A 42079-nucleotide genomic window follows, 5' to 3' on the forward strand; every position below is an offset into this window, starting at 1 on the left:
TCGGGTGGGAGCGGCCGGTCTTCAGGTCGACGATGACCACCGTGCCCTGCGCGGTCAGCTCGACGCGGTCGATCGTCCCGCTGATCACGGCGGGCTCGGCCACGCCGGGGACCGGGACGGCCAGTTCGAAGTGCGGCTCCGCGTCGAGCAGGGTGGTCCCCGACGCCTCGGCGTCGCGGAGGTAGGCGGCCAGGCGCGCGACGAGGTCTCGGGCACGGGTGCGCTCGGTGCGCTCGATCCACGCCGCCTCGAATTCGAGCTCGCTCCACCGGCTCTCGACCGTCGCCCAGAGACTCTCCTCGTCCGCGCCGTGGGCGTGCTCCAGCGCCGCGTGGATGAGGGTGCCCAGGCCGGCGCCGACGCTGCCCGGGTCGCCGCCGAGATCGCCGATGACCCAGTTGAGGGGGCACTCGTCGATCGCCTCGAGCTTCGACGGCGACACGCGAGCGGTCTCGCTCGCGAGGTCGTAGAGCGGCGCGTCGGTGGACGGGGGAAGGATGCCGTACCACTGGTCGGGGTGGGCCCCGGGGACGCCCGCGGTCGCCAGGAGCGCCAGTTGCCCGGCCGCCTCGTCGCGCGAGCCGGTCGCACGCGGGTCGGTGAGCACGCGTCGGAAGGTCGCGACCTGCCCGCGCAGGGACAGCGGGTGCTCCGCCCTCCGCGGCGCCGGCAGTGCGGGCGGCAGCAGTTCGAACAGGGCGCTCGGCCCGGTGTCGTCGTCGTCGACCGCCGTGACGATCACCCGCTCGCGGGCGCGCGAGACGGAGCGCACGAACAGCCGCAGCTCGTCGTGGAGGACCCCGCGGCGCAGGTCCAGGGCGTCCCCCGCGACTCCCTCGCCGACGGTCGCGAGACGCCACGTGTCGAACAGCCCGCCGCGGGTCCTCAGGTTGGGCCACACCCCGTCCTGCACGCCCGCGACGACGACCGTGTCGAACTCCGTGCCGAGCGCCGCGGCGGGGGTGAGCACCGACACCACGGCGGCCGGTGCCGACGTGGTCAGCCGGTCCTCGGCGACGTCGGATTCGAGCACTCCGCGCACGAAGTCGATCGCCGCGGTCCCGTCGGCGCGCTCACCGTGCCGCTTCGCCGCCTGGAAGAGCGCCACGACGGCGTCCAGGTCGCGTCGCGCCTGATCGGCCAGCGGACCGTGTCCGCCCGCCGCCTCGCGCCAAGTGCGCTCCCAGCCCGACCGCTCCCACGCCGTCCACAGCAGCTCGTGGGCCGTCGCGGCACCGGTCAGCTGCGCGCGCAGCTCGACCACCGTGTGGGCGATCCGCGCGGCACGGCGGCCCTCGCGCGTGTCGACGAGCTCGAACTCGAGCGGATGCCGGAACGCGGACGCGAGGAGCGCTGCGGCGCCGGGTGCCGCCTCGCCGTCCGCAGCCGTGCGGGCCGCGTCGTGTCGCAGCGCCGTGCGCAGCCTCCGCACGTCGACGGCGTCGAGACCCCCCGCGCGCAGGGCCTCCACGGGGTCGTCCTCGCTCCACTCGTCCCGCGCCGCCAGATCGACCAGGCGAAGCAGATCGCGCACCGCACGCGCGTCGGCCAGGGTCCGCCCCTGATCGCTCGCCGTCGGGACGTCACGGGCGGCCAGCTCGGCCGCGAGGGCGACCACCTGCCGGCTGTCGTGGGCGATGACGGCGCACCGGTCCCAGGGGACGCCGTCGTGGATGTGCCGCTCGCGCAGGAGACGCGCCACGGTGTCGAACTCCTCGCCGGCCGAGCGCAGCGCGAAGACCTGGATCGACTCGTCGCCCGCCGATGCCGTGGGCCGGTCTTCGGCGCCGACGTGCCGCGGCGGGCGACGGTGGGCCACGAGGCCCACCGCGCCGATGCGCGAGGTCACCTCGGCCGTGAGGTCGCGCAGCGCCGTGGTGCCGCGGTGCTCGCCGTCGAGCACGTGCACCGGCATCCCCGTCGCGAGCCGGGCGAAGTTCTCCGGACGGGCGCCCCGGAACGACCCGGAGCCGACGTCGGGGTCCCCGAACGCCAGGACGGCGATGCCTGCCTCCCGGCAGGCCTCGAGCAGTTCGATCCCGCCGAGGGTGAGCTCCTGCGCGTCGTCGACCAGGAGTGCCCGCAGACGGCCGAGCCCGCCGCTCGCCGATGGGCCCGCCGCGAGCGTGCGCGCGAGACCGACGGCCTCCCGGACGAGCCCCGCGGCGTCGCGATGGGCGGTGCGCATCCGCGCGCGCACGGCATCGTAGTCACGGGCGAACGACGCGATCGACGCCCAGACCTCGGCCGTCGCAGCGGGCACCTCCGCACCCCCGAGCCGCGCGAGGGTGTCCGGGTCGATGCCGAGCGTCGTGCATTCGGCCAGGAACGCGCGCAGCTCCGCACGGAATCCTCGCGTGGCACGCACCTCGGCGCCCAGCCGGTGCGGCCATCGGGGTCGACCGGCGAGCTCGTCCTCCGCGTCCCCGTCGAGCAGGTCCTGCACAATACGGTCCTCGTCGGGCCCCGTCAGCAGACGCGGCGCCTCGCGGCCGTCGTGGACGGCGCGCGCGCGTACCAGCTGATACGCGAAGGCCGCGACGGACCGGGCGAGCGGGCCCGGCGTGGCGACCCGGACGGCGAGGGCCAGCCGGTCGCGCAGCGCGGTCGCGGCGGATCGGGTCGGGGTCAGCACGAGGATCTCGTCCGGGGCGACGCCCGACTCGACCGACGCGCGCACGCGTTCGACGATGGTCGTGGTCTTGCCCGATCCCGGCGCGCCGACGACGACGCCCGACGCCTCCGGTGCGAGCGCGACGACGGCGCGCTGGGTCGGGTCGAGGAGCATGACATCCACGCTATCCGCCGGCGCCGACACCCCTCGCCGGAACGGCCGCGCCGCCGTGTACGCCGCGTTCGCGCACAGCGAGCGCGCGAGCGCCGATCCCGGAGCCCCGGGCTGACGCCGTGTCGTAGAGTCGAGATGCGCCCGGAGGTCGGGTCGCGAACCCGCTCAGAAAGACGAGGCATCCCCCGTGGAGATCCGCATCGGCATCGCGAACACCGCCCGTGAACTCAGCTTCGAGTCCGCCCAGTCGGCGGAGGTCGTGGCGAAGTCCGTCGCCGACGCCCTCGAGTCGGGCCGTCCCGCCGTCACCTTCGCCGACGTGAAGGGCAACTCCTACATCGTCCCGACCGCGGGCATCGCGTTCGTCGAGGTGGGCACCGAGGAGTCCCGCCGCGTCGGCTTCGTCGCCTGATCCGGCCGTGGAGATCCTCCTGGCGCTGATCTTCGGCGCCTCGGTGGGCGCGGTGCTGCACGCGCTGATGGGCGGCCGCCCCTCGCGCGGCGCCGCTCTCGCCCCCGTCGCGGGGGCCGTGGTCGGCGGCGCGGCCTGGCTCGCGCTGACGTGGGCGGGCCTGACCACCGCCGATCCGTGGCTCTGGGTCGTCTCCCTCGCCGCCCCGCTCGTCGTCGTCCCGGTTCTGCTCGTCGTCCTCACCAGGCTGCGTGCGACCCGCGACGCGCGCGAGAGGCTGCGTCTGAAGATCTCCTGACCGGCAGATCTCCCTCAGGCGTCGAGACCGATCGCCGACATGCGGCGGGCGTGGCTGCCCAGGAGCGCGGTGAAGACCGGCTCGACGCGCTTCTCCTCGGCCGCGTCGAGCGTCTGCGGGCGCAGCGCCCCACGCGCGATCAACAGGGTGTCTCCGACCAGGCGCCGACCCCACAGGGCCAGGAGGGCGCGCCACTCCTCGTCGGAGGAGATCGCGTCCGCGATGATCCGGACGAGCTCCTGACGGTCGTCGTCCTGACCCAGGATCTGCGCGACCCGGTTGCCGGTGGACCCGTAGCTGGCCGACAGCGCGACGTAGAAGTCGTCGAGCATCCCCGCCGTGATATGCACCGAGAGCATCGTCTCGAGGGGTCTCGCGCCGTGCGTCGCGCGTCGGAACGCGTCGAGCGGCTCACGGAACGGCAGCATGATGTCGAGCGGGTCGTCCCCCCGCGCGCGGATGACGCCGACGAGCTCGCGATGCTTGATCAGCGCGGCGCCGGCCGCGCGCGTGAGCGACTCCTTGTACGACAGCTCCGGCGTCGGCCCGATCAGCTGGCTGACCGTCTCGAAGAAGCCGAGCTGCAGATAGGCGGCCTGCCCGAGGAACGTGTCGATGTCGGGAGCGAGCTCCTCGAAGTCCACACGGCGCACGTCGCCGAAGTCCCCCCGGGAGCGCACGCGGAGAGTCCGCGCGGCGGGGCGCGCACGCTGCCAAGGCCAGGTCACCACCCGTACAGCCTAGATGCACGACCGCGCACGCCGTCGGGCGCGCCGCGGCCGGTCCGGGCCCGCCCGACGCCCCTCCGGTAGGCTGGTGCGGTCCCGGCGACGGATCGGGACCACCGCGCCTGTGGCTGAGCGAAGGGCGTGGACCTCCTCACCCGGCGGCTCTCACCGCCAGACAGGCATGCACATCGTGACGACTTTCGCAGACATGGGCGTCGACTCCGACATCGTCGAGGCCCTCGCGGCCAAGGGCATCGTGGATGCCTTCCCGATCCAGGAGCAGACCATCCCGCTGGGCCTGCCCGGCCAGGACATCATCGGGCAGGCCAAGACCGGCACCGGCAAGACGTTCGGCTTCGGCATCCCGGTGGTGCAGCGGCTCGGGCCCGACCCCGCGCCCGGCGTCAAGGTGCTCATCGTGGTCCCCACCCGGGAGCTCGCCGTCCAGGTGTACGAGGACATGGACATGCTGACCTCGAACCGCTCGACCAGCGTCGTCGCCATCTATGGCGGCAAGGCGTACGAGGGACAGATCGACCAGCTGAAGGCGGGCGCGCAGATCGTCGTGGGAACGCCCGGGCGCCTGATCGACCTGAGCAACCAGCGTCTGCTCGACCTGTCGAATGCGACCGAGGTCGTCCTCGACGAGGCCGACAAGATGCTCGACCTCGGGTTCCTCCCCGACATCGAGAAGATCTTCCAGAAGGTCTCCCCCGTCCGCCACACGATGCTCTACTCGGCCACGATGCCGGGGCCGATCGTGGCGCTCGCGCGCCGCTTCATGTCGAACCCGATCCACATCCGGGCGACGGACCCCGACGAGGGCCTGACCCAGGCGAACATCACGCACCTCGTCTACCGCGCCCACTCGCTCGACAAGGACGAGGTCATCGCCCGCATCCTGCAGGCGGAGGGCCGCGGCAAGACCGTCGTGTTCACCCGGACCAAGCGCGCCGCCCAGCGGCTCGTCGACGAGCTCAACGACCGCGGCTTCAACGCCGGCGCGGTCCACGGCGACATGAGCCAGGAGGCGCGCGAGCGCTCGATGGCCGGCTTCAAGGCCGGCAAGAAGGACATCCTCATCGCGACCGACGTCGCCGCCCGCGGCATCGACGTGGACGACGTCACGCACGTCATCAACCACACGATCCCGGACGATGAGAAGACCTATCTTCACCGCGCCGGACGCACCGGTCGGGCGGGCAAGACCGGCATCGCCGTGACGTTCGTGGACTGGGAGGACCTGCACAAGTGGGCCCTCATCAACCGTGCGCTCGAGTTCGGCCAGCCCGAGCCCGTCGAGACCTACTCGTCGAGCCCGCACCTGTACGAGGACCTGAACATCCCCGCGGGGACCAAGGGACGCATCGCCAAGGCCCCGCGCACCGGCGCCGTGCGCACGTCGACCGACCGTGCCGCCGCACCGGCCCGCGCGGCGGACGCGGCGGAGGACACGGCCCCCGGCGGCACGCGCCGACGTCGCCGCCGCCGCTCCGCGTCCGAGACGGTCGGCGCCACCTTCGCGGAGGGCGCCGAGCGGTCGGGTGCCGCGGCCTCGGACACGACCGACGGCGCCGAGCGCGGCGCCGACGGTGCGGGCACGCACGACGGGGCGGGCAAGGAGCACCACGACGGCAAGCCGGCGCCGGCACGACGCCGTCGCCGCCGTCGCGGCGGTGCGGGCGGTGCGGGCGGTGCGGCCGGCGCTCCCGCCGGCGCCTGAATCACCCGCTCCTGACGACATATGACCGGTCGTGACGACGGGTCGGCGACGCGCTCGCTAAAGTGAGCAGCGCGCGGCGACGCTTCGCCGCATCCCGTCCGAAAGGCATGTCATGCGCTTCATCGACGCGACCGTCGAGTACCACGGTTTCTGGGGCTCGTTCTGGGACCTCATCTGGTGGTTCCTCTGGGCGTTCATCTTCGTGTCCTACCTCTTCGCCCTCTTCGCGATCATCGGCGACATCTTCCGCGACCACAAGCTCGCCGGCGGATGGAAGGCGGTCTGGATCTTCTTCCTCATCTTCTTCCCGATCGTGACCGCGCTCGTCTACCTCATCGCGCGCGGACGGGGCATGAGCGAACGTCAGCTCGCCGCCGCCCAGCACTACAAGTCCGCTCAGGACGACTACATCAAGTCCGTCGCGGGGACGAGCGCCGCCGACCAGATCGCCCAGGCGAAGTCCCTGCTGGATGCGGGCACCATCACGCCCGCCGAGTTCGAGACCCTGAAGGCCAAGGCCCTGGCCTGATCGCACCGGCTCGACCGGCGCGATGCCTCAGCGCCCCGGTCCTCCCGGACGCATCGTCACGGGAGGACGGGGGCGCTTCCGGTCGCACGCTCGATGATGCGGGCGACCATCTCGTCGTCGGTCGTGTGCTCGCCCGGCTGGTTCGGCTTGCCCAGCCCGTGGTAGTCGCTCGATCCGGTCACGATGAGGTCCCGCCGCCGCACGAGCTCGCCGAGCTGCGACAGCGCGGGCTCGACGTTCTCGCGGTGGCCGAGCTCGAATCCGGCCAGGCCCGCGTCCAGCATCCCCTCGACGATCCGTCCGGGCAGCAGGCCCGCCCGTCCGGCGGGGTGCGCCACGATGGCCACTCCTCCGGCCGCCGTGATGGTCGCCACCGCCGTGACGGGATCGGGCGCGTAGAGCGCGACGTAGTACTCGTTCGACGGATGCAGGATGCCCGCGAACGCCTCCTCCCGCGAGGACACCACGCCGTTGGCGACGAGGGCGTCGGCCAGGTGCGGTCTGCCCACGGTCGCGCCGACGGCCGTCTGCGCGAGGATGTCGTCCCAGTGCAGATCGAAGTCGCGCCCGATCCGGCCCGCCATCTCCCGCGCCCGCGTCAGGCGGGATCGGCGGATGCGATCGGTCAGCGCCCGCAGCGCCGCGTCGTCCGGATCGAACAGGTACCCGAGCACGTGGACGCTGCGCCACTCGTGGCGCGCCGACAGCTCCATTCCGGGCAGGAACGTCATGCCGAGCGAGGTGGCCGCCTCGGCCGCCTCCGCCCACCCCGAGGTCGTGTCGTGGTCGGTCAACGCCGCCGTGCGCACGCCCGCGCGGTGCACCGAGGCCATGACGCCCGCGGGGGGCTCGGTGCCGTCGGAATGGTCCGAGTGGAGGTGCAGGTCGCTCGGCCCGTGGAAGCGTCTCGCCATGCTGCGAGCGTATCCCGCGCGGACGGTTCTCCCAGGCTGCTCACGTAGAGTTCCGGCGTGCTGCGCCTGCTCGGAATCCTCGTGACCGTCGTCGCGGCGATCGTGGTCGCCGTGGTCAGCTGGCCGCAGTTCTTCCGTCTCGAGCGCACCTTCCCGTTCGCGCAGGTCGTGTCTCTGCGCGCGCTGGTGGTGGCCGGGTGCGTCGCCGTCCTGGTGCTCATGCTGCTGCTGTGCCTCGTGCGTCCGATGCGCGGGTTCGCCGCCTCGCTCGCCCTGATCGCCGCCCTCGGCGCCATCGCCAACGGAGCGATCCTCGTCGCGCGCGGCACCGGCCCGGGCACGCTGCCGGCGAAGACCGACGCCTCCGTCCGCGTGATGACGTGGAACACGGCCGGCGCGGCCGCCGAGCCGCAGCTCATCGCGCGCACCGCGATCGCGATGCAGGCCGACGTCGTCGCCCTCCCCGAGACGACGATCGAGGAGGGCGAGTCGGTGGCGATCGCCATGCGGGAGATGGGGTCGCCCATGTGGGCCCACCACGAGGAGTACCCCGGCTGGGCGGCCAACTCGACGACGCTCCTGATCTCCCCGGCCCTCGGCGACTACGCCGTCGTGGAATCGACGTCCGACGGCACCAGCAACACCGCGACGGTCCCCACGGTGGTCGCGATGCCCGTGGACGGCGAGGGCCCGACGATCGTCGCCGCCCACGCCGTCGCGCCGCGGAAGGACGACATGGACCGGTGGCGCGACAGCCTCTCGTGGCTGGCCGATCAGTGCGCGAGCGACGACGTCATCATGGCGGGCGACCTCAACGCGACCCTCGACCACCTGGACCGGCTCGGCGTCGACGGGGGCGACCTCGGCCGATGCCGCGACGCCGCGGCCACGACCGGCACGGGGGCGGTCGGCACGTGGTCGACGGCGTGGCCCGCCCTGCTCGGCGCCCCGATCGACCACGTCCTCGCAACGGACGGATGGGTGCCGTCCGGTTCGGTCGTCCTCACCTCTCTCGACACGAGCGGCAGCGACCACCGCCCCCTCGTCGTGCAGCTCGACCGGCGCGGCTGACCTCTCCCCCGGCCCTCCGCCGCGTGGGAGACTGGAGCGATGACCACGAACGAGAGCGACACGATCGCCACCGCTGCGACGAGCACCCCGGAGACCGGCGAGGTCCCCGCCGAGAACCAGAACCGGAAGCAGCCGTTCCCGCGCGGGTTCCTGGACACCATCTCCGAGGGTTGGGCCGATCGTCCCGAGCAGACGCCGCTCCCGCGCCCGCAGGCCGCGTACGCCGCGACGCGACGCGACGCCGTCTCCGCCGCCTTCCCGGGCGCACGGCTCGTGCTCCCCGCCGGCGGCTACAAGCAGCGCTCCAACGACACGGACTACCCGTTCCGCGCGCATTCCGCGTTCGCGCACCTCACCGGCTGGGCCAGCGACGCGGTCCCCGACTCCGTGCTGGTGTTCGAACCCACCGGGGACACCGGGCACGACGTCGTCCTCTACCTGCGCGAGCGGGCCGACCGCACGACCGCCGAGTTCTACGGCGACGCGACCATCGGCGAGTTCTGGATCGGTCCCCGCCCCGCGCTGGCGGGCGTGGCCGCCGATCTCGGGGTCGCGACGGCGCACATCGACGAGTTCGCCGCCCGCGAGGGAGACCTCGTCCTCGACGAGGACGAGGAGCTCACCCGCGTCGTCTCGGAGCTCCGGCTCGTGAAGGACGCGTACGAGATCGAGCAGCTCCGCCTCGCCGTCGAGGTGACCGCCCGCGGGTTCGACGACATCGTCGCCGACCTCCCGCGGATCATCGCCACCCCGCGCGGAGAGCGCGCCGTGGAAGGGGTCTTCCACCACCGTGCGCGCATCGAGGGCAACGGCGAGGGATACGACACGATCGCGGCATCCGGCCCGCACGCGTGCTACCTGCACTGGACCCGCAACGACGGCGCGGTGGTGCCCGGCGACCTCATCCTCGTCGACGCAGGCGTCGAGGTCGACAGCCTCTACACCGCCGACATCACCCGCACGCTCCCCGTCGGCGGCACCTTCAGCGAGGTGCAGCGCAGGATCTACGACACCGTCCTCGAGGCGTCCGACGCCGCGTTCGCCGTGGCCAAGCCGGGCGTGAAGTTCCGCGCCGTCCACGAGGCGGCGATGGCCGTGATCGCGCGGCGCACCGCGGAGTGGGGCCTGCTCCCCGTCACGGCCGCCGAGGCGCTCGACGCGGACGCCGGTGGGCAGCACCGCCGCTACATGGTGCACGGTACGAGCCACCACCTCGGCATCGACGTGCACGACTGCGCCCAGGCGCGCCGCGAGATGTACTACGACGGCGTCCTCGAGCCGGGGATGGTGTTCACGATCGAGCCCGGGCTGTACTTCCAGATCGACGACCTCACCGTTCCGGAGGAGTTCCGCGGCATCGGTGTGCGCATCGAGGACGACGTGCTCGTCACCGCGGACGGCGTGGAGAACCTCTCCGCGGCCATCCCGCGCACCGCGGACGACGTCGAGGCCTGGATCGCCCGGCTCGCGCGCTGAGCCGCTCGTCGTCTCAGGCGGCGCCGGTGTCCCGGAGGCGCGCCCGGAGCCAGGGCAGGACCACCGCCGCCAGCCGCGCTCCCGCCTCGTCGGCGGCGCGCGGGCGTCCCTTCACCTCGAAGGCGTGCCCGCCGCCGTCGATCCAGACGATCTCCGCGTCGGGACTGCTCCCGACGGCACGGCCGAAGTCCTCGGCGGGCTGCACGAACGGGTCGGCGGTCCCCGACACGAACAGCTGAGGAGCGCCGATGCTCGCCAGGTGGTCGCCGCGCGTGCGCTCGGGCGCGCCCGGCGGGTGGTAGGGGTAGCCGAGATAGACGAGGGCGTCGGGAGCGATCCGCCCGTCCGCGGCCGCCATCGACGCCATACGGCCGCCGTATGAGCGCCCCGCCGCGACGTGCGGCACACCCGGGAACGAGCGCTCCAGCTCGGCCATCGCGACCTCCCACGTCGCGAGGGCGTGCGCGGCGGGCCCGGGCATCCGCCGTCCCGCCTCGCGATACGGGAAGGCGAAGCGCATCGTGCCGACGCCGGCCTCGCGCACGGCCTCGGCGAACCCGAGCAGGAACGGGTGGTCCATGCCGCTTCCGGCGCCGTGGGCGAGCGCGAGCGCGGCCCACACCGGCGCGGCCGGACGCTCGACCTCGGCCGACACGGCGACCTCGCCGGCCGGGAGGCCGACCGCCAGCCGGATCACCTCGACGCAGGACCCGCGGGATCCGTCGTGTCGGGCGACGGCTGCCCGGTCGACGGCGGCGCGGGATCCGCCGGACCGACGGGAGTCGCCGGGTCCGCCGGACCGACGGGCGGCGCCGGTTGCGCCGTGGGCTCGGGCGCGGGGTCGATCCGCTCGCCGTACTGGGGCGGCGTGCTGAGGTCGACGGCGGCGGGCGCGGGGACGGGCGCGGACCGGACGACGCGGCCGACGATCTCGCGGGCACGGTGGATGCTGCGCGGGAGCACCGTCACCTCGTACCTGTCCGCGACCACCTGCGTCACCGAGGTGTAGTCCCGACGCCGACGCAGCAGGGCATAGGTGACGAGGCTCATCAGCATGCCGATCGCGATGCCCACGAACATGACCCCCACGAACAGCTGGATCGCGGCGTTCGGCGTCCCCAGCACGAAGATCGCGGAGAACAGCAGGCCGAGCAGGATGCCGTTGATCGCGCCCGAGCGGGCGGCGGCGGCGTACCCCAGGCGCCCGGTCACCGTCTCCACCGAGCGCAGTCCGTGGCCCACGATCGCGATGTCGCGCGCCGGGATGTCGCCTTGGATGAGGGCCGATACGGCCTGCTGGGCGCCCTGATACGTCGCGTAGTCGGCGATCTTCTCACCGTGCTCCTGCGGGGGCCCGCCCATCATGCTCATACGTACCATCCTCGCACGTGCAGGGTCGCGGGGCCGGGCTCCGCGCCGCCCCGATCGCGTCCGCGCGCGGACTACGCTGAGACGGTGAGTACGCAGAGGGTTTTCGTGGCACGCCTGGTCGGCTGCACCGTTTTCGACCCCGCGGGCGACCGGCTCGGCAAGGTCCGGGACGTCGTCGTCATCTACCGAAAAGACGATCCGCCGCGCGTCGTCGGACTCGTCATCGAGATCCCCGGGCGACGCCACGTCTTCCTCTCGATCGGGCGGGTCACCTCGATCCAGCCGGGCCAGGTCATCACCACCGGGCTCATCAACGTGCGGCGCTTCCAGCAGCGCGGCGGCGAGGTCCGTGTCATGGCGGAGATGCTCGGGCGCCGCGTGTACTTCACCGACGGCTCGGGCCAGGGTGTGATCGAGGACGCCGCGATCGAGCGGAGCCGCCTCGGCGAGTGGGATGTGGGTCAGCTCTTCCTCCGGCGGCCGAAGACCTCGGCGTCGCCCTTCGCCAAGGGCCCGACGACGTTCGCCGACTGGAAGGACGTGCGCGAGCAGCTTTCGCCGGGCGAGGCTCAGTCCGCCGAACAGCTCGTCGCGACCTATTCGGAGCTCCGGCCCGCGGACCTCGCCAACACGCTGCTCGACCTCCCGGACGAGCGACTGCTCGAGGTCGCCGAGGAGCTCAGCGACGACCGGCTCGCGGATGCGCTCGAGGAGATGCCCGAGGACGACCAGGTGCACATCCTGGAGGCCCTCGGCGAGGAGCGCGCCGCCGACATCCTCGACCAGATGGAGCCCGACGACGCGGCCGACGTGCTCGCCCAGCTGCCCGAGGACCAGCGCGAGGAGCTCCTCGAGCTCATGGAGCCCGAGGAGGCCGAGGACGTCCGTGCGCTCCTGAAGTACGGACCCGACACCGCGGGCGGTCTCATGACGAGCGAGCCGATCGTCCTGTCGGCCGACGCGACCGTCGCCGAGGCGCTCGCCCTCATCCGTCGTCACGAGCTGCACCCCGCCCTCGCGGCCGCGGTCTTCATCACCCTTCCCCCGTACGAGACGCCGACCGGCCGGCTGCTGGGCACGGTGCACTTCCAGCGGATGCTGCGCTACCCGCCGCACGAGCGGTTGGGCGCGATCATCGACGACACGGTCGATCCCGTTCCCGCGACGGCGTCGGCGGCGGAGGTCGCGCGCATGCTCGCGAGCTACAACCTCGTCTCGCTGCCCGTCGTCGACCAGGCGCACCGCCTCGTCGGCGCGGTCAGCATCGACGACGTCCTCGACTACCTGCTGCCCGAGGACTGGCGCTCCCGGGATGACGACGGCCTCCCGGCCGCCGCGGCGCCTGTCGCCACCCCGACCGCCACGACCGCACCGGGGAGGCGCTGATGGCCAAGGATCGGGGCAAGTTCTCGCTCGATGCCCCCCGGGGTCGCGGAGGGATGCTCACACGGAGCAGTCCGCAGCCGTCGAGGGACCGCTTCGGGCGCTTCTCGGAGGCCTTCGCGCGGGCGATGGGCACGTCGGGCTTCCTGATCGGGATGAGCGTGTTCGTCGTCATCTGGCTGTGGTGGAACACGGCGATGCCCCGCGAGATGCAGTTCGACGCGGCCGAGAACAACTACACGCTACTCACCCTGATCCTGTCGCTGCAGGCGTCCTACGCGGCGCCCCTCATCCTGCTCGCCCAGAACCGACAGGACGACCGCGACCGCGTGCAGATCGAGCAGGACCGCCAGCGCGCCGAGCGGAACCTCGCCGACACCGAGTACCTCGCGCGCGAAGTGGTGGCCCTGCGCATGGCTCTGACGGACGCCTCCGCACAGGCGGTGACCAAGGACGTGCTGCGCCAGGAGCTCAAGGCGATGCTCGCCCAGCTCGACGCCCGCGACCGGCCCGCGGAGCCAGCCCCCGCACCGGCGGCCGGGCCCGCCGCACCGTGAGCACCGCCGACCAGGTCCGCCGCGCCGTCGGCGCCGTCACCGATCCCGAGATCCGTCGCCCGCTCGACGAGCTCGACATGGTGCGCGAGGTGTCGGTCGACGGATCGACGGCCCACGTCGGGATCGCGCTGACGATCGTCGGCTGCCCGGCCGCCGACCGCATCGAGCGGGACGTCCGCGCCGCCGCGGCGTCCGTGCCCGGCATCGCCGACGTGGAGCTGCGGATCGGCGTCATGACGCCCGCGGAGCGCGCGGCCCTCACCGAACGCCTCCGGGGCGGCCGCGCCCGCGCGATGCCCTTCGGCCCCGACTCGCTGACCCGCGTCATCGCGGTCACGAGCGGCAAGGGCGGGGTCGGGAAGTCGACCCTCACCGCCAACCTCGCGGTGGCGCTCGCCCAGCGCGGCCTGGCCGTGGGGCTCGTCGACGCGGACGTCCACGGCTTCTCGATCCCGGGACTCCTCGGACTCGTCGACGAGGACGGCTTGCCGCCGCAGCCGACGCGCATCGACGACCTGATGCTTCCGCCCGTCGCGCACGGGGTCAAGACGATCTCGATCGGGATGTTCCTGCCGCGCGATCAGCCCACCGCCGCCGTCGCGTGGCGCGGCCCGATGCTGCACCGGACCGTGCAGCAGTTCCTGACGGACGTGTTCTTCGGGGATCTGGACGTCCTGCTGCTGGACATGCCGCCCGGCACGGGCGACGTGGCGATCTCGGTCGGGCAACTGCTGCCGCACGCCGAGGTCGTCGTCGCCACGACGCCGCAGACGGCGGCATCCGACGTCGCCGTGCGCAGCGGTCTGGTCGCCGGCCAGACCGGCCAGCGGGTCGTCGGCGTCGTGGAGAACATGGGCGCGATGACCCTGCCCGACGGCACGGTGCTGGATCTGTTCGGCAGCGGCGGCGGCGCGTCGGTCGCCGCCGCGCTCTCCGCGCACGCGCCCGAGTCCCCCGTCGCGCTCCTCGGATCGGTGCCGCTGAGCGTCGCGCTCCGACGGGGCGGCGACACGGGCGTCCCCGTCGTGATCGGCGACCCCGACGACCCCGCCGCGAGGGCGATCTCGGCCGTCGCCGACCGTCTGGTCGCGTCGGGCCGCGGCCTCTCCGGCCGCCGCCTCCCCGTCACCCCCCGCTGACTCCCGGGCGAGGTCAGGTCGCCTCGGAGTCGAAGGGCACCTCCGCCTCGGGGTCGAACGCCAGGGCGACGGGCTTCGTCGCGACGGATGCGGCCGCCGCGCCCAGGGCCGCGGCCTGCACCGTCGGCACCGGCGCATCGTCGAGCAGCGCCTCGCGGATGATCCGTCGCGGATCGTACTGGCGCGGATCGAGCTTGCGCCACTCGACGTCGTCGAAGTCGTCGCCCATCTCCTGCTTGACGCGCGAACGCGCGCCGACCAGCCACTCGCGGGCCCGCTTCGTGAGGCGCGCGAGGGCCTCCGCGTACCGCGGCAGACGCTCGGGGCCGATCAACAGTGCGGCCACGACGAGGAGCAGGAGGAACTTCTCCATGTCGTAGCCGAAGAACATGGCTCAAGGTTACCCGTGCGCCTGCCGCATCCCGGCCTGCGCGCACCGTACGCTGGCGGAGAAGGAGTTCTCATGGCCGAATCAGACGCGATCCGCAGGTATGCCCTGGAGGCCGCCGTCGAACCCGAGACGATCGAGCGCGCGCGAGCCCGCGCACTCGAGCTCGGCGCGGAGCCGGTGAGCCCGGCCGTCGGAGCGCAGATCGCGGTCCTCGCCGCCGCGACCTCCGCCCTCAACATCGTCGAGATCGGGACCGGCGCCGGCGTGTCCGGGCTGTGGATGATGCGCGGAGCGCCCCGCGCCACCCTGACCACCATCGACAAGGAGCCCGAGCACCTCGCGGCCGCTCGGACGGCCTTCACCGAGGCGAGGATCGCACCGGCCCGGTCCCGGTTCATCACCGGACGCGCCGCCGACGTCCTCCCGCGCATGAACGAGGCCTCCTACGACATCGTGCTCATCGACGCCGACCCGGAAGGCGTCATCGAGTACGTCGAGCACGGCCTGCGGCTCGTGCGCGCGGGCGGCACGGTGCTCGTGCCCCGTGTGCTCATGGGCGGCGCCGTCGCCGACCCCGTGCGCCGCGACCCGCTCACGACGGCCTACCGCTCCCTCATCCAGGAGACGCAGAACTCCCCCGCCGTCCTCGGCGCGCTCTCCATCGTCGGCGAGGGTCTGCTCCAGCTGACGACCGTCGCCCCCGAGACGCGCTGAGGACCCGCCCCCGAGAACCCTGCAGACGACGAACGGCCGGTCCGAAGACCGGCCGTTCGTACGGATCGAAGAAGGGTCAGGCGCCGACGACCTCGCCGAGGACGCCGTGCAGCTCCCTGGCCTCGTCGTCGTTGACGGAGACGACCAGACGACCACCGCCCTCGAGCGGAACACGCACGATGATCAGTCGCCCCTCCTTCACGGCCTCCATAGGTCCGTCTCCGGTTCGCGGCTTCATGGCTGCCATTGCGGGCTCCCTTTCGTATCGGACAACATCCCAAGTTTATCGGTACCCGGAGACCGGCGCGTCACGCTTGACAACTCCTGGGCCTCCGGGGACGCATTCCGGCTATGGAATCTGCGTGAACGTCGTCCCGAGCGCGAGCATCTGGTAGATCCACCACCACTGCCCGACGAGCCCCAAGGCGAGCATCGACACCCGCCACGCCCGGCTCGGCGGCAACGCCACGGCTCCGTACAGCGGAGCCAGCGGCAGCAGGAGCCGGAAGATGCTCGACTGCGGGAAGAACACGAGCAGCAGGTACAGCACGTAGCTGGCCGACCACAGCCGCATCTCCATCCCGAGCCGGCGCACGTGCGGCTCCACCAGCAGCACGGCCGCGATGGCGACGACCCCGACGATCAGCGCGACGTAGGCGAGCGGCTCCGGAAGGCCCCACACCCGGAACCAGATCGTCGACGCCTCCACGAATCCCGCGAACGGCACGAAGCCCGTCTCGCCTCCGATCCAGTCACGGCGCCACGACAGCTCCGTCTCGAGATAGGCGGAGGGCTCCCCCGTGACCGCGCCCGCGATCGCCTGCCAGGCGAAGCCGACCGCCACCGCCAGAGCGCCCAGTGCGACGACGTGGACGATCTGACGGGCCGGCAGCGGATCCGCGCGTCGGCGCAGCCATCGTGCGATCCCGTACAGGCCCAGCAGCAGCGCGAAGGCGAGTGCGCCGGGACGCGTGAAGCCCATCAGCGGGATCAGGGCGTACAGCCAGACGAATCGTCGCCGGACGAGGGCCCAGAGGGCGGCCAGAAGCCAGAACAGGAAGAGGCTCTCGGCATACCCCATCTGGAACAGCGCCGACAGCGGTCCCGCGGCGAACAGCGCGACGGCCCAGAGCGCGCTCGTGCGGTCGATGCGCTCGCGCAGCAGGTGGTAGAGCACGAGGCTCGCGGCGTATCCCGCGATCAGCGACAGCAGGATCGCCGCGATCGGATACTGCCCGCCCAGGACGACGGACAGCCCACGGGCGAGCATCGGGTACACGGGGAGAAAGGCCCACGCGTTCTGCGTCACGTCTCCCGCGGCGGTCCGCGGCAGCTCCGTGGGATAGCCCTCGGCCGCCACGACCCAGTACCACTGTCCGTCCCACCGCATCGACAGGGACGCGACGGTCTCGGGCCCTCCGGTGCGCTCGTGCGCGATCGCCGCGGCGAGGAAGAGGAAGAGCGTGGTGATCGCCCGGGCCCCGAGGTACAGGACGCCGACGGCCAACGCGGGACGCGCGGGAAGCCGGAGCCGAGCGGGCGACGGGGCCGCCGCCGCGCTCACGGGGCCGTCAGCCACGCCCGCAGGCGTCGCTCGACGTCCTCGATCTGCGCGAAGGGGACGCGCTCCTGGTCGTGGTGGGCGAGCAGCGGGTCGCCGGGACCGTAGTTGACGGCCGGGACGCCGAGGGCGGAGAACCGGGCGACGTCGGTCCAGCCGTACTTCGGTCGCGGCTCCGCCTCGACCGCGGCCAGGAACTCCTTCGCGAGCGGCGCGTCCAGGCCCGGGCGGGCGCCCGCCGCGGCGTCGACGATCTCGACGTCGAAGCCCTCGAGCACGCGCCGCACGTGCGCCTCGGCGTCCGCGACGGACCGGCTCGGCGCGAAGCGGAAGTTGACCTCCACCTCGCAGAGGTCCGGGATCACGTTGCCGGCCACGCCGCCCGAGATCCGCACCGCGTTGAGCCCCTCGCGGTAGACGAGCCCGTCCACCTCGTGCTCGCGCGGGCGGTACTCCGCGAGTCGCGTGAGGATCGGCGCCGCGCGGTGGATCGCGTTCTCGCCCATCCAGGCCCGAGCGCTGTGGGCCCGCACGCCCCTCGTACGCACCACGGCGCGGAGGGTGCCGTTGCAGCCGCCCTCGACCTGACCGTTGGAGGGTTCGCCGAGGATGGCGAAGTCCGCCGCGAACAGATCCGGCCTCGTGCGGGCGAGCCGAGTCAGGCCGTTCCGGTCGGAGTCGACCTCCTCGTTGTCGTACCACATCCAGGTGATGTCGACGCGGGGGTCGGTCAGCTCCGCGGCGAGCTTCAGCTGCACGGCGGTGCCCGCCTTCATGTCGACCGTGCCGCGGCCCCACAGCACCGCTGCGCCGTCTTCCTCGATCACCCGCGTGGGCAGGTTGGCGTTGATCGGAACGGTGTCGATGTGGCCCGCGATCGCGACGCGCTGCGCGCGACCGAGGTGCGTGCGCGCGACGATCGTGTCGCCGTCACGGATGACCTCGAGGTGCGGCAGCGGTTCGACGGCGGCGAAGATGGCATCCGCCAGCGGCGCCTCCTCCCCGGAGACGCTTGGGATGTCGCAGATCGTGCGGGTGAGCTCGACGGAGCCGACGGTCAGGTCCAGACGGGGCATGGCCACCACTCTAGCCAGCGGACGGGTGCACCCCCGCCGTCCCGGTAGCCTGGAGCGCATGAGTGAACTGCGTCAGGTATGGGGTGTCGGGCTCGCGACGATCGCCGGTGACGGCACCGTTCTGGACACCTGGTTCCCGGCGCCGGCGCTCGGGGCCGCGCCGGAGGGACCCGACACGAGCGCGCTCGATGCCGCGGCCGGCGCCGACGAGCGTCGCGACGTGAAGACCGAGGTCGTCGTGGAGTCCATCGACCTCGACGCTCCGCCGCAGTCGACCGGCGACGCCTACCTCCGTCTGCACGCGCTCTCCCACCTGCTGGTGGCACCGAACGAGCTGAACCTCACCGGGATCTTCGCCCACCTCCCGAACGTCGCGTGGACCAACGCCGGCCCCATGCATCCGGAGGCTTTCGCGCGCCTGCGCCCGCTGCTGCAGCGCGCCGGGATCCAGCTGCAGGGCCTGGACAAGTTCCCGCGACTCACCGACTACGTGGTGCCCCCGGGCGTGCGCATCGCGGATGCGTCGCGCGTCCGCCTCGGTGCGCACCTCGCGCCCGGCACGACCGTCATGCACGAGGGCTTCGTCAACTACAACGCCGGGACCCTCGGCGCCTCGATGGTCGAGGGTCGCATCTCGCAGGGCGTCACCGTGGGCGACGGCTCCGACATCGGCGGTGGGGCGTCCATCATGGGCACGCTCTCCGGCGGCGGAACCCACCGCGTGTCGATCGGGGCCCGCACGCTCCTCGGGGCGAACGCGGGCATCGGGATCTCGCTCGGCGACGACTGCATCGTCGAGGCGGGGCTGTACGTCACAGCGGGATCGAAGATCGTGCTGCCCCAGGAGGCGCCGCTCCACGACGGGTCCCGGCCCCTCGTCAAGGGTGCGCAGCTGTCGGGGCAGAACGGCATCCTCTTCCGGCGCAACTCCGTGACGGGTGCGATCGAGGCCGTCCGGCGCGAGGGCGCCGGCGTGACCCTCAACGAGGCTCTGCACGCCTGACGGACCGTGTCGCAGGCGACCGCTACGCTCGGGTCATGAGCGAGCGGATGCCGAAGAAGCTGTACGAGAGCGAGCTGAAGCGCCTGCAGGCGCAGCTGGTCGACATGCAGGCGTGGGTGCAGGCCTCCGGCGCCCGTGTGGTCGTGATCTTCGAGGGACGGGACGCGGCGGGCAAGGGCTCGACGATCAGCCGCGTCTCGCAGTATCTGAACCCTCGGATCACGCGCGTGGTCGCCCTCCCGACACCGACCGAGCGCGAGAAGACCCAGTGGTACTTCCAGCGCTACATCGCGCATCTGCCCGCCGCCGGCGAGATCGTCCTCATGGACCGCTCCTGGTACAACCGCGCCGGTGTCGAGCACGTGATGGGCTATTGCACGAACGCGGAGTACCACCGGTTCCTGCATCAGGTCCCGATCTTCGAGCGGATGCTCGTCGAGGACGGCATTCTGCTCCTGAAGTACTGGTTCAGCGTCTCCGACGTCGAGCAGGAGGCGCGCTTCCGCTCGCGCAACGACGACCCGATGCGCCGGTGGAAGCTCTCCCCCAACGACGTCCTGTCGATCACGAAGTGGGAAGACTACTCGCGGGCGAAGGACACGATGTTCGTGCACACAGACATCCCCGAATCCCCCTGGTTCGAAGTCGACAACGAGGACAAGCGCCGGGGCCGGGTGAACATGATCCACCACCTGCTGTCGCAGATCCCCTACGAGCCCGTGGAGCGCGACCCCATCGAGATCCCGCCCCGGCCCGCGTCCGGCGGCTACGAACGACCGCCCCGCGAGCTGCAGAACCACGTGCCGGACTACGCGGCGACCCTGGGCTGACCCCTGCGCTGACCGTGGGCTGACGCAGGGCTGACCCCGGGCCGGCCCTGCGCCGGCTCGGGGCTCACCGCCGTCAGCCGACCGGCTCCCACCGGGTGTCGACGTAGCGGTCATCCGCCCGCCAGTGCACGCGCGGCCTCTCCGTCTCGCGCACCCGGCCCGTGAGCCAGTAGGTCTCGTCGGGACCCCAGCCGCCGATGAGGCTGGAGTACTCGTCGTCGACGACGATCTCGCGCGTCGCGGCCGTGAGATAGGCGGCCGCGGTCAGATGCACGGCATCCCAGTCCCCCGCCACCCGTTCCCAGTCGGGCAGCAGCCAGCGCCCGTCCCTCCCGGTGACGCGGTACCACTCGTGCCGGCGCGCGTACGTGACCTCGAGCGGGTAGCGGCGGCACAGGTCCGCCCACGCGTCCGCACCGCGGATCTCGTACGTGCGCCCCGCGCCGCCGACGGGGATCGCGACCGCACGCCGCCAGCCGAAGCCGTCCTCGACATACGGGATGCCGGCGGGCACGCCGTCCGCTCGCTCGCCCGTCGTGTGCGGCGCACCCCACGGGTGCGACCACCAGTGTCCGCCGAAGCGGGCGGTGACATCGGCCGGGCGCTCACGGCGCGCGCGGTCCTCCTCGTCGCGCGTGGCGGCGGACCACCGCGATGCGCCGTCGGGTGCGGGGTCGAACGGTGCGCCGTCATCCGTCGGGTCGAACTCGATCGCCCACTGCTCGGGCGCCCGCTCCCTCATCCACCACTGCGTCGCCGCGTGCTCGGACACGGCGCGGGCGACATGTCCGAGCGCGCCGGCGATCCGCTGGTCGGCGGCCACGAGGTCCGCGCCGTCGGGCTCCTGCCAGTACCGGGCGACGTCCACGCTCCGCGCGAACGCCGCGTCGATCGCCGCGGTCGTGGGATCGACGCACACCGCGGCGATCAGGTCGGCGAGGACGTCCATCGACACCGGCTGCCGACGAGGCCCCGAGCGCGTCGGTAGGTCTCCGATCATCGCGAAGGTCACCCGCCCGGTCGAGGCGCCCGCCGCCTCATCCGCGACACGCGCCAGGTCGCCCAGACCCGTGGCCACCTCGTCGGAGGCATCCGTGATCAGCTCGAGGCAAAGGCGCCGTCCGCGCGGTCCGTCCAGAAGGGAGGTCATCCCTCGATCCTGTCAGTTCCGACGGGCACCCGAGAAGACGCGGGCGATGACGGGGGGAGCCTCAGAGACCCGGGTACGTCCGCTCCGGAGCCCCGATGTAGAGCTGCTGGGGGCGACCGATCTTCGTCTGCGGGTCGTTCTGCATCTCGGTCCAGTGCGCGAGCCATCCGGGCAGGCGCCCGATCGCGAACAGCGGCGTGAACATCCGCGTGGGGAAGCCCATCGCCTTGTAGATGACACCGGTGTAGAAGTCGACGTTCGGGTACAGCCGACGCTCTCTGAAGTAGTCGTCGTTGAGCGCGATCTCCTCGAGCTCCTTCGCGAGGTCGAGGAGCGGATCGTGGACGCCGAGCTCGGCGAGCACCTCGTCCGCCGACTCCTTGACGAGCTTCGCGCGGGGATCGTAGTTCTTGTAGACGCGGTGCCCGAAGCCCATGAGCTTCACCCCGTCCTCCTTGTTCTTCACCCGCTCGACGAAGCGCTGCACGCTCTCGCCGGAGTCGCGGATGCGCGCCAGCATGTCGAGGACGGCCTCGTTGGCCCCGCCGTGCAGCGGCCCGTAGAGCGCGTTGATGCCGGCCGAGATCGACGAGAACTGGTTCGCCCCCGTGGAGCCGACCAGACGCACCGTCGAGGTGGAGGCGTTCTGCTCGTGGTCCTCGTGGAGGATCAGCAGGCGCTCGAGCGCGCGCGAGGTCACCGGGTTCACGCGGTAGATCTCGGCGAGGTTGCCGAAGTTGAGCTTCAGGAAGTTGTCGACGAAGCTCAGCGTGTTGTCGGGGTAGAGGAACGCCTGGCCGATCGACTTCTTGTGCGCGTAGGCGGCGATGACCGGGAGCTTCGCGAGCAGACGGATCGTGTTCAGTTCGACGTGCTCGGGGTTGTTCGGGTCCGACTGCCCCTCGTAGTAGGTGGACAGGGCGGCCGTCGCGGCCGAGAGCACCGACATCGGGTGCGCCGTGTGGGGCAGCGAGGAGAAGAAGCGCTTCAGGTCCTCGTGGAGCAGCGTGTGGTGACGGATCTCGTCGTCCCACGTCGCGAGCTGGTCGGCGGTCGGCAGCTCGCCGTACAGCAGGAGCCACGCGACCTCGAGATAGGTGCTGTGCTGGGCGAGCTGCTCGATCGGGTATCCGCGGTAGCGGAGGATGCCCTGGTCGCCGTCGATGTAGGTGATGGCGGACTTCGTGGCCGCGGTGTTGACGAAGCCGTAGTCCAGCGAGGTGTGCCCGGTCTGCTTCGTGAACGTGGAGAAGTCGACGCTCGGGACCCCCTCCGTGCCGCGGAGGATCGGCAGCTGTGCGGTCTTGTCACCGACGGTGACCGTCGCGGTCTGGGGTGTGCCCGTGTCGCTCACGAAGCCTCCTTGCGGGTGATTCAGGGGTCGCTTACAGCCTAACGGCCACAGCGGCCTACTCCGATCCACACCAAAGGATCGCGCATTCCGTGAGAGGAAACCGACGAACGTCAGGCGAGGCGCGCGGCCGCTGCGGCGATGCGTTCATCCGTCGCCGTCAGCGAGAACCGCACGTGCCGGGGGAAGTGGTCGCCGTAGAAGTGGCCGGGCCCGGCGAGGATCCCGAGATCGGCGAGCCGGCCCATCGTTACCCAGGCATCCTCGCCCTCGGTCGCCCACAGATACAGACCGCCCTCGGAGTGATCGATGCGGAAGCCGGCCGCCTCCACGGCGGGCTTCAGGATCGCCCGGCGCGCGCGGTACCGATCGCGCTGCGCCGCGACGTGGGCGTCGTCTCCGAGCGCCGCCGTCATGGCCGCCTGGACCGGAGCGGGCAGCATGAGCCCGAGATGCTTGCGGGCGGTCAGCAGCCGCGCGACGAGCGCGGGGTCGCCCGCGAGGAACGCGGCGCGGTATCCCGCGAGGTTCGACTGCTTGCTGAGCGAGTACACCGACAGGATCCCGGACAGATCGCCGTCGGTCACCCGCGGATCGAGGATGCTCGGCACCGGCCGCTCGGCCCACTCGCCGTCCCAGCCGAGTTCGGCGTAGCACTCGTCCGAGGCGATGACGGCGCCGATCCGGCGGGCCCGCGCGACGGCGGCGCGCAGCTCGTCAACGCCGAGCACACGCCCGTCGGGGTTCCCCGGTGAGTTGATCCACACCAGGCGGGTGTTCTCCGGCCAGTCGGCGGGGTCGTCGGCGGCGACCGGTGTCGCGCCGACCAGGGTCGCCCCGACGGCGTAGGTCGGGTAGGCGGCGCGGGGGTGCACCACCGCATCGCCCGGTGCGACGTCCAGCAGGAGCGGGAGCAGCGCGACGAGCTCCTTCGACCCGACGGTGGGCAGGACATGGTCCACGCCGAGGCCGGGAACCCCCCGGCGGCGCGCGTACCAGCCGGCTATCGCCTCCCGCAGGGCCGGGGTGCCGACCGTCTGCGGGTATGCGTGCGCGTCGGTCGCGGCGCGCAGCGCATCGGCGACGACGGACGGTGTCGCATCCACGGGCGAGCCGATGGAGAGGTCGATCAGGCCTCCGGGGTGCTCCTTCGCGCGCGCGGCGTACGGCGCGACGGCGTCCCAGGGGTAGTCGTCGAGGTCGCGGACGCCCATCAGTGCGCTTGCGGAGGGAGGGCGGAGATCACGGGGTGGTCCTTCGCGATGACCCCGACCTTGGCGGCGCCGCCCGGAGAGCCGATGTCGTCGAAGAACTCGACGTTCGCCGTGTAGTAGTCCTGCCACTCCTCGGGGAGGTCGTCCTCGTAGTAGATCGCCTCGACGGGGCACACCGGCTCGCACGCACCGCAGTCGACGCATTCGTCGGGGTGGATGTACAGGGAGCGCTCACCCTCGTAGATGCAGTCGACGGGGCACTCGTCGATGCAGGCACGGTCCTTCACATCCACGCACGGCAAGGCGATCACATAGGTCACGGTCCGAGTCTAGTTCGTCCGTCGGGTGCCGGCCCCCGGACGCGCCCGCGAGAGGGACGGCCACCCGACGACGACCGCCGCGATCAGCGGCACCGCGATCGTCCAGATGAGCCCCGTCGACACGGAGCCGTCGACCGGTGCGGGCACGACGATCGAGCCGCCCGGCCCACGACCCGAGAAGACGAGGGTCGCGACCATCGCGCCCAGGCCGGTGGCGAGCGTCGTCCAGCGATCGGCGGTCAGCAGCCGAACGGCGAGCAGGAGCGCACCGGCCCCGATGATCGCGATGACGAGCCCCAGGGGCACGGGCCCCCACATGGCCGCCTGCCCGATCGTTCCGGCGACCCCGAAGACGAGACCGATCACGACGGCGACGACCCACGTGGCGATGCGGGTTACGGAAACGGACACACCGCGAGTGTACGCGTCGCCACCCTGGGATCCTCTGGGGGTCCCCCGAGTCCCCCGGGTCGCCCACGGCCCTCGGGTCGCCCACGGCCCGGTTCACAACTCCGGATTCTCGCCACCGGCGGCGGCGCCGGGCCCTGCCTTCCACGGCAGGTCCTCGGCCTCCGCGCGGAACTCCGGAGTTCTGCACGCCGCCATCATGGGCACCGCCGTCGCCGCGGCGGCGGCCGGTCGCGGATCAGGCCGCCAGGCCCCACAGGCGCAGCAGCGCGGCGACGACGGCCGCGGCGAGGACCACGAGGACGAACGGCGCGCGGAGCGCGAGGAGTCCGGCCGCCACCAGCAGCGCCGGCACCCGGGCGTCGACGACGATCGCCTGTCCGAGACCGAGCGCCTGGACGGCGACGAGCGCGCCGAGGAGCGCGACCGTCAGCAGGTCGACGATGCGGGAGGGTGCGGGCGCGGAGAACCATCGCTCGGGGATCGCGTACCCGATCGCCTTCAGCGCGAGGCAGACCACCGACGCGAGGGCGATCGCGGTCCAGAGGCTCACGGCAGGCCCTCCCGCTCGGGAACGTCGTCGGGCTCCGGGGCGGGGCCCGCGGCCGCCCCGCCGGGGCGCCCGAGCCAGTTCGTCCACCCCACGACCACGGCCACGACGGCGGCGACGAGTACGGGGATGCCGGGAGCCAGCACCGGGGTCAGCGCGGCGGCGACGACCGCGGCGGCGACGCCGACCGCGATCGCCTGCCGCTGACGCAGCCGCGGCCACAGGAGCGCCAGGAAGGCGGCGGCCGCGGCGGCATCCAGTCCGTAGGCGCGGGGGTCGCCGAGCACGTCGCCGAGGAGCGCACCCAGGAGCGTCGTGAGGTTCCAGCCGACGTAGATCCCGACTCCGGTCACCCAGAAGCCCAAGCGGCGGGCGGCGGGCGCGGTGTGCGCGAGCGCGACGGCGGCGGACTCGTCGATCGTGAAGTGGGGAGCGATGAGGCGGCCGGGGCGGGTGGTGCCGACGACGGGGGCCATACGCAGGCCGTAGGCGACGTTGCGGACGCCCAGCAGCCCCGCGGAGGCGATAGCGGCGGGGGCTGCGGCCACTCCCCCGGCCGCGATCACGCCGATGAAGGCGAACTGCGACCCGCCGGTGAACATCACGAGGCTCAGCACGCACGCCTGCCACACGTCGAGGCCCGAGGCCACGGCGAGGGCGCCGAACGAGACTCCGTACGCGCTCGTCGCCAGGGCGACGCCGAGACCGTCCCGCCACGCGCGCCGGCGTGCGGCCGGGTCGTCGCCCGGATCCCCCGGCACCGCGTCAGTCGTCACGAGCCCATGATGGAGCGGGGATGCGACGTTCGTCAAACCGAACGATTGTTTGCCATACTGTCCGCATGGATGCCCTCGGCCCCCGCATCGCGCTCGTCCTGCGTCGCGAGCGCGAACGCGCCGGTCTGGGCGTCTCCGAGCTCGCCCGACGTGCCGGGATCGGCAAGGCGACCGTGTCCCAACTCGAATCCGGCGCCGGGAACCCGAGCGTGGAGACCCTGTGGGCGATCGCGACGACGCTCGGGGTGCCGTTCTCCGTGTTCGTCGAGGAGCCGGATGACGCACCACGGCTCATCCGTGCGCGCGCGGGGGGCGCGGTCCGCGCGGCCGAGGCCTCCTACGAAGCCCTGCTGCTGGCCGCGGGCGCGCCGCAGGCCCGGAGCGACCTCTACCTGCTGAGGGCGGAGCCGGGCGAGCCCCGCCGCTCACTCCCCCACGCGCCCGGCACCACGGAGCACGTCGTGCTCGTGAGCGGGCGAGCACTCGTCGGCCCGACCGACGCCCCCGTCGAGCTGACGCCGGGAGACTACCTGCGCTACCGCGGTGACGCCCCGCACGTGTTCGACGCCCTCGATCCGGACACGTCCGCCGTGCTCGTGTCTGAGGTGCGCTGACCGGGCGCGCCCGGTCAGCGCCGAGCGCTCAGGCGCCGCCGTCCTGGCGCTTCGCGCGGGAGGCGGCGCGACCGCGCTCGGTCGCGTCGAGCACGACCTTGCGGATGCGGACCTTCTCGGGCGTGACCTCGACGCATTCGTCGTCGCGGGCGAACTCGAGCGACTCCTCCAGGGTGAGCTGGCGCGGAGGCGTCATCGACTCGAAGGAGTCCGAGGTCGACGAACGCATGTTCGTGAGCTTCTTCTCCTTGGTGATGTTGACGTCCATGTCGTCGGCGCGCGAGTTCTCGCCGATGACCATGCCCTCGTACACCTCTTCGGTGGGCTGCACGAAGAAGCTCATACGCTCCTGCAGGGCGATCATCGCGAACGGCGTCACGACGCCCTGGCGGTCGGCGACGATCGAGCCGTTCTGGCGGGTGGAGATCGCGCCCGCCCAGTCGTCGTAGCCGTGCGAGATCGCGTTCGCGATGCCGGTGCCGCGCGTGATCGTCAGGAACTCGCTGCGGAAGCCGATGAGCCCGCGCGAGGGGACGACGAACTCCATGCGGACCCAGCCGGTGCCGTGGTTGGTCATCGTGTCCATGCGGCCCTTGCGGGCGGCCATGAGCTGCGTGATCGCGCCGAGGTGCTCCTCGGGGGCATCGATCGTCAGGTGCTCGAAGGGCTCCTTCAGCTTGCCGTCCTCGCCGCGCTTGGTGACCACCTGCGGCTTGCCTACGGTGAGCTCGAAGCCCTCTCGGCGCATGTTCTCGACGAGGATCGCGAGGGCGAGCTCGCCGCGGCCCTGCACCTCCCACGCGTCGGGACGGCCGATGTCGACGACCTTGAGCGACACATTGCCGATGAGCTCGCGGTCGAGGCGGTCCTTGACCATGCGCGCCGTGAGCTTGTGGCCCTTGACCTTGCCCATCAGCGGCGACGTGTTCGTGCCGATCGTCATCGAGATCGCGGGGTCGTCGACCGTGATGGCCGGCAGCGCACGGACATCCTCCGGATCGGCGATCGTCTCGCCGATCGTGATCTCCTCGATGCCCGCGATGGCGACGATGTCGCCCGGGCCGGCCGACTCTGCCGGGTAGCGCTCCAGGGCGCGGGTCTTCAGCAGCTCGGTGATCCGGGCGTTGGAGTGCGACCCGTCGTGGCGCACCCAGGCCACGGTCTGGCCCTTCTTCAGCGTGCCGTTGAAGACGCGCAGCAGGGCGAGGCGGCCGAGGAACGGCGACGAGTCGAGGTTCGTGACCCACGCCTGCAGCGGCGCCTCGTCGTCGTAGGCCGGGGCCGGGACGTGCTCGAGGATCGCCTCGAACAGCGGCTCCAGGTCATCGTTGTCGGGCAGCTCGCCGTTGGCCGGGCGGTTGCGCGAGGCGGCGCCCGCGCGGCCCGAGGCGTAGACGACGGGCACGTCGAGCAGCGCGTCGACATCGAGGTCGGGGACGTCGTCGACGAGGTCGCCGGCCAGGCCCAGCAGCAGGTCGTGCGCCTCCTCCTCGACCTCGGCGATGCGCGCGTCCGGACGGTCGGTCTTGTTGACGAGCAGGATGACCGGCAGCTTCGCCTCGAGGGCCTTGCGCAGCACGAAGCGGGTCTGCGGGAGCGGACCCTCGGAGGCGTCCACGAGCAGCACGACGCCGTCGACCATCGACAGGCCGCGCTCGACCTCGCCGCCGAAGTCGGCGTGGCCCGGGGTGTCGATGACGTTGATCGTGACCGGGACCTCGGTGTGCGCGCCGTTGTAGGTGATCGCCGTGTTCTTGGCGAGGATCGTGATCCCCTTCTCGCGCTCGAGGTCGTTCGAGTCCATCGCGCGCTCCTCGACGTGCGCGTGCTCGCCGAACGACCCGGTCTGGCGGAGCATGGCGTCGACCAGCGTCGTCTTGCCGTGGTCGACGTGAGCGACGATCGCGACGTTGCGGAGATCCGGACGGAGGGCGTGCGCCATGGAATGCCTAACGAAAGAATGGGATGCGCCCCGAGCGGAGCGCATCCCATTCTACAAGGCGAGACCGTCAGGGACGGTCAGGCCTCACTTCTTCCAGCCGACGATGGTCCAGTCGACCGTCGAGGAGATGCCGAACATCGTCGCGCCGTAGTTGACGAGACCCTGCTTGACGGCCCACACGTTCGGGAGCGGAGCGATCGGGAACATCGGGACGTACGCCCAGATGGCTTCGTTGATCTCGTTCGCGATCTCGATGCGCTTGGCGGGGTCGAGCTCCGCGTTGGCCTTCGTCCACATGTCGCCGAGCTTGTCGTCGGTCGTGCCGGTGAAGTTCTGACCCGAGTCCAGCGGGTAGAAGATCGCCTCCGACGACGAGATCGGGTACGGCGTGCCCTGCCACGAGAACGTCGCCATCTCGAAGTTGCCCGGGATCACGTAGTCGCTGAAGTACTGCGCGGCGGGGACGGTGGTGAGATCGACCGGGATGCCGAACTCGTTGAGGTCGGCCTGCACCTGCTCGGCGCGCTGGATGTTGGTCGCGGTGTCGGCGGGGACCGTGATGGTCAGCTTGGCCGCCTGGCCGTCCTTCGTCCAGCTGTTGCCGTCCTTGGTGTAGCCGGCATCCTTCATGAAGCCCTCCGCGGCGGCGGGGTCGTTCGGGTACGCCTTGTCCTGGTAGCCGTCCTGACCGTTCATGAAGATGTAGTCGCCCTGCGTGACGGCGGGGACGCCGACGGGGGTGTTGGCCGCCGCCGCGATCTGCTCGCGGTTGACGACCGACGCGACGGCCTTGCGGACGTTCACGTCGGACAGCGGGCCGGACTTCGCGTTCATGGTGACGTGGGTCCAGGTGAGGCCGTTCGTGGCCTGCAGCTCGGCGTCGTCACGCGTCTTGGCGGTCGCGTAGAGGTCGGCGCTCGCCGAGATCTCCAGTGCGTCGGTCTCCTTGTTCGCGAACGAGGAGCCGGACTGCGCCTGGCTGACGACCTTGAAGAGGATCGTGTCGAGCTTCGGCTTGTCGCCCCACCACTTCGGGTTGGGCGTGAGGGTGATCACCTGACCGGTCTGGTCGATGTTGGAGATGACGTACGGACCGCTCGAGGGCATCGCCTTCGAGGTGTAGCCCGTGTTGAACACCGTCGGGTCGCTGGCGACCGAGGCCGGCAGAGCGCCGCCCATGAGGCTCTTCCAGTCGGCGAACACCGACGAGAAGGTGATCTTCACGTCGAACTCGTCCGTGCCCTGCTCGACGGACCCGATCTGGTCCCACCCGGTGGTCGAGACGACCTGGTAGTCGGTGTTCGAGCCGTTGAGGGCCTTCCACGTCGCCTGGTAGTCGGCGACCGTGATCGGCGTCCCGTCCTCCCAGACGGCCTTCGGGTTGAGCTTCACCTCGACGACCTGCGGGTCGTCGCTGATCAGCTCCACCGACGAGGCGTAGTCGGGGTTGACCTCGGTGCCGCCGTCGGTCGTGATCTTCAGCGGGCCGCCCTGGGTGGGCGAGAGCACCGTGTTCGTGTCGACGTCGTTGCCGTCGATCTGCGAGTTGTTGTAGTTGACCGGCAGGGAGCCGACGGAGAGGTTCAGCGTGCCGCCGTCCTGGACGTCCGCGGCCGGCGCCGCATCCCAATCGACCGTGGGCAGAGCCGCGCTCGGGCTCTCACTCGCACTGGGGGCGGTGTTTCCCGCCGAGCATCCCGCGATGAGCAGCGCTGCCGCGCCGAGCATTGCGAGAGCACCGAGCGACTTCGCGCTCCGTGTCCTGATCATGTGATCTTTCCTCTCGTTCCTTGTGGGACCCCGGCGGCGTGGTGCCGTCGCCGAGGAGTGGGTCACGACGCCGCCGACACCGCCGCCTGCTCGACCAGCGCGGAGCGATCCACGTGGTGGCAGGCGACCCGGGCTCGGCCGTGGGGGGTCAGGGCGGGGTCGCTCTCGCGGCACAGGGCCTGCCCGCGCTCGTCCAGCAGCGCGTACAGGGGGCAGCGCGTGCGGAAGCGGCATCCGGTGATCTCCTGCGTCGGAGACGGCAGGTCGCCGTTGAGGAGCACACGCGTGCGGCCGCGCTCGATCTCGGGGTCCGGGATGGGCGCCGCCGAGATCAGAGCCTTGGTGTACGGATGCCGCGGGGTGTCGAAGACCTCGGCGATCGGCCCCTGCTCGACGATCGCACCGAGGTACATCACGGCGACGTCGTCGGCGATCTGACGCACGACGGCCAGATCGTGCGCGACGAACAGGTAGGAGAGCCCCAGGCGCTCCTTGAGGTCCTCGAGCAGGTTGATGACGCCCGCCTGGATGGAGACGTCCAGCGCCGACACCGGCTCGTCGAGGATCAGCACGGCGGGGTTGGTCGACAGCGCCCGAGCGATGCCGATGCGCTGGCGCTGTCCGCCGGAGAACTCGTGCGGGTACCGGTCGGCCATCGCCGGGTCGAGCCCGACGAGCTCCAGCAGCTCCGTCACCCGTCGATCGCGCTCCGCCTTGGGGACGCCCTGCACCCACAGGGGCTCGGTGATGACCTCGCCGACCGGCAGACGGGGATCGATCGCGCCCATCGGGTCCTGGAAGACGATCTGCACGTCGCGGCGCAGCGCGTGGATGCGCTTCTTGGATGCGGACGCGACGTCCGTCCCCTCGATCGTGATCGACCCCGACTGCGGCGCGGTCATCTCCATGATCTCGAGGATCGTCGTGGTCTTCCCGCAGCCCGACTCGCCGACGAGCCCCAGCGTCCGGCCCGGACGCAGGGTGAAGGACACGCCGTCGACGGCGCGCACCGTGCCGATCCGGCGCGGGAAGACCCCGCCCCGCATCAGCGGGAAGTGCCGCTTCAGGTCGGTCACCTCGACCACCGGGGCGGAGTCGACCTCCGCCCGCTCCTCGGTCGGCAGCGGCGTGGGCCGGGGGAAGACGCCCCCGCGGGGCAGCAGGCCGTCGACGATCTCGTCGGCCCGGATGCAGGCCGCGACGTGGCGCGGCGTCGCGGGATCGTGCGCGGCGAGGGCCGGCTCGACCTCCCGGCAGGCGTCCACCGCGATGGGGCACCGCGCGGCGAACGGGCATCCGGCGGGCAGCTTGGCGAGGGACGGCGGGCGCCCCTCCAGCGGGACGAGCCGCTGCGTGCCCGCCGTGAGCATGTTCGGCACCGAGCGCAGCAGGCCGATCGTGTAGGGCATCTGCGGCTCGGCGAAGACCTGACCGGTCGTGCCCAGCTCGACGAGCTTGCCCGCGTACATCACCCCGACGCGGTCGGCATGGCCGGCGACGACGCCGAGGTCGTGCGTGATGAGGACGACGGCCGCGCCGGTGATCTCCTTCGCCTTCTCCAGCACCTCCAGGATCTGCGCCTGGATCGTGACGTCGAGGGCCGTCGTCGGCTCGTCGGCGAGGATGACCTTCGGGTCGTTCGCGATCGCCATCGCGATCATCGCGCGCTGGCGCATGCCGCCCGAGTACTCGTGCGGGAAGGCCCGAGCACGGCGTTCGGCGTCGGGGATCCCGACGATCTTCAGCAGTTCGACCGCGCGCGCGTGGGCCGCGGGCGCGGACAGCGCCCGGTCGTGCAGGCGCAGCGCCTCGCTGATCTGATCGCCCACCGTGTACACGGGCGTCAGCGCCGACAGCGGGTCCTGGAAGACCATGGCCAGCTCCTTGCCGCGGATGCGGGAGAGCTTGGCGTCGTCGAGGCCGAGGAGCGAGCGTCCCTCGAACTCGATCGTGCCCTCGATCTGCGCCGTGGAGGGCAGGAGGCCCATGACGGCGAGCGAGGAGACGGACTTGCCCGATCCGGATTCGCCGACGATGCCGAGGAACTCCCCCGGGTGCACGTCGTAGGAGATCCCGCGCACGGCCCGTACGGGGTCGCCGTCGCGCTGCGGGAAGGTGACGCTGAGGTCGCGCACCGACAGCAGAGGCGTCGACGAGCGGCCCCGGGGCGCCGGATCGGGATGCGCAGGTCCGGTGATCACAGCGTCAGTCACGGTTCATTCCAGAGGTCGGATCGATGGCATCGCGCAGCGCGTCGCCGACGAGGCTGATCGCGAACAGCAGGATGATGAGGACGAAGGCGGGAAAGACGAACAGCCAGGGCCGCGTCACCGCGGCGGCGGTGCCGTCCGCGAGGAGGGTGCCGAGCGAGACGTCGGGCTTCTGGATGCCGAAGCCGAAGTAGCTGAGCGAGGTCTCCGCCATGATCGCGGACACGATGCCGAGGGTCGCGTCGATGATCAGCAGCGACGCCATGTTCGGGATGATGTGGCGCGAGAGGATCGTGCGCGTCGGCATCCCCATGTACCGCGCCGCCCGGACGAAGTCCCGGTTGCGCAGCGACCGCGTCTGGCTGCGGACCACCTGGGCCATGATCATCCAGCTGAACAGTGCGATGTAGAACATCAGCACGACCCAGGAGAGTCCCTTGATGAGCGGGCTCAGGAGGATGAAGAGGAAGAAGGCGGGGATGACGAGCAGGAGCAGGATGACCCACTGGATGATCCGGTCGACCCAGCCGCCGAGGTAGCCCGCCGTCGACCCGACGATCGCGGCGACCAGCGTCGCGGAGGGGCCCGCGACGAAGCCGATCAGCAGCGACTTCTGCAGCCCCGCAAGGGTCTGCGCGTAGATGTCCTGGCCGATCGCGTTCGTGCCGAACCAGTGCAGCAGGGTCGGCCCCATGCCCATGTTGAGCGAGTCGCGGTCCGTGATGCCGTACGGGTAGAGCACCGGGCCGATGAAGGCCCACAGCACGATCACCACGACCACGACGATGCCGATCCAGAACCGGGGCATCCGCTTCAGGCGCAGCCACACCAGGCCGCTCCGCGACAGCGGCTTGCAGGTGGGGACGGGCGAGCCGTCCGGCTCGAGGGGGGCCTCCAGGGCCACTTCCTGCATCGTCACGGTCAGCTCCTCACGCGCGGGTCGAGTGCGGCGTAGAGCACTTCGGACAGGGTCGACGAGATGAGGTAGAGCACCGCCACGAACAGGGCGGTGCCGGCGACGGCGTTGATGTCGTTCTTCTGGATCGCCTCGATCTGGAACTGGCCCATCCCGCGCCAGCTGAAGACGATCTCGAGCATCGCCGACCCGGCGATGAGCGTGCCGAAGCTGTAGGCGAAGAACGTCGACATCGGGATGAGTGCGAGGCGCACGCCGTGACGGTAGAGCGCCTTGTTGCGCCGCAGCCCCTTGGCCCGCGCGGTGCGGATGTAGTCGGCGCCCAGCACGTCGAGCATGACGCTGCGCTGATAGCGCGAGAAGGAGGCGGCGCCGATGAGCACGAGCGCGATCGTCGGCAGGAGCAGATGGACCGCCCGATCGACCGCGAGGTCCCACCAGCTCCCGGTGATACCCGCCGTGTACTCCCCGGTGAAGGTGATGAGCTGCGTCCCGACGAGGTTGTTGAACTGCGTGGCGAGGATCATCAGCAGCACGCCGATCACGAACGTCGGGGTCGCGAAGACGACGTACGACGCGTACGTGACGATCTGGTCGCTCATGCGGTACTGGCGCACCGCCCCCCACACCCCGAGGAGGACGCCGATGATCGCGCCCAGGAGCGAGCCGATCAGCAGCAGGCGCAGGCTCGCGCCCGACCGCGCCGCGATCTCGGCGGTGACCTGCGCGCCGCCCACCGTGGTTCCGAGCGAGAACTGCGTGAAGAGGTTGGTCAGCCACGTCCAGAGCCGGACGAGCACGGGCACGTCCGGGTTGACGCCCATGGCGTTCAGCGACGCGTCGATGGACGACTGCGGAGGCCGCGGGTTCATGCCGTAGAAGCGCGCCGCCGGGTCGAGCGCGATGCTCGCCAGGACGTACGCCATGCACGTGGCGATGAGGCTGAGGATCGCGTAGTTGACGAACCGTCGCAGGATGTAGACGGTCATCGTCCGGACCTCGCGGTCCGGAACGGGTGGAGCGGAGAAATCATCGAACTTTCCTGAGCGAGTGTCTGGGGAACGCAGCGTTCTCGTCCGGGTCGCCGCACAGCGCCCGACCCAACGACCCTAACCCCGGCGCTACGCTGCGACCGTCGGCGTTGTGGAGTCTTTGCATGACCGTAACATTTCGTCACACCTTCGCAAGATGTTCATTCCGGAGTGGCTTCCCTATGCATTCAGTCGGCTATGAGCCACCTGTGCTGAGCGTCGCGACAGCCGCGCCGACGATGATGACCGCCAACGCCGCCAGCGCCGGGACGTCCCACGATCGGCGTGTCGGCTCCGGTGCACCGGGGTCGCGTTCGGCGCTCTGCCAGGCGTCGCGCAGCTGGGCGACCTCGCGGAGGGACGCGGGGACGGCGCGTGCGCCCTCCGACGCACCCTCGCTCGACCGGTCCCCCCGTCGGCTCTCACCGCGTGGCGCCCGGCCGGGTCGCCCGACGACCGGGCCGCCATAGGCCGTCACCGTCGCCCCGTCGCGCAGCGCGAACACGACCTGCCAGCGCAGCGCCACGTCCTCCACGCGCCGCCAGGGGACGCGCGTCACGCGGAGGTAGTTCTGCACGACGACCTCGCGCGCGTCGAACGCGATGTGCGACGCGTACATCAGCACGTAGACCGCCCAGACCGCGAGGAGCACCCACGGGGCGAGGCGCAGCATCTCCACGGCGCCCGCGCGCAGCAGCGCGTCGCCGAGCAGAAGCACGGCCGCGACGGCCGCCACGATGAGCGCGACCGTGCCCGAGGTGGCGCGCAGCACGCGCGGCGCCTGCGGCGTCCCGGTCGCGGGTCGGTGCCCCGACACCCTCAGAGCCCGCTCGCCGCGCCGCCTCCGAGCGGGATCGACGCCCCGGGGATGGCATCCAGGAGGCGCTTCGTGTAGTCCTCACCGGGGTTCGCGAAGATCTCGTCCACCGTGCCCTGCTCGACGACCCGTCCACGCTCCATGACGCAGACGAGGTCGGCGGCCACGCGCACGACCGCGAGGTCGTGCGTGATGAACAGGTACGTCAGGCCGAGCTCGGACTGCAGGTCGGCGAGGAGCTTCAGGATCTGGTCCTGCACGAGCACGTCGAGCGCCGAGACGGCCTCGTCGAGGATCACGATGTCGGGCTTGAGCGCGAGCGCGCGCGCGATCGCGACGCGCTGCCTCTGACCTCCCGAGAGCTCGTTCGCGTACCGCGACGCCAGCGACTGCGGAAGGGAGACCTGATCGAGCAGCTCCCGGAGGCGCGCGCGCCGTGACGCCGCGTCGCCGACCTTGTGGATCTCCAGCGGCTCGGCGATCGTGTTCCCGATGTTGCGCATCGGATCGAGCGATCCGTACGGGTCCTGGAACACCGGCTGCATGCGGCGGCGGAGGGCGAAGGTGTCGGCGCGCGAGAGCCCGGAGACGTCCACGCCGTCGACCTCGATGGATCCCGAGGTGGGCTCTTCGAGCTTCAGCACCATCTTGGCGACGGTCGACTTCCCCGATCCCGACTCCCCCACGAGCGCGAGCGTCTTGCCCCGCGGGATGTCGAAGGACACCGCATCCACCGCACGGAACGGCTCGCTGCGGAATCCGCCCTGGCGGATCTTGTAGTCCTTGGTCAAGTCGCGCACCCGCAGCGTCGGCGCCGCGTCGGCCACCTGCGCGAGCGACTGGACGCCGCGGTCCTCCACGACGGCCTGGATGCGCTGCGAGGCGATCGAGGGCGCCGCCGCGACGAGGCGCTGCGTGTAGGGATGCTGCGGGTTCTCGAGGATGAGGCGGCTGGGCCCCGACTCGACGATCGCCCCGTCCTTCATGACGATGATGCGCTCGGCGCGCTCCGCCGCCAGGCCGAGGTCGTGCGTGATGAGCAGCACCGAGGTGCCCTTCTCGCGCGTGAGCTTCGCCATGTGGTCGAGGATGACCCGCTGCACGGTCACGTCCAGAGCCGAGGTCGGCTCGTCCGCGATGAGCAGCTTCGGGTCGGCCGCGAGGCCGATGCCGATGAGCGCGCGCTGACGCATGCCGCCGGAGAACTGGTGCGGATACTGGTGCATGCGCTTGTCGGCGTCGGCGAGGCCCGCCTGCTTGAGCACCTCGACGGCGCGCGACTCGATCTCGCGCTTGCCCGAGGCGATGCCGTTCGCGCGGACCGCCTCCTTCACCTGGAAGCCGATCGACCACACCGGGTTGAGGTTCGACATCGGGTCCTGCGGGACGTAGCCGATGTCGCGTCCGCGGACATGCTCCATCTGCGCGCGGGAGTACTCGGTGAGCTCCGCGCCGTCCAGGGTGATGCTGCCCGACGTGACGTGACCGGTCCCCGGCAGCAGGTTGACGATCGCCGAGGCGGTCGTCGACTTCCCGGATCCGGACTCCCCCACGATGGCGAGGGTCTCGCCGGGGAAGATGTCGAAGCTGACGCCGTGGAGGACCTCGCGCGTGCCCGACTGCGAGTCGAAGGCCACCCGGACATCCCGCACGCTCAGCAGCGGGTCGCGTGCGATACCGCTCATCGGCGGGCCCTCGCTCTCGGGTCGAGGGCGTCGCGGATGAGCTCGCCCAGAAGGATGAATGCCAGCACCGTCACCGTGAGGAGGATCGACGGGTAGACGAGGGCCATCGGCGCGACGCGCAGCGACTGCTGGGCTGCACTGATGTCGTTGCCCCACGACATGACGTTGCCGCCGAGGCCGACGCCGAGGAACGACAGCGTCGCCTCCGCGACGATGGCCGCCGCGAGGCTGATGGTCGTGATGACCAGGAGCGGAGCGATGGCGTTCGGCACGACGTGGGTGACGAGGGTCATGAAGCGCGACTGGCCGAGCGCGCGGGACGCGGTGACGAAGTCGGCCTGGCGCACGCGCAGCACCTCGGCTCGCACGACGCGCGCCGTGGAGGCCCAGGCGAATCCGCCGATCGCGAATCCGAGGGTGAACACCGTCCGGTTCGTGGAGAACACGCTCATGACGACGATCGCCGCGAGGATGTAGGGGATCGAGAAGAAGATGTCGCCGACGCGCGAGAGCAGCGAGTCGAGCCATCCGCCGTAGAAGCCCGCGAACGCGCCCATGATGAGGCCGATCACGGTGCCGATGACCGTCGCGATGAGGCCGACGGAGAGCGACGTGCGTGCTCCCCAGACCATGCGGGCCCACACGTCGCAGCCGAGGAAGGTGAAGCCCAGCGGATGCCCGTCGGTCGGGCCGCCGTTGCTGTCGGCCAGCTGGCAGTTCGCGTTCGGCGGGACCTGCGTGAACAGGGTCGGCCAGATCGCCATCAGCACGACGATGGCGACCACGAGCAGGCTGATCCAGAACACGGGGCGTCGACGCAGGTCGCGCCAGGCGTCCGACCAGAGGTTGCTGGGCTTCTCGTCGACCCGCACCTCGTCGACGACGAGCGTCGACGTCGCGACGGGGGCGACGTAGTGGTTCACCCCCGTGGGGTCGTTGCGATCACTTGACATAGCGGATCCTCGGGTCGAGCAGGCCGTAGAGCAGGTCCACGAGCAGGTTGACGAGCACGTAGATGATGACGAACACCGTGACGAAGGACACGACGGTCGGACCCTCGTGCTTCTGGATGGCGAGGAAGAGCGTGTTGCCGACGCCGGGCACGTTGAAGATGCCCTCCGTCACCGTCGCACCGACCAGCAGCACGCCGAAGTTGGTCGCGGAGTTGGTGATCACGGGGATGAGCGAGTTGCGCAGCACGTGCACGGGGATGACGCGGCGACGCGGCAGGCCCTTGCTGTACGCGGTGCGCACCCAGTCCTGGTTGAGCGTGTCGATGACCGACGAGCGCATGAGCCGCATGCTCGTGGCGTACAGGCTGAGCCCCAGGACGATGGCCGGCAGCCAGAGGTCGCCCCAGTTGTTCTGGGCTCCCACCGTCGGTTTGAACCAGCCCCACTGGATCGCGAGGAAGTACTGGGCGAGGAAGCTCAGCACGAAGATCGGCAGCGCGACGAAGATCAGCGCGATCACGAGCATCGTGTTGTCCAGCAGCTTGCCCTTGCGCAGCGCGGACGCCGTTCCGATGATGATCGCGAGGGTGAACTCGATCGCGATGGCCATGACGGCCAGGCGGCCGGTCACGGGCAGGGTCCGGGCGAGCACGTCGTTGACGGACTGTCCCGAGAAGGTGACCCCGAGGTTCCCCTGGAAGATGCCGGTGATGTAGTAGAAGTACTGCACCAGGAACGGCTGGTCGAGGTGGTACTGCGCGCGCAGCTGCGCGACGACCGCGGGGTTGGGCGTCTTGTCGCCGAACAGGGCCACGATCGGGTCTCCGGGCAGTGCGAAGACCATGAAGTAGATGAGCAGTGTGGCCCCGAAGAACACGGGGATCACCTGCAGCAGGCGTCTGAGGATGTAACTGAGCATCCCCTCTCCCTCCAGGTGTGAGGTGCGATGTGCGCATGGCGTGGCGCCGGATCGCACCCGCTAGAAGAATCGTGCCGCGTTATCGGCGCGGACGCGAGGTCTGGGTGGACAGACTGCGAGGCGGTGACCCGATGTCACCGCCTCGCAGCCTCAGGGGATTACTTGGTGATCTGGTAGTACAGCGGCACCGAGTTCCAGCCGAACTGGACGTTCTGCACGCCCTCGGCGAAGCCGCCGGTGACGTTCGAGTACCACAGCGGGGTCGCCGGCAGATCCTTCAGCAGGATCGTCTGCGCCTTCTGGAAGTCCTCGTTGGCGACCTTGGTGTCCGTCGCGGAGATGCCGTCGGAGAGCAGCTTGTCGAACTCGGGGTTCGAGTAGTCGCCGTCGTTGGAGCCCGCGTTGGTCGCGTAGAGCGGCCCGAGGAAGTTGTACAGACCCGGGTAGTCGGCCTGCCAGCCGGTGCGGAACGCGGTCTGGATCGTGCGACCCGTGACCTCCTTGCGCAGCGAGGCGAAGTCGACGTACGGAGCGCCGGACGCGTCGATGCCCAGGGTGTTCTTGATCGAGTTGGTCACCGCGTCGACCCACGTCTGGTGGCCGCCGTCGGAGTTGTACGCGATCTGGAACGAGCCGGACCACGGCGAGATGACGTCGGCCTGTGCCCACAGCTTCTTCGCCTCGTCGGGGTTGTACGACAGGACGTCCGCGCCCTCGAGGCTGTCGGACCAGCCGTCGATGACGGGCGAGGTGAAGTCGCTCGCGGGGGTGCGGGTCTCGTTGAAGACGACCTTGGTGATCTCCGGGCGGTTGATCGACATGGAGATCGCCTGGCGGCGCAGCTGGCCCTCCTCGCCCGAGAAGTGCGGGAGGCGCTCCGGGACGGTGAAGGACTGGAAGACCGCGGCGGGCTGGTTGACCGCGCGGTCGCCGAGCTCGGACTGGAAGGTCGCCAGCGCGGACGGCGGGATGCCGTCGATCACGTCGACCTGACCGCTGAGCAGGTCAGCGTAGGCGGCATCCTGCGTCGCGTAGAAGACGATGTCGAGGCCGGCGTTCTGCGCGGCGCGGCCGCCGGTGTAGTCCTCGTTCTTCACGAGCGAGACCTGCACGTTGTGCTGCCACGCGTCATCACCGGCGAACTTGTACGGGCCGTTGCCGATCGGGTTCTGGCCGAAGGCGTCCATGTCCGTGAACGCGACGTCCGGGAGCGGGAAGTAGGCCGAGTAGCCCAGGCGCAGCGCGAAGTCGGAGGCCGGCTTGTTCAGCGCGATCGTGAAGGTGTAGTCGTCGACTTCCTTCAGACCCGTGAGCTCGGAGTCCTCGTCGTAGCTGAAGCCCTCGATGTCCTCGAAGAAGTAGCTGGAGAGCTGCTTGTTCGAGAGCTTCGCGCCGTAGTTCCAGGCGTCGATGAAGTTGTGGGCCTTGACCTCGGTGCCGTCGGTGAACTTCTGGCCCTTCTTGATCTTGACCGTGAGGTTCTGGGCGTCTTCGACGGTGATCGACTCGGCCATGTCGTTCTGCGGCGCACCCTTGGCGTCGTAGTACACGAGACCCGCGAAGATCTCGTCGATGATCTTGCCGCCACCGGTCTCGTTGGTGTTGGTCGGGATCAGCGGGTTCTGGGGCTCCGAACCGTTCGTCTTGATGACGGCGGTGCTGTCTCCGCCGGATGCGCTCGGGCTGCCGCTGCCGCCGCCGGAGCAGCCGGTCAGTGCCAGCCCTCCCGCCACGAGCAGCGCGATGCCCGCGAGGGCGATCTTGTTGCGCTTCAAGGTTTCCTCCTGTGCAGGGTTATGCGCCCACAGCGACATGTGCGTGTGCTGGGGCGCGGATAGGGAAACTGTAAGTAACCCGGCACCTCTGGACAAATCAACAAACGAAAACGTTACAGACCCTTAACTCAGACACCGCCGGATGTGACAATCTGACAAGGTGACGCCGATTCGTACCCCCTCGGGCGCCGTGGATATCCCCCACGCCGCACGCGGCTCGCGGACCCGCCTGTGGTGGGAGATCGCGATCGTCCTCGCCCTGTCCGTCGGGCGCTCCGCGCTGTACTCGGTGCTGTCGCTCGTCCAGGCGCTGACGCGCGAGCAGTCGCTCGGCGACCAGTCGACGTCGCTGAACCCAGGCGCCAACGCTCAGCAGTTCTGGGACGTGCTGAACCAGTTCCTCTCCCAGTTCTTCGCCTTCGCGCCGATCGCCCTGGCGATCTATCTTCTGTGGGAGCCGGGGGTCTCGGCCTTCCGGCGGATCGGCCTGGACTTCCGCGTGTTCGGGAAGGATCTCGGTGCGGGCATCCTGCTCGTGCTCGTCATCGGGGTACCCGGTCTCGGCCTGTACGCGGCCGGACGGGCCCTGGGCATCACGGTCCAGGTGGACGCCTCACCGCTGGACTCGTCGTGGTGGACGATCCCGCTGCTGCTGCTCGCCGCGCTGCGGGCCGGACTCACCGAAGAGGTGATCTTCATCGGGTACCTGTTCGACCGGCTCCGCCGCCTGGGCTGGAGCACGTGGACGGTCATCCTCTCGACCGCCGCGCTGCGCGGCGCCTACCACGCGTACCAGGGCTGGGGACCGATCGCGGGCAACGTGGCGATGGGCGTCGTCTTCGGCTGGGTGTACCACCGCTGGGGCCGCGTCATGCCGCTCGTGATCGCGCACACCCTCATCGACGTGGTCGCCTTCGTCGGCTATCCCCTCGCCGCCGCGTGGTGGCCCGGGGTGTTCGCGCCCGAGTCCTGATCCTCGGGTGGGCTTGCTCCTCGGGCGGTCCTCGGGTGGGCTTGCTCCTCGGGCGGGCTTGCTCCACGGGCGGGCTTGCTCCACGGGCGGGCTTGCTCCACGGGCGGGCTCGCTCCTCGGGCGGGCTTGCCCCACGGGCGGTCTCCGGCGTGTTCGGGGTCGCTTGTGGTCGCCTCAACACCCGCGAAGCGACCACACGGAACCCCGAACTCGCGAGCCACCGACCAGAAGCGACCCCGAACGCGCGAACCCAACCAAAAGCGACCCCGAACCAGCGAGCGCGCCCCGCGACCCCGCCCCCGCCCCGAGGCAGGCCCCGGCCCGACTGCAGCCCCAACCCGACCCGATCCTGGCAACTTCGGGGTCGCGTCCGGTCGCCTCAACACCCGCGAGGCGACCACACGGAACCCCGAACCCGAGACCCACCGACCACAAGCGACCCCGAACCAGAGAAAGCGCCCCGCGACCTGGCGCCCCGGCCCTACTGCAAGGCAGGCCCCGGCCCGACCCCAGCCCCAGCCCCAGCCCCAGCCCCGACCCGACCCGACCCGATCCTGGCAACTTCGGGGTCGCGTCGGGTCGCCTCAACACCCACGAGGCGACCACACGGAACCCCGAACCCGCGAGCCACCGACCAGAAGCGACCCCGAACCGGCTCAGCCCGACCAGAAGCGACCCCGAACCGGCTCAGCCCGACCAGAAGCGACCCCGAACCGGCTCAGCCCGACCAGAAGCGACCCC

General features: G+C 71.1%; 40 protein-coding genes (1 of these 40 running past the window's edge). 14 read left to right on the top strand and 26 right to left on the bottom strand.

Annotation, left to right across the window (positions count from 1 at the left end; all coding sequences use genetic code 11):
- A protein-coding gene (locus WFI00_RS14850) for an ATP-dependent helicase (RefSeq protein WP_336632154.1) crosses the window boundary here: on the bottom strand, nucleotides 1–2788 show its 5' portion. 326 nt of this gene lie to the left of the window's left edge; 2788 of the gene's 3114 nt are visible here — the first part of the coding sequence; it begins with the start codon at nucleotides 2786–2788; its stop codon lies beyond the left edge, outside the window.
- Between the two features lie 187 nt (nucleotides 2789–2975).
- Here WFI00_RS14850 and WFI00_RS14855 point away from each other — a divergent pair, with 187 nt between their 5' ends.
- Nucleotides 2976–3200: a DUF3107 domain-containing protein gene (locus WFI00_RS14855; RefSeq protein WP_336632153.1), complete on the top strand. Its 225-nt coding sequence runs from the start codon at nucleotides 2976–2978 to the stop codon at nucleotides 3198–3200.
- A gap of 7 nt (nucleotides 3201–3207) precedes the next feature.
- On the top strand, nucleotides 3208–3498 hold the full coding sequence (locus tag WFI00_RS14860; RefSeq protein ID WP_336632152.1) for a hypothetical protein: 291 nt from the start codon (nucleotides 3208–3210) through the stop codon (nucleotides 3496–3498).
- A gap of 14 nt (nucleotides 3499–3512) precedes the next feature.
- Here WFI00_RS14860 and WFI00_RS14865 read toward each other — a convergent pair whose 3' ends face one another.
- A complete protein-coding gene (locus tag WFI00_RS14865) occupies nucleotides 3513–4229 on the bottom strand; it encodes a ferritin-like fold-containing protein (RefSeq protein WP_336632151.1) in 717 nt (238 codons plus the stop codon).
- Between the two features lie 187 nt (nucleotides 4230–4416).
- On the opposite strand from WFI00_RS14865, the gene WFI00_RS14870 reads away from it, so the two are divergent.
- On the top strand, nucleotides 4417–5949 hold the full coding sequence (locus tag WFI00_RS14870; protein ID WP_336632150.1) for a DEAD/DEAH box helicase: 1533 nt from the start codon (nucleotides 4417–4419) through the stop codon (nucleotides 5947–5949).
- A gap of 112 nt (nucleotides 5950–6061) precedes the next feature.
- On the top strand, nucleotides 6062–6478 hold the full coding sequence (locus WFI00_RS14875; RefSeq protein ID WP_336632149.1) for an SHOCT domain-containing protein: 417 nt from the start codon (nucleotides 6062–6064) through the stop codon (nucleotides 6476–6478).
- 56 nt (nucleotides 6479–6534) lie between these two features.
- Here the strand turns inward: WFI00_RS14875 and WFI00_RS14880 are convergent, their stop codons facing one another.
- Nucleotides 6535–7392, bottom strand: coding sequence for a PHP domain-containing protein (locus tag WFI00_RS14880; protein WP_336632148.1), 858 nt, complete (start codon nucleotides 7390–7392; stop codon nucleotides 6535–6537).
- A 57-nt stretch (nucleotides 7393–7449) separates the two neighbouring features.
- Here WFI00_RS14880 and WFI00_RS14885 point away from each other — a divergent pair, with 57 nt between their 5' ends.
- Entirely contained in the window at nucleotides 7450–8463 is a 1014-nt protein-coding gene (locus WFI00_RS14885; RefSeq protein ID WP_336632147.1) for an endonuclease/exonuclease/phosphatase family protein, read from the top strand.
- 39 nt (nucleotides 8464–8502) lie between these two features.
- Nucleotides 8503–9939, top strand: a complete 1437-nt coding sequence (locus WFI00_RS14890; RefSeq protein WP_336632146.1) for an aminopeptidase P family protein — start codon at nucleotides 8503–8505, stop codon at nucleotides 9937–9939.
- A gap of 13 nt (nucleotides 9940–9952) precedes the next feature.
- Here the strand turns inward: WFI00_RS14890 and WFI00_RS14895 are convergent, their stop codons facing one another.
- Nucleotides 9953–10627, bottom strand: a complete 675-nt coding sequence (locus WFI00_RS14895) for an alpha/beta hydrolase family protein (RefSeq protein WP_442928333.1) — start codon at nucleotides 10625–10627, stop codon at nucleotides 9953–9955.
- Between the two features lie 5 nt (nucleotides 10628–10632).
- On the bottom strand, nucleotides 10633–11310 hold the full coding sequence (locus tag WFI00_RS14900) for a general stress protein (RefSeq protein WP_336632144.1): 678 nt from the start codon (nucleotides 11308–11310) through the stop codon (nucleotides 10633–10635).
- An 84-nt stretch (nucleotides 11311–11394) separates the two neighbouring features.
- Here WFI00_RS14900 and WFI00_RS14905 point away from each other — a divergent pair, with 84 nt between their 5' ends.
- Genes WFI00_RS14905 through WFI00_RS14915 form a run of 3 tightly spaced genes read left to right on the top strand, consistent with a single transcriptional unit; the run spans nucleotide 11395 to nucleotide 14389 of the window.
- Nucleotides 11395–12696: a magnesium transporter MgtE N-terminal domain-containing protein gene (locus tag WFI00_RS14905; protein ID WP_336632143.1), complete on the top strand. Its 1302-nt coding sequence runs from the start codon at nucleotides 11395–11397 to the stop codon at nucleotides 12694–12696.
- Entirely contained in the window at nucleotides 12696–13250 is a 555-nt protein-coding gene (locus WFI00_RS14910) for a DUF1003 domain-containing protein (RefSeq protein ID WP_336632142.1), read from the top strand. Before WFI00_RS14905 ends, WFI00_RS14910 begins: the two co-directional genes overlap by 1 nt.
- Nucleotides 13247–14389, top strand: coding sequence for an Mrp/NBP35 family ATP-binding protein (locus tag WFI00_RS14915; RefSeq protein WP_336632141.1), 1143 nt, complete (start codon nucleotides 13247–13249; stop codon nucleotides 14387–14389). The genes WFI00_RS14910 and WFI00_RS14915 overlap by 4 nt, the downstream gene beginning before the upstream one ends.
- A 13-nt stretch (nucleotides 14390–14402) precedes the next feature.
- On the opposite strand, the gene WFI00_RS14920 is transcribed toward WFI00_RS14915, so the two are convergent.
- Nucleotides 14403–14780: a Sec-independent protein translocase TatB gene (locus WFI00_RS14920; RefSeq protein WP_336632140.1), complete on the bottom strand. Its 378-nt coding sequence runs from the start codon at nucleotides 14778–14780 to the stop codon at nucleotides 14403–14405.
- Between the two features lie 72 nt (nucleotides 14781–14852).
- Here WFI00_RS14920 and WFI00_RS14925 point away from each other — a divergent pair, with 72 nt between their 5' ends.
- Nucleotides 14853–15494: an O-methyltransferase gene (locus tag WFI00_RS14925; protein WP_336632139.1), complete on the top strand. Its 642-nt coding sequence runs from the start codon at nucleotides 14853–14855 to the stop codon at nucleotides 15492–15494.
- Nucleotides 15495–15570: 76 nt separating this feature from the next.
- Here WFI00_RS14925 and WFI00_RS14930 read toward each other — a convergent pair whose 3' ends face one another.
- The 3 genes from WFI00_RS14930 to dapE all read right to left on the bottom strand — a co-directional run bounded on the left by WFI00_RS14930 (nucleotide 15571) and on the right by dapE (nucleotide 18131).
- A complete protein-coding gene (locus tag WFI00_RS14930) occupies nucleotides 15571–15741 on the bottom strand; it encodes a DUF3117 domain-containing protein (protein ID WP_336632138.1) in 171 nt (56 codons plus the stop codon).
- 102 nt (nucleotides 15742–15843) lie between these two features.
- Nucleotides 15844–17073, bottom strand: coding sequence for a hypothetical protein (locus WFI00_RS14935; protein WP_336632137.1), 1230 nt, complete (start codon nucleotides 17071–17073; stop codon nucleotides 15844–15846).
- Nucleotides 17055–18131, bottom strand: coding sequence for a succinyl-diaminopimelate desuccinylase (dapE, locus tag WFI00_RS14940; RefSeq protein WP_336632136.1), 1077 nt, complete (start codon nucleotides 18129–18131; stop codon nucleotides 17055–17057). The genes WFI00_RS14935 and dapE overlap by 19 nt, the downstream gene beginning before the upstream one ends.
- A gap of 58 nt (nucleotides 18132–18189) precedes the next feature.
- Between dapE and dapD the strand changes: the two genes are divergently transcribed.
- Together dapD and ppk2 are read left to right on the top strand one after the other, a co-directional pair.
- Complete coding sequence (gene dapD / locus WFI00_RS14945) at nucleotides 18190–19134, top strand: 2,3,4,5-tetrahydropyridine-2,6-dicarboxylate N-succinyltransferase (protein WP_336632135.1); 945 nt, start codon at nucleotides 18190–18192, stop codon at nucleotides 19132–19134.
- Nucleotides 19135–19181: 47 nt separating this feature from the next.
- Nucleotides 19182–19964, top strand: a complete 783-nt coding sequence (gene ppk2, locus WFI00_RS14950) for a polyphosphate kinase 2 (RefSeq protein WP_336632206.1) — start codon at nucleotides 19182–19184, stop codon at nucleotides 19962–19964.
- 73 nt (nucleotides 19965–20037) lie between these two features.
- On the opposite strand, the gene WFI00_RS14955 is transcribed toward ppk2, so the two are convergent.
- The 7 genes from WFI00_RS14955 to WFI00_RS14985 all read right to left on the bottom strand — a co-directional run bounded on the left by WFI00_RS14955 (nucleotide 20038) and on the right by WFI00_RS14985 (nucleotide 25733).
- On the bottom strand, nucleotides 20038–21114 hold the full coding sequence (locus WFI00_RS14955; RefSeq protein WP_336632134.1) for a hypothetical protein: 1077 nt from the start codon (nucleotides 21112–21114) through the stop codon (nucleotides 20038–20040).
- Nucleotides 21115–21175: 61 nt separating this feature from the next.
- Nucleotides 21176–22468 (bottom strand): citrate synthase, encoded by a 1293-nt coding sequence (locus WFI00_RS14960; protein WP_336632133.1) that lies wholly within the window; start codon nucleotides 22466–22468, stop codon nucleotides 21176–21178.
- Between the two features lie 110 nt (nucleotides 22469–22578).
- Nucleotides 22579–23679 (bottom strand): succinyldiaminopimelate transaminase, encoded by a 1101-nt coding sequence (gene dapC / locus WFI00_RS14965; protein ID WP_336632132.1) that lies wholly within the window; start codon nucleotides 23677–23679, stop codon nucleotides 22579–22581.
- The gene (fdxA, locus tag WFI00_RS14970; protein ID WP_336632131.1) at nucleotides 23679–23999 is read right to left on the bottom strand and encodes a ferredoxin; all 321 of its coding nucleotides are present in this window, start codon (nucleotides 23997–23999) and stop codon (nucleotides 23679–23681) included. Before fdxA ends, dapC begins: the two co-directional genes overlap by 1 nt.
- Nucleotides 24000–24008: 9 nt before the next feature.
- Entirely contained in the window at nucleotides 24009–24410 is a 402-nt protein-coding gene (locus WFI00_RS14975; RefSeq protein WP_336632130.1) for a histidinol dehydrogenase, read from the bottom strand.
- Nucleotides 24411–24645: 235 nt separating this feature from the next.
- Nucleotides 24646–24960 (bottom strand): AzlD domain-containing protein, encoded by a 315-nt coding sequence (locus tag WFI00_RS14980; protein ID WP_336632129.1) that lies wholly within the window; start codon nucleotides 24958–24960, stop codon nucleotides 24646–24648.
- The gene (locus WFI00_RS14985; RefSeq protein ID WP_336632128.1) at nucleotides 24957–25733 is read right to left on the bottom strand and encodes an AzlC family ABC transporter permease; all 777 of its coding nucleotides are present in this window, start codon (nucleotides 25731–25733) and stop codon (nucleotides 24957–24959) included. The genes WFI00_RS14980 and WFI00_RS14985 overlap by 4 nt, the downstream gene beginning before the upstream one ends.
- Before the next feature lie 65 nt (nucleotides 25734–25798).
- Between WFI00_RS14985 and WFI00_RS14990 the strand changes: the two genes are divergently transcribed.
- Nucleotides 25799–26347: a helix-turn-helix domain-containing protein gene (locus tag WFI00_RS14990; RefSeq protein ID WP_336632127.1), complete on the top strand. Its 549-nt coding sequence runs from the start codon at nucleotides 25799–25801 to the stop codon at nucleotides 26345–26347.
- Nucleotides 26348–26375: 28 nt separating this feature from the next.
- Here the strand turns inward: WFI00_RS14990 and typA are convergent, their stop codons facing one another.
- The 10 genes from typA to WFI00_RS15040 form a co-directional block, all read right to left on the bottom strand.
- Nucleotides 26376–28289, bottom strand: a complete 1914-nt coding sequence (gene typA, locus WFI00_RS14995; protein ID WP_336632126.1) for a translational GTPase TypA — start codon at nucleotides 28287–28289, stop codon at nucleotides 26376–26378.
- A gap of 84 nt (nucleotides 28290–28373) precedes the next feature.
- Nucleotides 28374–30059 carry an ABC transporter family substrate-binding protein gene (locus tag WFI00_RS15000; RefSeq protein ID WP_336632125.1) on the bottom strand — a complete coding sequence of 562 codons (1686 nt, stop codon included), beginning with the start codon at nucleotides 30057–30059 and terminating at the stop codon, nucleotides 28374–28376.
- Between the two features lie 62 nt (nucleotides 30060–30121).
- Nucleotides 30122–32260, bottom strand: coding sequence for an ABC transporter ATP-binding protein (locus WFI00_RS15005; protein WP_336632205.1), 2139 nt, complete (start codon nucleotides 32258–32260; stop codon nucleotides 30122–30124).
- A 4-nt stretch (nucleotides 32261–32264) separates the two neighbouring features.
- A complete protein-coding gene (locus WFI00_RS15010; RefSeq protein WP_336632204.1) occupies nucleotides 32265–33182 on the bottom strand; it encodes an ABC transporter permease in 918 nt (305 codons plus the stop codon).
- 8 nt (nucleotides 33183–33190) lie between these two features.
- Nucleotides 33191–34174 (bottom strand): ABC transporter permease, encoded by a 984-nt coding sequence (locus tag WFI00_RS15015; protein ID WP_336632124.1) that lies wholly within the window; start codon nucleotides 34172–34174, stop codon nucleotides 33191–33193.
- 238 nt (nucleotides 34175–34412) lie between these two features.
- Entirely contained in the window at nucleotides 34413–34988 is a 576-nt protein-coding gene (locus tag WFI00_RS15020) for a PH domain-containing protein (RefSeq protein ID WP_336632123.1), read from the bottom strand.
- 47 nt (nucleotides 34989–35035) lie between these two features.
- Nucleotides 35036–36718 (bottom strand): ABC transporter ATP-binding protein, encoded by a 1683-nt coding sequence (locus WFI00_RS15025; protein ID WP_336632122.1) that lies wholly within the window; start codon nucleotides 36716–36718, stop codon nucleotides 35036–35038.
- On the bottom strand, nucleotides 36715–37671 hold the full coding sequence (locus WFI00_RS15030; protein WP_336632121.1) for an ABC transporter permease: 957 nt from the start codon (nucleotides 37669–37671) through the stop codon (nucleotides 36715–36717). The genes WFI00_RS15025 and WFI00_RS15030 overlap by 4 nt, the downstream gene beginning before the upstream one ends.
- Nucleotides 37661–38590, bottom strand: a complete 930-nt coding sequence (locus WFI00_RS15035; RefSeq protein ID WP_336632120.1) for an ABC transporter permease — start codon at nucleotides 38588–38590, stop codon at nucleotides 37661–37663. The genes WFI00_RS15030 and WFI00_RS15035 overlap by 11 nt, the downstream gene beginning before the upstream one ends.
- A gap of 158 nt (nucleotides 38591–38748) precedes the next feature.
- A complete protein-coding gene (locus WFI00_RS15040) occupies nucleotides 38749–40365 on the bottom strand; it encodes a peptide ABC transporter substrate-binding protein (RefSeq protein WP_336632119.1) in 1617 nt (538 codons plus the stop codon).
- A 190-nt stretch (nucleotides 40366–40555) separates the two neighbouring features.
- Here WFI00_RS15040 and WFI00_RS15045 point away from each other — a divergent pair, with 190 nt between their 5' ends.
- Complete coding sequence (locus WFI00_RS15045) at nucleotides 40556–41338, top strand: CPBP family intramembrane glutamic endopeptidase (protein WP_336638484.1); 783 nt, start codon at nucleotides 40556–40558, stop codon at nucleotides 41336–41338.
- The last annotated feature ends 741 nt before the right edge of the window (nucleotides 41339–42079 follow it).

The sequence above is a fragment of the Microbacterium sp. MMO-56 genome (assembly GCF_037146215.1).
In the GTDB taxonomy this organism is placed as follows: domain Bacteria; phylum Actinomycetota; class Actinomycetes; order Actinomycetales; family Microbacteriaceae; genus Microbacterium.

Coding starts and splice junctions, on each gene's coding strand:
- WFI00_RS14920 (WP_336632140.1), bottom strand. CDS start 14,780: ATGTTCTTCGGCTACGACATGGAGAAGTTCCTCCTGCTCCTCGTCGTG.
- WFI00_RS15025 (WP_336632122.1), bottom strand. CDS start 36,718: ATGAGCGGTATCGCACGCGACCCGCTGCTGAGCGTGCGGGATGTCCGG.
- WFI00_RS15035 (WP_336632120.1), bottom strand. CDS start 38,590: ATGCTCAGTTACATCCTCAGACGCCTGCTGCAGGTGATCCCCGTGTTC.
- dapE (WP_336632136.1), bottom strand. CDS start 18,131: ATGCCCCGTCTGGACCTGACCGTCGGCTCCGTCGAGCTCACCCGCACG.
- WFI00_RS14875 (WP_336632149.1), top strand. CDS start 6,062: ATGCGCTTCATCGACGCGACCGTCGAGTACCACGGTTTCTGGGGCTCG.
- typA (WP_336632126.1), bottom strand. CDS start 28,289: ATGGCGCACGCCCTCCGTCCGGATCTCCGCAACGTCGCGATCGTCGCT.
- WFI00_RS15015 (WP_336632124.1), bottom strand. CDS start 34,174: ATGACCGTCTACATCCTGCGACGGTTCGTCAACTACGCGATCCTCAGC.
- dapC (WP_336632132.1), bottom strand. CDS start 23,679: ATGGGCGTCCGCGACCTCGACGACTACCCCTGGGACGCCGTCGCGCCG.
- WFI00_RS14925 (WP_336632139.1), top strand. CDS start 14,853: ATGGCCGAATCAGACGCGATCCGCAGGTATGCCCTGGAGGCCGCCGTC.
- WFI00_RS14955 (WP_336632134.1), bottom strand. CDS start 21,114: ATGACCTCCCTTCTGGACGGACCGCGCGGACGGCGCCTTTGCCTCGAG.
- WFI00_RS14900 (WP_336632144.1), bottom strand. CDS start 11,310: ATGAGCATGATGGGCGGGCCCCCGCAGGAGCACGGTGAGAAGATCGCC.
- WFI00_RS14890 (WP_336632146.1), top strand. CDS start 8,503: ATGACCACGAACGAGAGCGACACGATCGCCACCGCTGCGACGAGCACC.
- ppk2 (WP_336632206.1), top strand. CDS start 19,182: ATGCCGAAGAAGCTGTACGAGAGCGAGCTGAAGCGCCTGCAGGCGCAG.
- WFI00_RS14990 (WP_336632127.1), top strand. CDS start 25,799: ATGGATGCCCTCGGCCCCCGCATCGCGCTCGTCCTGCGTCGCGAGCGC.
- WFI00_RS14880 (WP_336632148.1), bottom strand. CDS start 7,392: ATGGCGAGACGCTTCCACGGGCCGAGCGACCTGCACCTCCACTCGGAC.
- WFI00_RS15000 (WP_336632125.1), bottom strand. CDS start 30,059: ATGATCAGGACACGGAGCGCGAAGTCGCTCGGTGCTCTCGCAATGCTC.
- WFI00_RS15030 (WP_336632121.1), bottom strand. CDS start 37,671: ATGTCAAGTGATCGCAACGACCCCACGGGGGTGAACCACTACGTCGCC.
- WFI00_RS15010 (WP_336632204.1), bottom strand. CDS start 33,182: ATGCAGGAAGTGGCCCTGGAGGCCCCCCTCGAGCCGGACGGCTCGCCC.
- WFI00_RS14930 (WP_336632138.1), bottom strand. CDS start 15,741: ATGGCAGCCATGAAGCCGCGAACCGGAGACGGACCTATGGAGGCCGTG.
- dapD (WP_336632135.1), top strand. CDS start 18,190: ATGAGTGAACTGCGTCAGGTATGGGGTGTCGGGCTCGCGACGATCGCC.
- WFI00_RS14910 (WP_336632142.1), top strand. CDS start 12,696: ATGGCCAAGGATCGGGGCAAGTTCTCGCTCGATGCCCCCCGGGGTCGC.